Source organism: Paenibacillus sp. NPDC057886 (assembly GCF_042796655.1).
Classification (GTDB): Bacteria; Bacillota; Bacilli; order Paenibacillales; family Paenibacillaceae; genus Paenibacillus.
On record NZ_JBHVMZ010000008.1, the window covers coordinates 1 to 57,671 of the forward strand.

Below are 57,671 nucleotides of genomic sequence, written 5' to 3' on the forward strand. Positions count from 1 at the left end.
CGTTCGTCCTGAGCCAGGATCAAACTCTCCAATAAAGTATTGAAAAGAGCGATAAGCTCATTTTGAAACTGACGAGATTAAAAATCTCATTTATTCTTACTTCGAAATCATACGGTCCGAAGACGTGTACCGATTTCTCAGCGTCGATCTTGCAAGCAAGATCGTTACTCACTCGTTGTTCAGTTTTCAAAGATCAAACTCGTTTGTGTTACTCTTTTCGTTGTCAGCGCTGTGTTTCAGCGGCGACTTAAATAATATATCATACTGATGAAACCAATGCAATAGTTTTTCCAAAAAAACATTTAATAGATTCTAAGTCCCTAATGACCCCACTAAAACTATAGCGAATTTGAGGCTCTATTCCCCCAACGATCGCGTCCACGTTCATGGGCTTTCTTGATATCTGCTAAAGAAGCCTACAAGCGTGACACTTCCATGCTGCAGTAGGATTACCCCGCTCTCCATACAAAACTCAAAAGGCCGGCTCTTCTCAGAGTCGACCTTTGAAGATTAACGGTTTTCCGTTACTTTACAGTGTTATTGCTGTATCCAGGGATTTCTACGCTTTTTGTTGTCAGAACTACGTTTAGAGGTTATTCCTGTGCGTTCTCTTGCTTGTTTCCCGGATACAGATACTTTAGATTTATCTTTGGCAGCAGGTTTGGCTGTTCTGCGTTTTGCAGTTCCTGTTTTGGCTGCTCGTTTAGGCTTCGCTCCAAGATTGAACTCATCCTCACTCTCTGTAGCGGACTGGCTTAAGTTAGCTTCGTCATGTCCGCCCTTTTTACCTTCCCCCTTACCTTGTGGAGGATACATTTCACCAAATGCACCCAGCGGAGACGGCGGCACCATGTTCTGAGTAGGGTATGGGTTCTGATATGCATACTCTAATGGCTGATTAGGCATCATGGATGTGGTCATTTCGGGTTGCATCCCATAAGGATTGTATGTGCCCCACGCTGGGTTCTGATAGTTATGTGAGGGATAAGCGTATTGATGGTTGGGCATATGATGGTTGCCACATCCGCATGGCGGGTACGGAAGCATAGAGTAAGGAGAAATATGAGGCGGTTGGTGGTTCATATGCTCATTGGCCGCAAATGGAGGGTATGGGCTGTTTACTTGACCTGATGGAGCAATCGGATACGAGTTATTCTGCATCTCTGCAAATACGTTTGGCATAACGTTGTTATGATTATACTCCGTGCCGGTCCATGGTGTGTTGGATGTATTACCCATGGAGTAAGGACTCACCTCAGGTATACCCGGGAATGTAGCATTGTCATTCGCCCCAGCCGTATACATGTTTTGTGGAGCAGTGTATACCTCTTGTGCAGGTACTGGAACTTGAGCATACGGATGCTCGGCAGGAGCATGAAGCATTTTACTGCCACAACCACATGGAGCTTTGGTCGCAGGCGTCACTTCTGTAGACCATTTCGTGTTGTTAGGTATTACAGGTAGAGGCAGGACTTCAGGTGAGATATTAGGCATCGTATACGTCGGAGCTTCAGTTATCGGTTTTAATTGTACTTCGGATTTGGTGTTTTCTTTCTTCTGAGCTTCCTCCTGCGGCTTCTCTTCAGGAATTTCAGGTAACTGTGGTAAAACTTCCACTTCTGGCTTGATATTAGGTATGACTGGATTTGCAGGTATTGGAGCTGGAACCGAATTGGAGACTTCCGGTAAAGGTGCCGGTTCAGGGACCGGGACTACTGGTACAACCGGAGCCGTTTCTTCTTTAACCCCTGTGTATTCCTTTCCTTCAGGCGACAACTTCTCATGAGCAACATTAGATGATGCACCATTCTCTGAAGCCACATTCCCCGGTGCATTCGCTGATGGAATGTACACGGTCTCCCCTACAAGAAGAGCATTAGGATTTTTCAATTGCGGGTTTGCATTGATCATATCTTTCAACGGAACTCCCCAAGCCTGTGACAACTTCCACAATGAATCTCCTTGCTGAACTTTATGACTGTGCAACACGCCTTCTGGCTTTGGTGTTACAGGCTCCGCAGGAATTTTGACCTTCATGCCGATCTCCAACTTGTCGGGATTTGCAATTTGCGGATTAGCTGCGATAATTTTGTCCAACGCTACATTATATTTTTGGGACAGCAGATATAATGTGTCGCCTTTTTTCACCATGTGTATTTTCACTTGGAACTAACCTCCTAGACGTGATACTTGGGCAGTGCATTCGCCCATACCGTTACTACATCCTATGCAGAAATTGGGCCAATGACATCAACTAAGCAAAAAAAATCCTTCCCGCCCCAAAAACCGCATACTCCAGGTATGCTGAATTTCTAAGACAAGAAGGATTCCCTGCTTTCCTATTCAGTTCGTTCCATTTAATCTTCCCAAACTTTATAACCGTCTTTGTCGACAATTTGACGGAACGCTTCCAGCAGTCTCAAGGTTACAGGACCTGCGACGCCCGTTCCAATCGTTCTGCCGTCCACCTCATAAGCAGCAATAACTTCTGCAGCTGTTCCAGTGAAAAAGACTTCGTCGGCAATGTACACATCATGTAGCGTAAATGGTACTTCTTTTAATTCAAGATCCAGCTCACCGCACAGATCGATAATGGCCTGACGTGTAATTCCCTCCAGTGCACCAAGATAGCAAGGTGGCGTGTACACTACACCATTTTTGATGATGAAGATGTTATCACTTGAACCCTCAGTAACGTAACCTTGGGAATTCAGCATAATAGCTTCACCAGCATTTGAATAGTTAGACTGAATTTTAACCAGGATGTTATTCAGATAATTCAATGATTTAATTTTTGGATTCAATGCGTCCGGGATGTTGCGGCGCTGGGAAACAGACACGGCTTTCAGCCCAGTAAGATACGCTTCCTCCGGATAAATCGCCAGTTGCTCTACAATGATGATAACGGATGCTTTAGGGCAGCGCAGCGGATCAAGACCCAGATTACCAGGTCCACGTGAAACGATCAAACGAATATAACCGTTACGCATATCATTGCGACGTACCGTTTCAGCCATCACTTCCAGCATCTCATCATAAGACAGCGGAATGTTCAGACTGATGGATTTAGCTGAATCGTACAAACGATCCAAATGCGCTTTGCATCTGAAAATGTTACCGTTATAAATTCGAATACCTTCGAAAATACCGTCTCCATACAAAAATCCATGATCATATACCGAAACGGTTGCGTTCTCCTTGGTCACATATTGACCATCCAAGTAAATCCATTGTTCTGACACCGATGACTGCACCTCCATAAAATTTCCATTCCTAGATTCCGAAACTACATTTATCTCGTTCATTGTACAACAAATGACAAGCTATTTCTTGCTCATTTTACCCAGTCTTATGACAACCTTCAACACTGTACGTCCTGATTCAGGTCGTTTTCAACGAAGGATATGTATAACACGGATAGCTGCCAAGAACGCGTACCTGACAATTCAAAGCCTCAATCTCAGCCATGGCTGCGGTAAGCAATACCGAATCTGCACTTTCCTCAACATCAATGTAAAAATAATAACTCCCCAACCTCTTCTTCGTTGGACGAGATTCCAGTCGGGTCAAGTTCAGCTTCCGCCAGGCAAAAGCCGACAGTACCTGATGCAATGCACCCGGTGCATCTTCAGGTAATGTAACCAGCAAACTGGTTTTTACATGATCAGGCTCTCGTGGTATCTGAACAGGCTCATGGCCTATCAGTACAAAACGTGTATAGTTGTTGTCATGGTCGGTAACCCGTTCAGCCATAATGTCCAAACCGTGCTTCTGTGCAGCCAGCCTGGTGCCAATCGCGACCCAGCCTTTTCCAGGATTTTTTTTCACAATTTCTACAGCTTCCGCTGTACTGTTTACACCCTCAAGGTCTGCTCCAGGTGAATGCAGGCGAATAAAATTCTGGCACTGCGGTATCGCTACGGGATGGGACATGATTTTCGTAATTTTCCCGAAATCATATTCACCACTCTCTGTCCTGAACTCGGAGCCATGCCCAATGACATTCTGGATGGATGGATAAACCCATTCTGCTTGCATCGGAATATCCACTTCGTTAACCAGCCAGTCCATATGCAAACTAACGGAGCCTTCAATCGTATTCTCAATGGGTATGACACTGTACTGGGACTTTCCACTATCCGTAGCCCGGAAAACATCAGAAATCAGCTTGGAATGAAGCAATTCCAAAGGCTCCCCATTAAACAGAAAATCTACTGCTTCATGGGAAACTGAGCCTTCAGGTAATACTGCAATTCGTTTCATGCGTTAACTTCCCCTTTAACTCTGTCCATAAAAGGACTTTCATCTTGATCAGGCAGTACGGTAACACCGTCCAGGTCCGGATCCAACCACAATGCAGATGCAGTGATACCTTCACGACTCATTGTGTGTATCAAATATTGCTCCAATTCGAGCTTACGAGTATCATGACGATCTACCAACGTCAAAACAGTAGGTCCGGCTCCACTCAATGCAGCCCCTAGGGCTCCATGACTGACCGCATGTTCCAGGATTTCAGCCATACCGGGTACCAAAGATGCTCTGTAGGGTTGATGAATCCGATCAGACATCGCCTTTTGAATCATGTCCAATCTACCACTTGCCAAAGCCGCAACGAGTAAGGATGATCTACTTATATTGTGAATGACATCAGACTTGTCAAATTGCTGCGGAATTACATTTCTTGCTTTCGAAGTGGACAACTCAAAGTCCGGTACGATGACCAGGGTCTGCAAATCCTGATGCGGCTCAATGCGAATATGGTCTACCCGACTTCCATCCCACGCTGCTGTAATGATACCTCCATATAGTGAAGCTCCTACATTATCCGGATGCTTTTCCAGCGACGTAGCCATGTCCAGAAGCCTGGCATTAGATAATGGAGTACCAATTAATGCATTAGCAGCAGCCAATGCACCCACAATGGCGGATGCACTGCTTCCCAGTCCCCGAGTAAGCGGAATATCGGAATACATGGAAATCTCCAACTCCGGCACGGAGATTCCAGCTTCGTTGAACACCATCTGTGCAACTTCATATATCAAATTCGATTTATCTGTTGGCAAACCAGTCAGATGATCTCCATGTAAATGAAATGTTGTCTGCTCAGCCGGTTTCATCTCAAGCCATGCATACAGAGACAATGCCATGCCCAAGGTGTCGAACCCTGGACCCAGATTGGCTGTACTTGCAGGTACCTTAACGATCACCCTTTGCTGCAAACTCATACGGATTGTTGCTCCAATTGTGCAATTGCCGCCATAACCGCTTCTTCGGAATCTTCCACAACAAGCGGCTCAGTCGCTACCGTTTTGATTGCAATATTAGGATCTTTTAGACCATGTCCTGTCAGTACGCAAACCACAGTCTCTCCGCCTTTAAAGTACCCTTCACTCTTCAGTTTGTATACACCGGCAACGGAAGCAGCGGATGCAGGTTCAGCAAAAATCCCTTCACGAGCGGCGATCGTACGATATGCTGTCAGAATTTCTTCGTCAGTTACATAATTAATTTGTCCGCCAGACTCTTCAGCTGCAGCTACAGCAGTTTTCCAACTTGCTGGATTACCAATTCGAATAGCTGTTGCTACGGTTTCAGGCTCAAGGATCGGTTCACCTTTGACAATCGCCATGGCGCCTTCCGCTTCAAAACCGACCATACGGGGCAGGGAGTTCGATTTGCCTGCTTCTTTATACTCTTTGAACCCTTTCCAGTAAGCCGAGATGTTCCCTGCGTTACCCACCGGGATCGCGAGCACATCAGGTGCTTGACCAAGCTGCTCAATAACTTCAAATGCAGCCGTTTTCTGTCCTTCAATCCGGAACGGATTCACGGAGTTCACGAGCGTAATTGGATGTTTGGCTGTAATCTCACGCACAATTTCCAATGCACGGTCAAAGTTGCCATTAATCGCAATCACTTTGGCTCCATAGATCATGGCTTGAGCCAGTTTACCCAGCGCAATGTTGTTATTCGGGATCAATACGATACAATTCAGACCAGCACGAGCCGCATAGGCCGCTGCTGCCGCTGAAGTGTTGCCTGTTGATGCACACATGATCGTGCGGCTGCCTTCTTCCATCGCTTTAGCAACAGCCATAACCATGCCGCGGTCTTTAAATGAACCTGTAGGATTCAGACCTTCATATTTGAAATATAAATTCAATCCGAGTTCCTCGGACAGATTCTCCGCATGAACCAAGGGTGTGTTTCCTTCGTGAAGAGTAAGCAGGGGTGTGTTTTCATTAACCGGAAGGTGCTCTCTATACGTTTGCAGTAATCCTTGATATCTCATTGTGGGTAAACTCCTTTGTCGTTAATAATCCGAATATGATTGCATACATCTATATGGTTAAACGTGTACCTTAAACCTGGACTTAGAATTGAAAATTCAAACCGGAATTTAAGGACGTATTATCCTTCTACCCGGTACACACTCTTAATGCGACGAATGACGGCAAGGGATTCAAAGTGTTTCAATACTTTATCCATGCTCGCCTTGCTAGCGTTATGCGTAACGATGATGATCTCTGCATCCGGGTTGTGCTCGTTCGGCTGTTGCACAACTGAAGCCAGGCTGACTTCGTATTCAGCGAAGATTTGTGTAATTTGCGCCAGTACCCCTGCCTTGTCATCCACATGCAGCAAAATAAAGTTTTTCGACATAATATGCTCGTCACTTTGCAGACGCTTCTGTTTATACGGCACAATCGCTTTGAGACCATTCACGCCCAGCTTCAGGTTTTTGATCACAGCCACGATATCCGCTACTACAGAAGTTGCCGTCGGAAGCTCGCCTGCACCCGCACCGTAGAACATCGTCTCACCTACAGCTTCGCCATGTACATACACAGCGTTGAACACCCCATTGACGGAAGCAATCGGATGATTCTGTCTTACCATCGTCGGCTGAACACTAATGGTGATCTCATCATCTCGACGATCTGCGATACCCAGCAGCTTCATCTCGTAACCAAGTCTTTTAGCATAGGTAATATCTTCACGGGTTACGGATGTAATCCCTCTAACGGTCACGTCTTTCAATTCCACATTGGTACGGAAGCCCAAAGTACCCAGAATCGCCATTTTGCGAGCTGCATCGAGTCCTTCGACATCGGAAGTTGGATCGGTTTCTGCATATCCGAGTGCTTGAGCCTCTGCCAGAACTTCTTCATACGAGGCGCCTTCCTGACTCATTTTGGTCAAAATAAAGTTCGTTGTTCCATTCACTATCCCCATAATGCGGGTAATTCGGTCGGATGAGAAACCTTCAATCAGCGTGCGGATGATGGGAATGCCCCCAGCCACACTCGCTTCGTAGAATACATCACACTGCTTTTCCTGTGCTTTGGCCAAGATCTCGGAACCGTGCAGAGCCATTAAATCCTTGTTCGCAGTTACGATATGCTTGCCCCGCTCCAGTGCTTCAAGAATGTACTCTTTGGTCTGATCAATGCCGCCCATAACTTCCACAATAACATCAATATCCGGGTGACGAATCACTTCCCAAGGATCTTCAGTGAGCTTCGCACGGTCTACAGCAATGACACGATCCTTCTCCGTATTCTTCACTGCAATCTTCTCAATAACGATAGGTGATCCAACCTGACTGCTCAGATCCTCCTGATTTCCTTCCACGATGCGAACGACCCCAGTACCCACCGTACCCAGACCCAACAATCCCACTTTTACCGGTTTCACTAACGATCTACCCCCAATGTCTTTTTCTCCTTCACCCCTGTACGATTTAACCATACATACAACTTATTCCTAAACGTTTTACGATAACGTCTAATTAACCTTGGCCTACAATGCGCGTGCGTCGAACCCCGGGCATATCCTGCATCCGATCGAGCATTTCTCCGATTTCTCCATGAAGATGAGACGTCTCCACTGAAATGACAACATTGGCCCTTCCCTGGAGTGGGATACTTTGATTAATGGTTAGCACGTTGGCTCCATAACCAGCTACATGTCCGAGCACACGAGACAATATTCCTGACTGATGCTCCAAATCAATGGAGATCGTTACAATTCGCTCCCGTTCAAGCTGATTGATCAAATGGATGCCATCCTTGTATTTATAAAAAGCACTTCGGCTTAATCCAACCTGTTCAACCGCCTCATGAACTGTTTTGACATCCCCGGAAGCCAGCAGTTCTTTTACCTGCATGGTCTTCACCACAGCCTCTGGCAAAATGTCTTCCCGTACTAAGTAATAGCGTTCATTCACAGAACGTCCTCTCCTCAAAGACTCATGTATTCATATAGTGGACATTATATAGGATCTATTCCAAAAGGGCAATACCTCACATGTCTATTTTTGAAAAACTATTCCTAACAGTATAAAAGTTTATCCTACGCGTAGGTAAGGGAAAATAAAAAAACGCAGAGCAGCGGGTTATCTCCCACTACTCTGCGTATGTTTTAAATCCTTTATATTTGTAAGGGTTGCACTTCTATCTTAATAGTAGCTGCTGCCTTCCACAAATTCAAACTCAAACTCGCCAATGCGCACAATGGTTCCTTCTTCAGCTCCGCGTTTACGCAGTTCGGCATCCACACCCATATGTCGCAATGTACGCGCTAGTTTGAGAATAGCTTCATGCGAATTCAGCTGCATCCGTTTCATCATACGTTCAATCTTGGCACTTTCGACAACGAAGATTTCATTCTCCCGCACAATACGGAAGCCATCGTCCTCTTTTTTGTCCAAGCTGTACACTTTGCGTTCGGATAAGTCAGCGACTTCTTCAACTACGGGCTCGTCCGGAATTTGATCCAGCAGATCAGCCGCACGATACAAGAGCTCTTGAATCCCTTTCCGTGTCAGGGACGAAATAGGCATTACTTCAATATCCGGTTGAACTTCACGAGCCTTCTGCAAAAACTCTTCCAGATTAGCTTCGGAATCCGGCATGTCCATTTTATTGGCTGCTACAACCTGTGGTCTTTCGGCGAGTACAGGATTGTACAATTTCAGTTCCTCGTTGATTTTCTGCCAGTCTTCGAACGGATCACGTCCTTCTGAACCAGACATGTCAACAACATGAACGATAATACGTGTACGTTCTACGTGACGCAAGAACTCATGTCCAAGTCCAATACCTTCATGAGCACCTTCAATCAGACCAGGCAAGTCGGCCATAACAAAGCTGCGACCTTCACCCACACCAACAACACCCAGGTTAGGGGTAATGGTTGTAAAATGATATGCTCCAATCTTTGGCTTGGCTGCCGAAACAACAGACAACAGTGTAGATTTCCCGACACTTGGGAAACCAACCAAACCGACATCTGCCATGACCTTAAGCTCAAGTACGATGTAACGTTCTTCGCCCTCTTCACCATTTTCGGCCAGTTCTGGTGCTGGATTGTTAGGCGTGGCAAAACGAATGTTTCCCCGTCCGCCTCGTCCGCCACGAGCAACGACAACCTGTTGACCATGACGTGTCAAATCAGCCAGTACTTCTCCACTATCATCATCCAAAATGACGGTTCCAGGAGGAATACGTACGATCATATTCTCAGCGTTCGCACCATGCTGACTTTTATTACGTCCCTTCTCACCACGTTTTGCTTTGAAGTGACGTTGGTATCGGAAATCCATCAATGTACGCAGACCTTCATCCACGCGGAAAATGATGTCGGCTCCTCTGCCTCCATCGCCACCTGCTGGTCCACCTTCAGGTACATACTTCTCCCGGCGGAAGGAAACAATTCCGTCTCCTCCATCTCCGGCTTTCACATAAATCTTCGCTTTATCAACAAACATGGCTTACCCCTTCTTCCTATATTCCGCAAGGCATTCTGAATTGTATAAACGTATCCTCAGACGGGAGCTGCTCCGTTCTGACTTTTTTTCCTTTGAGTACGGCATTGAGCTGCCGCAGTGTTTCCGGATCGGGTGTTTGATCCCCATCCAGCCGGACAACCACATCACCATGATCCTGTCCGAAGTTCAAGGTCAGTTTGCGAACCTCTCCCCAAGACGACCGGCCGCCGCCATATTGATAGGCTCGAATCGCATCGGCAATCGCCCCCGTAAGCGACTCGCCATCCTCGGGAGAGACCAGAGCACTAAGCTGCAACTCTTCCTCTACGACCACATGCAATTCCAGAGCGACTCCACTGGTCCGGAAAGATTGAAGATAAAATACGAGTGAAGGAATACCCAATCTGGAGATTCGGCTTTCTTCGTTAACCCGCTCTACTATTCTTTCCACACATTGCACTGATTTATCAAGTTTGCCCAGTCTAAGATATCCATACAACACCTGAAGATCGTTCATCCAATCATGCCTATGATGATTTAATGATGCAATTGCTGTCTTTTCCATAGATTGTATGATGGTTCTGCGTTCCGCCTCTGCCTGTCTCTTCATCACGTTCACAGAAACAAAAAGCACCGCGACGGACCACAATGCGTATACAGCAATTAAAATAACCACTGGATACAGCATAACGAAAACCAAAGGAATCAGAAGTGAACATGCCGCAATCCACGGCACTCTTTTCCAAGATTTCATGGCTTCTCCCCGTTCTACAAAACTCGGTTGGTTTAAACCCCACCGTAACCAAGTATAACATGTCTTTTCTGCCAGTTCATTATCGAATAACCTATAAATACAAAAAGCCTCCGGCAAAAATGCCGAAGGCTCCTTAGGCGGAATGCCGATATTATGCTTCTACTGCAGCTGCTACTGGAGCAACATTCACAGGGTAGATGCTTACTTTTTTACGATCGCGTCCCCAACGTTCGAATTTCACAACGCCGTCAACTTTCGCAAACAAAGTGTCATCTTTACCGATACCCACGTTAGTACCTGGGTGAATTTTCGTTCCGCGTTGGCGAACGAGAATGCTACCACCAGTTACTGTTTGTCCGTCAGCACGTTTAACGCCAAGACGTTGTGCGTTACTGTCACGACCATTCTTCGTGGAACCTACACCTTTTTTCGATGCGAATAACTGAAGATTTAATTTCAACATGATTGGTTGTCCTCCTTCTTTAATTATTTGACTTGCTCTATCTGAATATACTTTCCGTATGACTCTGCAATATCAGTGAGCATAAGCACCATGGATTCGAGTAGCAATTGTACCTGGGACCAGGTTCCGTCTTTCTCCAACACCGGTAAAGAAGCGCTTAAAAAGCCATTCTTCATCTTGGCGTCCATTTCGACACCAGTCAGTGTTTCAATCGAGTTCACCGTACCTACTGTAACAGCAGATACCCCGGCACATACGATGTCTTCTCCTCGCTTGGCAAAATTAGCATGCCCTTTGATGGAGAACCGATCGATGCTCCCGTCATCATTACGAAAGACTTGAACGATAATCACTTATCGCACCTTCTTACGCTTTGATTGCTTCGATAGTTACTTTTGTATACGGTTGACGGTGACCTTGCTTCACATGGTAGTTCTTTTTAGGTTTGTATTTGTATACAACAACCTTTTGTCCTTTGCCATGTTTCTCCACTTTAGCCGTTACAGTTGCTCCGGAAACCAATGGTGTACCTGCTGTCAAACCTTGATCGTTAGATACAGCCAGGACACGGTCGAACGTTACGCTTTCGCCATCGTTCGCAGTCAATTTCTCGATGAACAGAACATCGCCCTCTTGGACTTTGTACTGTTTGCCACCTGTTTCAATAATTGCGTACATTTGCCTTGCACCTCCTCATGTCTCAGACTCGCCCGGTCTCAGGTGACAGTGTCCTTGCGGAACTGTTCTTGTACCCGGCCAGTGCGGTTACAGCATGTGCAAGACCAATAGGCTAAACACATACCTGATGATTATACCACCAACTATACTAAAAATCAATGCAGCGGCGAAATATATCTTTTGCCTGTCCCATGACAGGAAGAACACGGCTCCACATAAGGGAGCGTGCTTTCTTCCCGTACCTTCTTACGGGTAAGTTCGAGCAGCCCCAGCTTGGTCCAACCCATTACAAAAGCCTTGGTTCGATCCTTCTTGAGTTCATTTTCCAGCGTTGCCGCAACTTCATGCCGATTCATCGCTTCCTCCATATCAATGAAGTCCACAATAATCATGCCGCCGATATCCCGAAGACGCATTAAACGTGCGATTTCAACCGCTGCCTGCATGTTCGTCTCCGTTACAGTCTCTTCCAGACTGTCACCGCCTGCTCCTGTGTACTTGCCTGTATTGACATCGACCACAGTGAGCGCCTCGGTATGATCAATGACAATATATCCGCCACCAGGCAGCCATACCTTGCGGGCGAAATCCTTGTTTAACTGCTCCTGCACACGATAAGCAGCAAAAATTGATTCTTCTCCCCTGTACACCTGTACTTTAGGTTGATGGCCTGGACAGATTTCCTCCAGCAAAGCACTCAATTCACGGGCTTGTACTTCATTATCCGTAATTACTTCATCGCTGCCCGGCGTATACACATCACGAATGATCCGATGAACCATACTGTGATCCCGATGCAGCAGGCTTGGTGAAGGCAAACTATCCGCTTTTTCACGAATTAGACGCCACTGCTCACGTAATGTTTCCAGGTCGGCCTGAATGGCTTCCCTCTGTTCCTCTGCGGATACGGTTCGTATGATAAGCCCCTCTTCGTCCCGTCTCAGTTGTTCACCCAGCGTCTTGAGTCGGGATCGATCCCCCTCACGGGCAATTTTCTTGGAGACGGCTACATAATCCGCTAAAGGCATGTAGACAAGCCAGCGGCCCGGCAGCGAATAATGAGTCGTCACCCGGGCTCCTTTGCTTCCTACTGGCTCCTTCAGGACCTGAACGATTACATCCTGACCTGGACGAAGCAGCTCCGAAATCGAAGGCTTTACTTTGGGTTGTTTCTCCAGATTGGGATGCAATACATCGTCCACATACAGAAAAGCATTCTTTTTCTGACCGATATCCACAAAAGCAGCTTGCATACCTGGTAACACGTTCACTACCCGTCCTTTGAAATACGAACCCAGCAGTCCACGCTCGCGTGTACGCTCTGCCATGAATTCTACAGCTTTGCCTTCTTCCAGAAGCGCCATTTGCATGAGGTTATGTTCATTATGTACAATCATTTGTTTCATGGCTTCACCTCTAGAAGACAATTCAATTCATCCACATCCATTCTGTATCTTCGCATACTCATTGTACATGTATTAACCCAATTCAGGACAGATCCACCAAGATGCTACAACTTATCCGTGTCTTGTTTGAAATAAGAACCGATGATTCGCTGCTCAGGCAAAACGGCCATGATTCTTCCCTGTCTATTCATCACATATATCATATGGTATCTTTCTCTCTTAAATAGACGCAAAATAGTCTCCAAAGGTTTCGCCGGAAATGAGATTATCGGCTGTGCCAAACTGCCTGTAGCGGCATGGCGGGTGAATGCACTTTCACGATTCATCAGAAATCGGATAAACCGGTATGGAATATTTCGGTAATCGATCACATTGGAATAGAACAGAAAGATTCCGATCAACAGGATATTTAACGGCAGCCCGTAATCACCGGTAAACCAGCGACCGATGGCAACCAAGATCACCCCTGCGCTACACAGAATGCTGATTCTGTAGGTCCACATCAATGTCGTGTAGTAAGGAGCAGCAAGACTAACGAGTGCCTGTACAATTTTACCGCCATCTAACGGCAACACCGGTAGCAGGTTAAATAGGGCAATCAGCAGATTCCCCTGTATAATATAATCCAAAAAAAGCGGGTCTCCCAGGTTCCCGTACTTCAGCAACAAAACAACTCCAACCATGAGCATATTTTGAAAAGGACCTGCCAAAGCGATAATGATCTCCCGACGTGCTGTAATATTTCCGGCATCCTCAATAACGGCGACGCCGCCAAAAGGAAGCATCTGTATCGAAAGGACACGGCAGCCCAGAAGGGCTGCCGCTGCAGCATGTCCACATTCATGAATAAAAACGATGGCAAACAGCGTGATGAGTTCAATAAAGTTCCCGGTCAACAGGGAAGCCATCATGATAATCACAAAAAAAGGATGAAACGAGATCCGTACCCCCCACAACCTAATCAAGGGCAACCACTTCCGCAGGGTCTACGTACTGCTCGCCCTCTTTTACAGCGAAATACAATGTGGCAGGTTGATCATTTCCAGTCTCCTTTAGGCTACCGACAGCATCACCCGCTTCTACCCAATCATTCACCTGGACTTCACTCTCGTTCAAGCGTCCGTATATGGCTGTGACTTGACCAGAGTGCTGGATTACAACCGTTGTCCCATTTTCCGGATCATCCAATACTTGAAGTACTCGTCCGGCATCTGAACTGACAACTTGGACAAGTCCTGTAGCGCCAGCTTCGGGAACAATCTCAATGCCTTTCATGCTCAGTGCAAAAGGCTGAACGACGGTTCCCGAGATCGGTTTGCCCAGCAGGTGTCGGATACCCGAGCCGTTCACAGGATCGGTGGTATGCCCAAGAACAGGCAGGAAAGATGGCGTTCCGCCAAAATGCCTTTCGTACCAGGCAGCGGCATAGGCAAAATCCATATCCCGATGCAGCACATCGGCTATCACGGTTTTGGCAGATGTCGTCCACGAAGTGTTCAACTGGAACAATCCCCAGACTCCGCCGAATAATAAAATGCTAACCACCGTTCGTCCCACGAATGAATTCATCAGATTAAAACGCGGATGGCCGCCCGGACCATAATGTCCGTTCTCTTTTTTCCACAGCCATTCCGGATCTCTTTCCTGTTCTGCCAGCGATGATCTTGCCGTTCGTAGGTTTTCTTGTATATCCATAGACGAGAAAGGATTACGTTGTGCAGATGTACGCTTATCGGATACCAAGCCCGATTCTCGCTGCTGCATAACTTCTTCCGTAGCACCATCCATTAACCGCCGAATGCGCTCTTCTCTTCTCTGTTTGATTCTGAGTTTCGTATTCATGGAATGTCCTCCCGCCGAGGCTTGTTTACTACATCCTATGAGGGGCTCGTTCATAATATGAACAAGCTTCGGCTGGAAGCAAAAATAACCCTACAACGTGGAGTCCTCCTGTGAGGTAAATGTCCTATTCTATACAAGACGCCTTTAATAAAATGCTCCATAATATTCAAAAAGCCGGGCTTGAGGGCCACGGCTGTCATACATGAATGTGATGAGGAAGAGCGAGTTAACCCATTCCAAAAAACTTCTTGAAACGTGTGAAAGCACCCTTTTTCTGCTCCAATTGCATCAGAGGAACGGTATCTCCCAGAATACGACGGGCAATATTACGATAGGCAATGGCCGCAAGTGAATCCGGATTCATTACTGTAGGCTCTCCCGAGTTGGCTGCCTTGATGACAAGCTCATCATCAGGAACGATCCCGATCAGATCAATGTTAAGTACTTGTAAAATGCCGTCAATGTCGAGCATATCGCCTGATTTGACCATATTGTTACGGATACGGTTCACGACCAATTTTGGTGATTGAATGTGTGAACTCTCCAGCAAACCAATGACACGGTCCGCATCACGGACAGCCGCATTTTCTGGTGTAGTGACCACAATCGCCTGGTCAGCTCCTGCAACCGCATTTTTGAATCCCTGCTCAATTCCGGCTGGACAATCAATAATGACGTATTCAAAATCTTTTTTCAATTCGAGGATAATGTCCTTCACCTGTTCTGGTGACACCGAGTTCTTATCTCTCGTTTGCGCTGCAGGTAGCATATATAATTCTTCAAAACGTTTATCTTTGACCAAAGCCTGATTCAGTCGGCAGCGGCCGTCTGCAACGTCGCACAGATCATAAATGATCCGGTTTTCGAGTCCCATTACGACATCCAGATTACGAAGGCCGATATCGGTATCTACCAGACAAACCTTTTTGCCGAGCAGCGCCAGCGCTGTCCCGATGTTTGCCGAGGTGGTTGTTTTACCCACGCCGCCTTTACCCGAAGTGATCACGATCGCCTCTCCCATGAGCTACACTCCTTTAAACACATTAAAATCTCGGCGCAACCGAACGATATTGCTCATCTTGTCGATCTGCATCTGATTGTCCTGTAAATAAGCAAATTCCATTCCGGTCTCTCGGCTCTCCCACTCATCGGGAGGACGGCTGATGATATCAGCGATCCGCAGCTGCGTTGGTGCAAACACCGAAGCTGCAATGATCGAATCTTCGTCCCCACCAATTCCAGCATGAGCCATGCCTCTGAGTGAACCCAAAACATATATATCTCCGGTACACGTTACTGTGCCCCCCGGATTGATATCACCAAGAAAAAGTAGATTCCCTTCATGATGAAGCACCTGACCCGAACGTACCATACCACACATGGTCACAATCGGCGGCGGCCCTTTAACCTCTGGTTTAAGGGCCGGTGAGTCGATGGAACGAATGAGTAAATTCCCTTTTTGTTTCAGTATATCAAGAATTGCTTCTTTCTGGTCCTCCGTCACTTCCCGGCTGCCCAGTTTGATATCCACATGAACAATCGGTCCGGTCAAAATATTTTGATGGCTGTGTTCCAGCTTATAGCGGAGCTCGTAGAGCAATTCCTCGAATTCACATTGATCGTCCAACAGGAAAACCAGGCCGTCTCGGATGCCTTTAATCGTTACGTGATTCGATTTTACCGTCATAAGCCTGTCCCTCCCATCTCATTACATTTCGTGCCCGGGTCCCAAAGTTCCTGCTTCTCACTCCATAAATGTATCAAGAAGCTTCTTGTGCTTTGCTCTTTCTCTTACCGATCCGCTCCAGTTGTTTCCGAAGAGGAACATAAATGATCAGCGCGAACACAAAATGAATGAACAAATTGGGAATCATGTATTCAAGCAATGCCCAGTCAAATGTCACATGATTGAGTTGGAAGAGCTTGTATAGAAAGAATAACATGGTGTCATTAAGCAGACTTCCCAAAAGAACAACGGAAACCATAACCGGCAGTGGTGCACGCGGCGCTTGAAAAATAAGTCCCATCATATATGCCGATAAGCCCATAGAGAATCCGTATGGTCCAATCATTTCGCCGTAGAATACGACATCATGCAATAGTCCAAATAATATGCCAAGCACCAACGCCGTGTGCCGATGATGATATACAGCGATAAACAAAATCACGATGTAGACCAGGTTGGCAGAAATACGCATTTGCCAGGCCGAAGGAATGAGTAGCGGAAGGATCGTTCCTTCAACAATGAACAAAACGAACAGTAACAGGAATAAGACTTGCTTGCGCGTTACCATTATTCTTTTACCTCAGGTGGGATAATCACAATCAGCTCTTTCCAGTCCAGAAAGCTTGCATAGGGCTTAATAATCGCAGTCCGTGTCAAACCATATTCCCCAACTTCAACCTTCTCCACTTTCCCAATACGCATGTACTTCGGAAAATTGTTGATAATCCCGGAGGAGATGATTTCATCATCTTTTTTGATATTTGAATCTTCCGAAATCTTGGTCATTTTGAGCATGCCTGTCTTCGGATCATAACTCTCGATCATACCAAACACTTTTTCTTTACCAACCGCTGTAGCTGCAATGGCATTGGATGTTGGATCATTGGCGTCCATAGATGTTAACAGATTAACCGTTGACGTATATGAACTGACATGACTGACAACCCCAACCAGCCCTTCCTGCGAAGTAACAGCCATCCCAGCTTTAATTCCCGCATTTTCACCAATATCGATATTAATCGTTCTGCTGTTCGGGTCGGAGTTGGCACTGATGACTTGAGCAATTCGCGAACCGTAGTTATACCGATTCTTTTGTTCTTCGGTAAAATTGAGAGCTTTCTGGAGCTGTTCATTCACCTGCTCCATATCATTGTATTTCAGCCGATCCCGGGTATAGTGACCCATCGCAATGCGAAGCTCTTCATTTTCTTGATATACCGTACGCATGTTCGCCAAATCTTTGAAAAAGCCCGCTACAGAAGAAGCGGGCTTGTAAAATACGTATTGTACAAATCCGACTGAATCCTTCAGGAATTTCTCCGGCCAGGATAGAGCGGTTCGCGGACCGAGCGTAAAGCCCATTAACGCGATAAATGTAACAAGGCCCACCAGCAAAACAAAAAGTCTTTTGTTACCCAGCAGTTTAAACAGTTCGACCACCCTCTAACATCCATTATTCTCTTCCGAGCCATGCCCGGCGGGGAGACTGTCAGACTTATAGTCCCATCGAGAATATCAGCCGATTCTCCCCGGGTATGCGGGTAATAGCTCTCCCGGGGTTAACCGGGTCCTCTTCGTTGATATCATGCCCCTTGGTCGATAAGCGAGCCAAGCAAAGCATATATCAATTAACGTTTGGAACGAACTGCCGAACTGCTTCTGCTCTTGAACAAATGAATATTCTCAAGTGCTTTCCCTGTTCCGATTGCAACGCAATCGAGCGGGTTCTCTGCTACGATCACAGGCATTCCTGTCTCACCAGCAAGCAGCTTGTCCAGATTGCGAAGCAATGCGCCGCCACCTGTGAGAACAATACCACGGTCCATAATATCCGCTGCCAGCTCAGGTGGACATTTCTCCAAGGTAACTTTTACAGCTTCAACAATGGCATTCACCGTATCCGCCAGAGCTTCGCTAATTTCATCCGATGTAATCGTAATCGTCTTCGGCAAACCTGTAACGAGGTCGCGTCCACGAATTTCCATAGTTTCCACTTGCTCAAGCGGCATAGCTGATCCGATATCCATCTTCAACTGCTCGGATGTACGTTCACCGATCATCAGATTATACTGGCGTTTAATGTATTGAATCACGGATTCATCCATCTCGTCACCAGCAACACGAACCGAACGACTTGTTACAATCCCCCCCAGGGAAATAACAGCCACTTCTGTTGTACCGCCACCGATATCTACAACCATGCTTCCCGTTGGTTCCCATACCGGAAGATCTGCACCGATTGCAGCTGCAAAAGGCTCTTCAATCGTATAGGCTTCACGTGCTCCAGCCTGTTTGGTTGCATCTTCAACCGCGCGTTGTTCTACTGCAGTAATCCCGGATGGTACACATACCATCACGTTCGGATGACGTTGGAACATGGAGCGTTGTTTCTGCGCCTCACGGATGAAATATTTGATCATCGTTGCCGTTGTATCGAAATCGGCAATAACGCCATCTTTCATTGGACGAATGGCACGAATGTTACCTGGTGTACGTCCAATCATTTTTTTTGCGGCTTCCCCTACTGCCTCGATGCTTTTTGTATCAGTCCGTATAGCGACAACCGAAGGTTCGCGCACCACAATTCCTTTTCCACGTACATAAACCAAAGTATTCGCTGTCCCCAAATCAATACCCAAATCTTTCGTAAAACCACCAAACATGACGTAATCTCCTTTTCTGCCTCATATAGCCGCCCCGGTTAATCAAGAGCGTTTCATTTTCATTCCCACCACAATGGCGGAGCTAATATTCGCATTTGTTTTGTGTTGCATTTGTGTTGCATTTGTTTTGCATGTGTAAAGTGAACCTATCTTCTACGGACAACGCCGTCAACATTCATAGGAAAACATCAACGCCAACCATTATATTATACTAAGCCCTTCTCCTTCAAACTTACGTACGTTCCATCTCCGATAATAATGTGATCCAGCACGTCTATGCCAACAATTGCGCCGGCCTCGATCAGTCTTTTGGTTATTTGAATGTCCTCTGGACTAGGCGTAGGATCACCACTGGGATGGTTGTGTGCGCACACAATAGATGCGCTGCTGCATTTGATGGCAGCCCGGAACACTTCACGCGGATGTACAATCGAAGCGTTAAGGCTACCCATGGAGAGTGTTTCCTGGGCAATAATGTGGTTTTTGCTATTCAGGAAAAGACACACAAAGTGTTCTTTCTGCAAGTAACGCAATTGTTCGGTAAGAATATCGGCCGCATCACGAGGGGTACGGATTGAAGTCGACTGTGTAAGTCTGCTCTTCGCAATCCGATGACCAAGCTCAATGCTGGCTTTCAGCTGTACAGCCTTGGCCATGCCAATTCCCTTCATCGCAGTCAATTCTTCCAGGCTCAAATCCATTAACGAGCGAATTCCACCCGCTTCGGTCAGAATCCGCTGTGCCATATGCACTGCGGATTCCTGTCTTGTACCTGTTCGAAGTAAGATCGCCAGCAATTCAGCATGGCTTAAGGCGCCCGCCCCGTATTCCATCATGCGTTCTCTCGGGCGTTCTTCCTGGGGGATGTCGCGCATCATATATTGAGGCGACTCCATATGTTCCCTCTTTTCAGATCGTCAATTGCGGAATTTCATGTACGTGGCAGTACATGTACGCCGAATCCATCCAGCATATCGCTAAGCAAGGACAACGGTAGGCCCACCACATTGAAATAACAACCTTCAACACGTTCTATCAATGAAGCACCAATGCCCTGAATGGCATATGATCCTGCCTTGTCCGAAGGCTCTCCAGTCTGAACATACGCACGAATCGTAGCGTCAGACAGTTCCTTCATCGTTACATCAGTCTGCCGATACTGAACCATGGATTGTCCATTACTTGCATCAATACAAGCTACTCCCGTGAAAACACGGTGTACACGAGCCTGTAGACGAGATAACATACGTTCAGCGTCCGCTTCGTCTACAGGTTTACCGAGAATATCACCGTCCAGAACGACAATAGTGTCACTACCAACAATAACAGCATCCTGTTCACGGCCTTCCAGTCCGCGATAAACAGCAAGCGCCTTACGCATCGCAAGTTCCTGTACCGTCTGTTCAGGAGTCCATTCCGGCGGTGTATCTTCATCGGCGTGACTTGGTATTACTTCAAAAGCTAGATGGAGTGATGCGATCAGTTCTTTACGCCGTGGCGAAGTAGAAGCCAGAATAATACGACGCTGTTGTGTTTTATCCAAAATAACCGGCCCCTTATGCTACGGCGACATCCTGTCGGATCACGCTAGTAGATATCATTTTTTAGTTTCTTCGTCAAAATTCGTCATTCTCCTATAACCTGCGATACAGCCATACAGCAGCAATAATACCAATCAGACTCAGGAGGCTCATTTGAAATTGAAGTGAAATATCATAACTGATAATATCCAGATCAGCCTGCGGCGACCAACGAATGGTCGTGGCTTTTGTTAGAAAGGCAACGGCCTTTACAGGCTGCAGTGCCTTGGCGATCCACGCACCGGCCAGCCAGCCGAGCAGCAGAAACAGCAATAACATGCCGAAGTTTTTTTTCATCGGTGATCTTCCCTCGCCATTTTTTGACACCCACATTATTATACGGGGTTTTGTACGTCAATACAAACACAAATCCGGCAAGGGGAACTATTTCCAGTTCCTTGCCGGATAGGTATTTCAAGGCTGTGTTATGGGAAAGCATGAATTACTGTTTTATCGCTTCAAGCCATTTTTTTTGCTGTAATACATATTCCATCAGATCGGACTGTACAGACCACATATGCACATTGGCCGGATTTTTGTTGTATTCGGCAATTGCCGTTACCGCACTGTTCATCGATTTTTCCATCGCGGATACATAGGGTTGTACGTCTGCACTCAGACCCGGTGCAATACTATTCAAACCGGTCAGCCACAGCTCATGCTGGTTCTGTAATGAGGTCATCGTTTCGGTTGAGACGGCTTCAGGAACCGACTGACCAAGTTGCTGGATCGAAAGGGTAGACAGTTGTTCAACCAAAGCCGAGCTGCTTGCGAAGAAATGCTGCACATCCTCTGCTTTTCCACCGAATACTGCCGGGTTCACTTCAGGGTTGACGATTTCCTTGACGTACAGTTCCACACCTTCAGTCTTAAGCCTGGAGCTGAGCAGCTTGGCCTCCTCACGGTCAGCCGAAATGCCTGCGTATACCCGATTACCATCCTCCGGGTCGGAGCCTGCGGCAATGCCTGCCTGAGACAGTTCCACCTTCGCTTGTTCAGCGCGTTCAGGAGAACTGAATACACCATATTGCAGTGCATAATAGCTGCCGCCTGTAGTCGTTGCCTGGAGCTGCTGTTCCGAACCTGCCACTCCCTCCTGACCTGTCACGGCCGATACCGCCTGATTGGCGGGAATCTTGCTCCCAGGATCTACGGCTCCTTCCCGATTAAAAAAAGAAAGAATAACCATGCCGAAGAGGGCCCCGGTTACAAGCGCACCCGTTACAGAACCAATCATTTTCCAGCCCCTCGGGGGGCGATTCCGCTTATAAGAGTAGTTTTCACTATCTGCAAGCCAATCATGACCTCCATAATTCTCGTCCGACCTGTTCTCATCCTCATCTCCCGGATATGCAGTAAACTGATTATAACTGTATCCGGGCTCATCGAGTTTCGAATCCTTGTCCGTTCTTTGGTAAGGTTCAGGTACAGTGGAGCCTGTCAGCATCGTCTCTCCCCAGTCACCGGGAATATCCTCTGGTGTCCATGAAGGAGTTGTATTCAACCGCGTTGGTGTTGGACTGTGCGGAATTTCTTCACTCAAAGCTGCAAATGTGCTGGATGTGGGTATCCCCTTGTTTTCAGGCTTGTCCGACTCGTTATCCCCAAAGCGAAACGTCATTCTAGCATTGCTCACCCCGTACCCTCTCCTTTGTCCCATTTATAACAGCTATATGCGGAGAGAATCTGAAACATTCCATTTCATGCAAAAAACCGCCTGCTTCGAAATGAAGTCAGACGGTTTATAAATGTATTTATTTCAACCCTTTGGCAAGTGTATCGCCAACTTTCCAGATATCACCTGCGCCCATCGTGAGCACAAGATCGCCTGGCTGAAGACGGTTCTGCAAATCTGCAACAACTTCTTCCTTTGTCGGAAGATAACGTGCAGAAGCATTACTGTTTTGAACGATGAGTTCAACCAGTCTAGCCGAGTGAACACCTTCAATCTGTTTTTCACCCGCAGGGGAATAGATATCGGTAATGAGAACCTCATCCGCTTCTGCAAAGGCTCGACTGAATGCATCAAGCAGGAAGAACGTACGTGTGTAACGCTGTGGCTGGAATACCGCAATGATCCGTTTCCCCGTTGCTTTGGCCGCACTGATTGTAGCCTCAATCTCGGTCGGGTGATGAGCATAATCATCAATAATCAGCATATCACGGGCCTCGCCCAGCACCTGGAATCTGCGTTTTGCTCCATGGAACTGGATAATGGCAGCCGTAATTTTCTCAAATGGAATACCTGCTTCCAGACAGGTAATGACCGTAGCCATCGCATTATAAACGTTATGTTTACCTGGAACTGACAACTCCACCGTACCCAACACATTGCCCTGATGGCTCATCGTAAAGGAAATTCGGCGGTCACCAAGCACGATATCTGTTGCTGTATAATCAGCAGCATAATCAATGCCGTATGTGGTCACCCGTGATTTCAGCTCTGGCAGAATAGCCTGAACATTCTCGTCATCAGCACACACAATGGCCGTGCCCTCTGGACGAATCTGACTCAGGAACTGCACATAAGCCTTTTTGAGTTCCTCAAAATCACTGTTGTAGTTCTCCAGGTGATCCGCTTCAATATTCGTCACAATACCGAGCCAAGGGTGGTACTGCAAAAATGAACCATCGCTCTCGTCTGCCTCGGCAACGACCCAGTCGCCTTGGCCTGCCTTGGCGTTGGTCCCCACGTTCATGATTTCCCCGCCAATGATATATGTCGGGTCTGTATCACATTTATCCATAACAAGTGCAATCATGGATGACGTGGTTGTTTTGCCATGAGCCCCGGCCACAGCCACACCTTTGCCCTCGTTCAGCAAACGCGCGAGCATCTGGGCGCGATGCAGAATCGGGATATTCAGCTGTTCAGCTGCCACGCGCTCCACATTATCAGCAGGAGCTGCCGTAGAGTAGACAACCAGGTCTGCCCCATTTACATGCTCTGCTGTATGTCCGATATATATTTTCGCTCCCTTGGCTGCCAGCTTCTCGGTCAACTCCTGTGAAGCGACATCCGATCCGGTAACGGTGTATCCCATCTCAAGCATAACTCTCGCGATGGCACTCATGCCATATCCGCCAATCCCTATAAAATGAACGTGTTCCGATGTATTTAACAAAACTTTCACCAACCTTTTTCAGAATCGGTTTGATGCAAAAGGGCTGCCCGCACATCTGCAATCAGGTACAATGTGCCGGACACCACCCCCAGATCTTCCGCTTCCGTCCGTGACTTCAATAGATCAAGTGCCTTTACCCATTCGGGCTCGACGATGATTTCCAGCTCCGGTTTCGCAATGACGGGACGTACCCGTTCGACGATCTGCAGCAATTCGGCTGCATCCATTTTGCGTCGGAAGTCTGGCTCGGTCAGGATCAGCGTATCCACTAGTGGCAGTATATGCTGCAAATACGCTTCGTGATGCTTATTCGCCAGCATGCCCATCATCAAAATTAACTTGTTGTGAGGATATACGTCGATAATGCTCTTGGCCAGCGATTCGGCCCCCTCCGGATTATGCGCACCATCCAGAACAATGCGGGGCTGATCAACCACTTTCTCGAACCTTCCTGCCCAGAAGGCATGTTCCAGTCCAAGTGCAATATCTTCATCATCCAGCATAAATGCCATGTATTGGCGAAGCAACTCCAGTACCATAAGTGCACCCGCTGCATTATCGCATTGATGTGCGCCCTGCATGCGAATACGAGCGTCCAGATCACGGAACGGTCCTGTAAAATGAAAAGATTGTCCGTTCTCATCACTGTCCAGTCTATGATAGGAGAAACGATCTCCTGCCAGATACACGGTTGAACGTAGCCGCTCTGCCGTCTCCTGGATCACCTTCACAGCCTCTGGTTGCGTGGCACAGGTAACAACGGGTACCCCCGCCTTAATGATGCCTGCCTTCTCTCCAGCAATCGCCTCAATCGTATCTCCCAGTACATCCGTATGGTCCATACCGATATTGGTAATGACCGATACCACGGGTGTAACAATATTCGTTACGTCCATCCTTCCCCCGAGCCCTGTCTCCCATACCACAATGTCCGGGTAGCACTCTTCCGCATAATACAGAAGAGCGAGTGCTGTGGATACCTCAAACATCGTAGGTGATCCAAGGGGAGTTGAAGCCATCTCTTGAACCAACGGATACAGGCGGTTCGAGAGTTTGAGCAATGTTTCTTCTGGGATATCCTCACCGTTGTACTGAAAACGGTTTGTGAATTTGGTGATATACGGGGATGTGAACGTTCCAACATCATATCCCGCCTGAAGAAGCACTGACGTCAAAAAAGCGCAAGTCGAACCTTTGCCGTTCGTTCCCGCGACATGAATAAATTTGAGACGCTGGTGAGGATTTCCCAGCAATGACATCAATCCCTCGATTCGTTCCAATCCAGGTCGGATGCCAAAAGGAATAAGGCCATTGATCCAGTTCACGGCCTCGTCATAGGTAAGTAAAGGAGATGCTATTTCTGTCCCGTTAAGTTCCGTCATATGATTCACCTTCGGTTTGAGTTTGGTTGAAAAAAGCGGCCGGATGGCGCAGAAGCACTCCATCCGACCCGAATATATTAACCTTTCAGTTCCTTGATTCGTGCAATCACCTTATCCCGTTTATCGGAATAATCCGCTTGCTTGGCGCGCTCTTCCTCGATAACCTTGGCAGGAGCCTTGGCCACAAAGCCTTCGTTCGCCAACTTTTTCTCCACACGGAGTACTTCGCCCTCAAGGTTCTGCAACTCTTTCTCCAGACGAGCCACTTCCTGATCAATATCAATAAGACCCGCCAGCGGCAAGTACAGCTCAGCCCCAGTAATGACAGCAGTCATTGCTTTATCCGGTGAGCTCAGATCCAGGCCGCTGTCGAACTCGGACGTATTACAGAAACGTTTAATGTAATGGCTGTTGCGTTCAATGATGCTGGATGTCTCTGGGTTGTTCACTTTCACCATCAATTCAATTTTCTTGCTCATTGGTACGTTTACTTCTGCACGGATGTTTCGCACTGCACGAATAGTATCCATAAGCAGGTTCATCTCGGCAACCGCTTCTGGGTTCTCCAATGCAGGGTCATACACCGGCCAGGAAGCCAACGTAATCGTCTCGCCTTCATGCGGCAGATGCTGCCAGATCTCTTCCGAAATGTAAGGCATAAACGGATGAATCAGGCGCATGGTCTGATCCAGCACATAAGCAAGCACCGATTGTGTATTCTTCTTGGCAACCGGATCTTCCCCATAGAAGGACAACTTGGCAAATTCAATATACCAGTCACACAGGTCATCCCAAATAAAGTTATACAGCAAACGGCCTGTTTCTCCAAATTCATATGCTTCGATTAGACGCGTAATATCACGAGAAGTTTCGTTCAGGCGGTGCAAAATCCAGTAATCCGCTGTTCCGAGGTCTCCGCTAATATCACGATCTTCATAGGTGAACCCTTCCAGATTCATCAGGGCGAAGCGCGATGCATTCCAGATTTTATTGGCAAAGTTACGAGCCTGTTCAACCCGCTCCCAGCGGAAACGGAGATCCTGTCCCGGCGTACTGCTGGTAGAGATCATGTAACGCATTGCATCCGCACCATATTTCTCAATCACATCCAACGGATCAACACCATTGCCAAGCGATTTGGACATCTTGCGTCCGTCTGCATCACGAACAAGACCGTGCATCAGCACATCCTTGAACGGAACCTCTTCCGTGAACTCCAGAGCGGTAAAGATCATGCGCGCCACCCAAAAATAAATAATGTCATACCCTGTTACGAGTACACTTGTCGGGTAATAACGTTTCAGATCTTCCGTGTCTTCCGGCCAGCCTAATGTAGAGAACGGCCATAATGCGGAACTGAACCATGTATCCAGAACGTCTTCATCCTGTCTCAGCTTGCGCCCAGCGTATTCTGGCAAAGTTGTCGGATCTTCAGCAGATACAATAATTTCTCCAGTCTCCTCGTCATACCAGGCAGGAATACGATGCCCCCACCACAATTGACGAGAGATACACCAGTCACGAACATTCTCGATCCAGTTCAGATACGTTTTCTCAAAACGATCCGGAACAAAACGAACCCCTTCACCGCTTTGTTGCTTTTCAATCGCTTTCTCCGCGAGCGGCTTCATCTCAACAAACCACTGTGTCGACAAATACGGCTCAACGACAGCTCCTGTCCGTTCGCTGTGTCCAACCTGATGCGTATGATCCTCGATGTTGATCAATACGCCCTGTTCTTGCAGGTCTGCAACAATCTGCTTACGGCAGTCGCTGCGATCCAGCCCCTGATATTTGCCTGCTTCGGCATTCATCGTACCGGTCTCATCCATCACCGTAATCTGTGGCAGATCATGACGAAGGCCCACTTCGAAGTCATTTGGATCATGAGCAGGCGTAATTTTCACGGCTCCGCTTCCGAAATCTTTATCTACATACTCATCTGCAATAACCGGAATTTCGCGGCCGATAATAGGCAGAACAAGCACCTTGCCAATCATGTCTGCGTAACGCTCATCCTTCGGATGAACAGCAACTGCCGTATCTCCCAGCATCGTTTCCGGGCGAGTTGTCGCTACTGTAACATACCCACTTCCGTCTTTGAGTGGATAACGCAGATGGTACAAGTGACCCTGAACTTCTTTATATTCAACCTCAATGTCGGACAGTGCAGTCCGGTTCACCGGGTCCCAGTTAATAATTCGTTTGCCTCGATAAATGAGGCCTTTTTCATACAGTTGAACAAACACTTTACGTACAGCCTGGGATAGGCCTTCGTCCAGTGTAAAACGTTCACGCGAGTAGTCGAGCGACAAGCCCATTTTGCCCCACTGCTGACGAATGGTTGTTGCGTATTGGTCCTTCCAGTCCCACACCTTCTCCAAGAACTTTTCGCGTCCCAGATCATAACGAGTCTGACCTTCTTCACGCAATTTCTGCTCCACTTTGGTTTGGGTAGCAATGCCTGCATGGTCAGAACCCGGCAGCCACAGTGCATCATACCCCTGCATCCGCTTGGTACGAATCAGAATATCCTGCAGTGTGAAATCGAGCGCATGCCCGATATGGAGCATTCCAGTTACGTTCGGGGGTGGGATTACAATCGTATAAGGTTCAGCATCTTTACGCTGGCCAGCCTTAAAATATCCATTTTCCATCCAAGTGGAATACCATTTTTGTTCCGCAGCTTTCGGATCATATGTGGTTGGCATTTCTGTTGCAGCTGAATTTTTTTGTTCAGACATGTGTCATTCCTCCGTTACTTATTCATCATCACCAAAAAACAAAAAAACCTTTCATCCATCAAAGGACGAAAGGTTAGCTTTCGCGGTACCACCTTTGTTTCACGCACATAGAAAGACAGACTACCCCTTCTACTTACGTGACACTTCAAGCAGATAACGGCTGCGACCGGCCCATCCTACCTCAGGAATGCATGATACTAAAGCTTACTCATCCCTTGTATTCAAACAGGCAACTCCCGGGCGACTTCGATCAGTTGGTTCCTACGGAATTTCCCAGCGCTACAATCCCGCTCTCTGAAAGGTCATACTGTCTACTACTCCCGATCCACGTTGTTCTTCAAAAAACCTAAACACATCATACCCTGCCCGTGCCCGATAGTCAACCTGACAACAGCGGAAAAAGCGCGCTGCAATGCAGGTTGAGGGCAGACACAGCAAAAACCCGCCATCCTCAAGGGATCACGGGTCGAAATGGACATTGAACCTGCCTACAGGTTAAGGGATATATAGAATCTGCCCTTCTTCCACAACTTGTTCGGATAATCGATTATACAACTGGAGCTCTCTGGTACTTAACTGATATCGTTCTGCAATAGTATCAAGCGTTTCTTCACGCTGTACAATGCATAATTTCACCTTACGAAACGGGGTCTGATCCACAATAGTGCCGAGGAACAGGTTCTTCCACTCTACATCATCAGGCTGGTACGCTTCTTCCTGCAGGACTCCAGCGAGCGCCTCTTGCTCCCGTTCTGCTTCCGCCTCCCGTGTCACTCTGCCAGAGGATAACAAGGAGGAGATGCCCACGCCCTCTTCCTGTTTGGGTGCAGACTCTCTCTTGCTGCCAAAAGCAACCTTGAGCTCCGGCTTGTCTTCCGTCTCAGCCACAGGTTCAGGGATAAAAGCTTCTTTTTCAGCAGACTCATTCGTGTCCAACGCTTCAAGAGGAGGTCTGTCTTCCTCCGAAATTTCCGGTTCAGACGCTGCGAAGACATCCTGCCAGTTCTCTGACTGCGAACCTGCCGGGACATCTGCAACCGCCTGATCCTCTTGCTTTGGTTCAGATCGGGCAGATTCAAAATGCCATACGTCCGGTGCTGCCTGTTCATCCGAATGCTGCGAATCCAGTTTGGAATCGGTCTGCTCCGAATTCCTTAAGTTCGTATGTAAGGTCTCGACAGAAGGCTCGGACCAGACAGACGACTCTTCAGCCAGAGGAAGCAAAGGCTCAGATTCAGGGTAAGAAGCCAACCTGTCGGCTGTCTCCGCCAAAAAAGACGAAACTGGAGAAGGCGTATCGGACAACTCCTTCGCTTGCGCTTCATCCTCCTTGTCCCTCAAGGACGAGGACTCTTCGTTTTCAGCCAATATTTTGCCTTGCTCCGCGTTCCCATCCCCTTGCTGCCAAGATTGAAACTGTTCCGGAGAAGCTTGAAATAGATGTTCCTGCTGCAGCTCCTCTTCGCTCCGTTGAAGCAGATACTCCTGAGCAAATACATTGGGATAGCTGCCTGTCTGCTCTGTTTCAGCGGAACGGTCGCCCTGCTGAGGGTCGGGCGAATGTACAACGGTAAACTCATCTGCTGACCACACCTGTGGTTCCTCCACCGGAAAACCCTCGATACCGCGAAGCGACAATACGCCTGTAATGTTCAGACTTCGGTTGGATAACAAATCGACATCAAAATTTTCGATCTCAATGGAAATATCGTCAAGCGATCTTACCCGGTTCAGGGGTACCGTGATCTCCACCGGAATAAAATGTTTGAGTTCCTCCGAGATCTCGTTCTCTCCCCGATACGCACCTGTTAGCAAAAGATGGCCTCGCAATGTTGCATGATCATCCTGACCTATCACCTGAATGCGGGGATATAACTCAATTTCCTCCAGTTCCTCAATTGCAGGGACTCCCTCTGACAAATGAACGCGCTCATAAATATCGAACCGCAAACCATAAGGTTGATTCAACAAAGGTGGCGTCCTCCTTTCGGCATATGTTCACCATGATCCTTCTCATGGGACTGATCCATGGTCCAAATCCTTCGTTACCCCATCTATATGCCTTGAATGAGATGAGCATGCCACCTTTTGTGCAAACCTTCCCAGTTTATTGGTCCTTGCCTTCCCGTTGTGCCAGTTGTTCGAAATCCTGCGGCCAAGGGTCTGCCACTTCAATTCGTGCCCCTGTCAGCGGATGGCCAAAACTCAGTGTCTCACCATGAAGAGCTTGCCGACCAATAGAATCCATTCTGCCTCCATATAACTCATCTCCGACGAGGGGATGTCCTGCATAACTTAAATGGACCCGAATCTGGTGTGTGCGTCCTGTATCCAGTGTCAGCCGGACAAGGGTAGCCCTATCCCACACCTCCACGATCTCCACATGGGTTACAGCGTCCTGCCCACCTTCAGAGACACGTCTGCGTTGCTTGTGATGCCTGTCCTTCCCAATCGGAGCATCAATCGTATTCAGCTCCGTGGATATCTGACCACCTGCAATGGCGACGTAATGACGTCCAATATCTTTACGCCGCATTGCTTCATCCAGTTTGGCGAGGGCAAAAGCATTTTTGGCATATAAAACAGGTCCCGTTGTGTCCTCATCCAGACGATGAACATGGCGGACATTCGCCTGAATCCCATTCATTTCGTAATAGGAAGCAACCGCATGATCCAGCGTAATCGATTGATCCGCCCGGCTCCCATCGGGATGAAGCTTCATTCCGGCCGGTTTATGCACAACCAGACAGAAGTCATCCTCATACAAAACATCGATATCCGCCCAACGCGGTTCAACATCGATTGACTGAGACGCAAAAAGGGCCAGCCGAAGCCGGTCCCCTGCCAGTTGTATGCCCTGGTTCGTCTTTAGCTGACGCAACATTTTCTCTGGTAACTGAAGCTCAGACAAGAGCCATTGCTCTGCAGCCGTTTGCCTGTCTGAACTGCCTGTCACCACTTTGCCTGGCATCAGCTCAAGCCATTCCCCACGGCGTTTCCAACTTTTAATTGTCATAATGATTGAAGAGCCTTACGGTTCGCCTCGATCGTATCGTCAATATCCTGCTCCGTATGCACGCCAGAGACAAACATGCCTTCGTATTGGGAAGGTGCAACACTCACACCCTGATCAATCATGGCCGCAAAGTAACGACGGAATTGATCCAGATTGCTTTCTTTGGCAATATCATAATTCGTAACCGGAACAGCACTGAAAAATGGACAAACCATCGAACCAACACGGTTAATCGTTATGGCTACACCTGTCTCTGCTGCATTCTTTTCAAACCCAGCCTGCAAACGTGCAGACAATGTCTCCAGACGATCATAGACCTCCGGTGTCAACAATTTGAGGGTGGTGTAACCTGCTGCCATAGCGAGCGGATTACCGCTCAGCGTACCTGCTTGATAGATCGGTCCGGTTGGAGCAATCTGTTCCATCAGATCACGTCTGCCGCCATAAGCGCCTACCGGAAGCCCGCCACCGATAACTTTACCCAGACAAGTCAGGTCAGGTGTAACGCCATATCGTCCCTGTGCACAGTTCAAGCCTACACGGAAACCGGTCATGACTTCGTCAAAAATGAGCAGACTGCCGTATTGAGACGTCAAATTGCGCAGGCCTTCAAGGAAACCCGAAACTGGTGGTACAACCCCCATATTACCTGCAACAGGTTCCACAATGACGGCGGCCAGTTCTTCACCATAACGTTCAAAAGCAAGCTTCACCGACTCCAGGTCATTGTATGGAACCGTAATCGTATTTATGGCCACACCTTCAGGAACACCAGGGCTGTCAGGCAGACCCAGTGTTGCTACACCAGATCCTGCTTTGATCAGTAAGCTGTCGGCATGTCCGTGATATGATCCTTCAAATTTCAAAATTTTACTGCGTCCAGTTACACCACGTGCCAACCGAATCGCACTCATGGTTGCTTCCGTACCGGAATTCACCATTCGTACAATATCGATTGAAGGCACACGCTCACAGACGAGTTTTGCCATCTCTGTCTCCAGCAACGTTGGCGCACCAAAACTTGTTCCTTTAAGGGCTGTCTCACGCAAAGCTTCTACCACGTCAGGATGCGCATGTCCCATAATGAGCGGACCCCAAGATCCCACATAATCAATAAAAACATTGCCATCAATATCATAGATTTTGGATCCTTCTCCGCGCTCTGCATAGATCGGGGTAAGCCCAACCGATTTAAACGCTCGAACTGGGCTGTTCACACCCCCAGGTATGTACTGCTTGGCTTCTTCAAATGCGCTGCGTGAGCGCTCATCATTGCGACGGGTTCCTTGTTGTGCAGTCATGAACATCCTCCTTAGTGATGAGGCCCCACCAAACCTTATTGGAGGGGACCTTTATATATTTTTGATAAACCATATTCCGTTTTGTTCATCCTAGCTGTTAAGGAAAGTTAAGGAAGCAAGCTATTATTTCTCGGTCAGCCAGCGTGAAGCGTCTTTTCCGTAGTACGTAATAATCATATCTGCACCCGCACGTTTCATACTCAACAGAATTTCCATGGCCACTTTCTTCTCATCAATCCAGCCTTGAATCGCCGCTGCCTTCACCATGGCATACTCTCCACTTACGTTGTAAGCAACCAGTGGAAGATCAAATTGATCCTTGATCGTACGCATGACATCCAGATAGGACAGTGAAGGTTTCACCATCAACATGTCCGCTCCTTCCAGCACATCGGTTTCGGCTTCACGCAATGCTTCACGAGCGTTCGCCGGGTCCATCTGATACGACTTGCGGTCTCCGAATTGTGGCGTGGAATCCGCAGCTTCGCGGAATGGACCATAGAATGCTGAAGCATATTTTACGGAGTAAGACATGATTGGAATGTGACTGAAGCCATTCTCATCCAATCCGGCACGGATCGCTTGGACAAATCCATCCATCATGTTGGATGGTGCAATGATGTCCGCTCCAGCTTTGGCCTGGGATACCGCTGTTTTTACGAGCAGCTCCAGCGATTCGTCATTAAGAACATCTCCGCAAATGTGACCGTCCACTTCCACGGTGTGCACCATGCCGCAATGACCGTGATCGGTGAATTCGCATAGACAGGTATCAGCAACGACCAACAGTTCAGGGTACCAGGACTTAATCAGCTTGGTTGCTTCCTGTACAATGCCATCTTCCGCGAATCCAGACGAACCTACACTATCTTTGGTTTCCGGAATACCGAATAACAGCACAGCTGGAATACCCAGTTCGGCAATCTCCTTCACTTCTTCCTGCAAACGGTCCAGCGAGAAGCGGAATACGCCCGGCATGGATTTGATCTCGGATTTTACATTTTCACCATAAGTAACATAGATGGGTTGGATAAAGTCATCCACAGTCAAATGGGTCTCTCTCACCATATTGCGGATACCTGTGGATTGACGTAAACGGCGATGCCGAACAATTGGAAAACTCATACGTGTGAAACCTCCCTGAATAGTGATGTGGAGCAAAAAGCGAAGCGCGCCGGTATCGTAACGAATTCAGCACGCTTCATCTATCGATTGCGGTTCAATTTATATGTTTAACGGGGAAATACAGCTTCTGTAGCAGGCTTTCGTTTCCACTCAGACAACACAGAAATCAGACTCTCAATGGTTGCTTCTTCAGCCATCATTGTGACCTTCAAGCCTGCTGCTTCTGCCGTCTTCGCTGTAACAGGCCCAATACACGCAACCTCAACATTTTTTAATAAAGGCAAGGGGTCCTGCAATCCCATCCGTTTCAGAATGTTCATGAGATTGGTGACGGTGGATGAACTCGTGAAGGTCATCGCATGAATGCCGCCCTCTTCAAGCAGCTTCAGCAGTTCATCGTCATCCTCGCCAGCCAGAATGGTGTCATAGATAATGGCCTCGGTGACCAGAAGTCCCCGCTCCCTCAACTGTTCAGGCAACCAGGAGCGCGCAAGATCTCCATGCGGTAAAAGAACCCTCTGGCCTTCCTTCAGTTCACTTTCAAAAGCTTCGAGCATACCTTCGGCCTGAAATGGCCCTTGGATGACCTCGGCTACGATGCCATACTTACGCAAAGCTTCCCCAGTGGAAGGCCCTACCGCCGCAACTCTCGCTTGATGAATGGAGCGAATATCTTTCCCCTGTTGCTCCAAATGACGGAAGAAGAATTCCACCCCGTTTACACTCGTGAAAAATACCCAGTCAAACGTATTTAACGCACCAAAGGCCTGTTTGACACTTTCCTGTGCCGACTCCCCTGATGGCATTACGGTCTCGATTACCGGAAATTCATAAGGTTCGCCGCCAAGTTCCTCGATCCGGTTGACCAATTCACTAGCCTGACTGCGTGCCCGTGTCACCAAAATGCGTTTGCCAAACAGCGGTAGTGCTTCCGCCCATTTCAACTGTTCGCGCTGGTTCACCACCTCACCAACAACAATGACAGCGGGTGGTTGAAAGTTCGCAGCGATGACTTTTGCTTCAATATCTTCAAGCGTGCCTGTGATCGTATCCTGCTCTGCTCTTGTTCCCCAGCGAATCAATGCCACTGGTGTCTGCGCCGGGCGTCCATGACGAATCAACTGTTCGCTGATATATCCAATTTTGGAGACGCCCATCATAAATACCAGTGTACCTGTTGCATTCGTCACTTTATCCCAATGAATACTGCGGTCAAGCTTGTCCGGACTCTCATGCCCCGTAATGATGGAAATAGAGGAAGCATAGTCGCGGTGGGTCACAGGTATTCCAGCGTAAGCAGGTACACTTATTGCTGAGGTTACACCGGGTACGATTTCAAAAGGAACGCCGTTTTTGCGCAGCAGATCAGCCTCTTCACCTACGCGTCCGAATATCGTCGGGTCTCCCCCTTTAAGCCGGACCACAACCTTGCCTTCCAGTGCGAGATCAACCAGCAGCTGGTTGATTTCTTCCTGCTTCATCGTATGTCGATCCGGCCGTTTGCCCACATATATTTTAACCGCGCCGGGCTTCATTTGTTTGAGTAATCTCGGACTAGCCAACCGATCATAAACGACAGCATCCGCTCTACCGATCGATTCCCAGCCCTTTACCGTAATCAGCTTGGCGTCCCCTGGACCTGCACCAACCAAAAAGACCTTCCCCACCATGTCTTCATCCCCTAACTTCTGCCAGTATCTGCTCTGCTCCCCGTTCAATCAATCTCCAAGCCACTTCTTCTCCAAGACGAACCGGATCTCTGCCCGTCATAGCTTCTTTAAGAATCAGTCCGCCGTCCGGCGTGCCGACCATACCTGTTAATTGTAACGCGTTTTGTCCATTCGGGGAATCTGCATCTTGCTGTGGCACCCATACGGCATGTGCTCCAATCGGAACCTGACAGCCCCCATTCAATACACTAAGGAAGCGACGTTCAGCCAACACAGGAAATGCAGTTTCCGGATCGTTATACAACTGCAACAGATGGAGCAGTTCTGCATCATCTTCACGGCATTCAATGCCGAGCGCACCCTGGCCTACTGCGGGAAGACAAGCTTCCTCTGACAGATATTCCGTAATCCGATCCTGCCAGCCCATTCGATACAAACCAGCGGCAGCCAAAATAATAGCGTCCAAACCTTCTGTCTCCAGCTTGCGCAAACGGGAATCAATATTGCCACGAAGCGATTCAAGTTGCAAATCCGGACGGTATGCTTTCAATTGACTGGATCGACGCAGACTGCTGGTCCCCACTCTTGCACCTTCCGGCAATTGATCCAATGTGAGTCCACCATTCGAAATCAGTGCGTCACGAGGATCCGCACGGCGCGGAACAGCTCCGTTCGTCAACCCTTCAGGCAACTCGGAAGGCATATCCTTCATGCTATGAACAGCCATATCAATCGTGCGATCCATCATCGCCTGTTCAATCTCTTTGACAAACAGTCCTTTGCCTCCAACTTTGGACAGGGTTACATCGAGAATCAAATCTCCTTTTGTAACAATTTTATGTACTTCAAAATCAAAAGCTAATCCTTCCCGTTCACAAATATCACGTAAATCTTGAATTACATGGCCTGTCTGGGTCAAAGCAAGTGCGCTCTGTCTGCTTCCCACTTTAATTGTCCGCATGTCTACACGTCCTCCTGATTATGGGATATCCAGTCCCCAATTTGTTCTTCAGTCCACCACTTAAACTGACCTGTACGGATCTTTTCCAGCACATTCATTTCGGTTAACCGACGGAGTAATTTAGCTCTGACACCTGAAGAAGATACTCGTGCCTTTACTTCCATCCTCATCTGATACAAAAATTCAATATAAGTCTCGTACTCATCTCCGAATTGCTGTTCCAATGTGTCACGAATTTCTGCTGCGGCCACCGGACCTGCTCCAGCGGTCGATATCGCAATGCTCAGTCTGCCACGCCTGACCACACTTGGTGTAATAAAGGTGCTTCGCTCAGAAGATATGGCGTCATTAACCAGTATACCCGCATCTTCAGCTTCATGGACAACAGCTGTGTTCACTTCACCATGGTCCGTTGCTGCATATACGAGAAAGGCCCCCCGCAAATCTCCATTGCGGTAGGACCGGGCCAGCCATTGAATTCGGGAATCATGATGCAATTGTTGTAATATTGGCGTAACTTCCGGACTAATCACCTTGATTTGTGCTTCCGCATGAAGCAAACCTTTTATTTTACGTTCAGCAACACGTCCGCCTCCAACCACGCAGCAGGATTTCCCTGATATATCCACAAATATTGGCGTGTACCGTTTCATCCCCTTCACTCTCCCGTCCAACGATGAAACGCTGAATATGCATTGGATAAAAAACTGATAATGACAAAGCCGTATCCGATCAGCGTCCATCTCGCCATAATGACTGTGGAGAACTGTTTCCTTCTCTTGAAAACGAAGTATCCAACATAGATCGCTATGGCAAGCCCCGTAGCAATAACCTTGAGATCCAAGAGCAGGCTCCAGCGCGTTTCGGCCACAATGGACAATACCGCGAGCATGATAGAAACACCAAGAAGAGGTGTGCCGATCAGTGTAGCACCATCCATATATTTGCCGATCACCTCGAGACTCGGCAGACGACGTACGGTATCATTCCACTTTTTATTCTTCAGCTTGCGGTGCAAAAACAGATATAACATGGCAAATACAGCACCCACCGTCAGAGCTGCGAAACCAAGATTTGCCAAGGTGATATGCATAATAAGCAATCCATGCACAGTCTGCCAATTATGCAGAGATATCTCACCTGCTGTAAACCACAAACGGTTCAACACCGTAACCGAGAAACCAACCACGTTCAGCAACAAAATGGCAAATTCGGAACGCTGGATACGAGTCATCACCAGAGACATCAGCACAATACTAAATGAAAAGATAAACAAAAAATCAAACGTGGTGTAGATTGGAAAATGCCCTTCGGTTAACATGCGTAAAATGACATGGAACACCTGAAGTGCCAATACAACAACAAGAAACCCTGTGCCTGTCCGCTTCGCCCCCGCATTGCGTCGAATGCAGTCCGAGAAATAGAACAGTAGGCTCAGGGCATACATATAGATTAAAGCTTCGTAGATTTGTTCAGCTAGGGTCAAGCTGCCCACCCGCCTTATACGCCTGCCGGAGCATAAGCCGGCACGGGGTCTTGCCGGGAATCGTTAAAATGAACCGCATCCGGTTTGCGCAGAGCCGTGGCATCGCTCTGATTTACTTTCTCAGCGGCCACCTCTACTGCATCCTCCAGAGCAAAGATCTGAGTAAACATGCGTAGCGCTTCATCACCATGGTTGGTACCAGCCATCTCCTTAATCCGGTTAATCGGATCTGTCGTCATTTGATTCACGATGCTTTTCGTCAGACGACGGATAACTTTACGCTGATGTTCATCCAGTTCAGGCAATTTATTAAACAGACTATCCATCGTTTCTTCATGAATGGAAGCTCCTTTTTCCTGCAATGCCCGAATTACAGGACGAACGCCCAAGGTTTTAAGCCATTGATAATAATCTTCCATCTCAAGTTCAATCATTTTCTCGATCTTCGCAGCTTCCACCTTACGCATCTCCAGGTTGCTCTCCACGATTCCTTCCAAATCATCAATATCATAAAGGAATACATTGGATAACTCGCCGATCGCCGGATCGATATCCCGCGGAACAGCAATATCAATCAGGAACAGTGGACGCGATTGACGACGCTTCATACTCTCTCGAACAACAGTGGCATCCAGTACATATCTTTCTGCCCCCGTCGAACTGATGACAATATCAACCTCGTTCAGTCGCTCTAATGCCTGTTCCATCGTACAAGGGGTCCCCCGAAACTTCGCTGCCAATTCCTCAGCTCGCGCAAGTGTCCGATTCGCCACAATGACTTCGGAGGCTCCGTTGGTATAAAGATGTTTTACTGTAAGTTCACTCATTTTGCCGGCACCCAGAATCAGCACCTTCTTATCCGTGAACATACCAAAGATACGCTTGCCTAGCTCTACAGCAGCATAACTTACAGATACCGCACTCTCTCCGATCGAAGTCTCTGAATGTGCGCGTTTGCCCAATGTAACAGCCTGTTTGAACAGCATGTTAAACCAGGTCCCAGTAGCTTTCTCTTCCTGCGCTTTGAAAAAAGCCTGTTTCACCTGTCCAAGAATCTGAGTCTCGCCAATAACCATGGAGTCCAGCCCACAAATGACTCGGAACAAATGGCGCATAGCTTGATCATCTTCATATATATATAAGTGTTGCGTAAATTCTTCCCGTGGAACATTAAACCATTGTTCCATGAACGTCCGAATAAAATAACCACACATGTGAAGACGGTCTACCACAACATACAACTCGGTACGGTTACATGTGGCTACGATTACACCTTCCAATACACTCTTGGTCAGCTTGAGCTGCTGCAGCGCTTCAGACAAGTCCTTTTCTGCAAATGTGAATCGTTCCCTAACCTCTACAGGCGCCGTGCGATAATTCAAACCAACGACAACGATGTGCATTGCAAGTTCACCTGCCTAATAAATTTCCAATCAAAGTGTTTTCTACATATGTTCATCCATTTATGATTGACATGATTAATTATATCACACATCCATACTATGACCGGCCATTTTTATGAAATGTTTATGAAATTCCCATGTAAATCATCTTATGCATTGTCATTTATTGTAGTGTCTCACCAATCTTCACCGTTATGCGTTAAAATACTTGTTTTAATGATAAAGATTCATGAAAATCCCATATAAAACAAATAGCCATGGAAGGCTCCATGACTATTCAGATTTGGGATCTGGTTCCTATATTCTTTTCAACGAGATTAAAAATAACATCTATTCAAAGGGAATGCAACCCCTTTTAGGAAGATCAAAAAATAAAAGATTTCGTACCAATCAAGCTCCCAAAATCAAAAAAATCCCCTTTCGCAGCTGCCTGGAATGTGCCAGATCAGAGCATTAGGGGATGGTTAGTTAGGTACTTGTATAATTCACACTTTTAGGTCAATAAGCTTCAAGCTCAAACAGTCGTTTCTGGTGGCGAGCAAGCCTTTCATCAATCTGCTGGAGCTGTTCAGAAGTAGAAAGATTCATTCTTGTATCGAGTAACGAATCAATCTCGGCGTATACCCGAATGATCTCACGTTCAACATCCCGAGCCTGGAACACACGCTTCAATTCAAGCAACGTATTTTTGTATTCATAGATGACACGGATATTCTCGCCGGTCTGCTCCACAATTTTACGGACAACGCCTTGAGTATAAACATACGTCATGGTGAACTCTTCATAAATCCGATGAACAACGCCGTCACCCTTAAAGGTCATAAAGAGCTTCCGGACTACATTCGTCAGATGATGGTTTACCAGGCGGCAAGATAACTCACAGATGTAAAACCCTTCCCTACGGTCAAACGGGAAATGAACTTCTTCTCCACTCACATCTTCTAGCACAATTTCCTGGCAGCCATTCTCCATCACCTTCACACGTTGATGAATCCGACCGTCTTCTGTCATGCGCAAAAACTGATGCATCTGAGGTTCTGACAATTTCAAAATGGCTTTAACATACTCTGTGGCTAATCGATGAGCCATAAAAATCTCCTCAATTCTTTCCCGATTGTTTTGTCTTCCTGCACATGTGGCAGTGATCTCAAAATTCTTCAGGCCGGCAAGGCCGGTACTTTGGTACTGTTGGCACAAATGCACCTATACTCATTATACACTACCGTAAAGCTATTTCGCCCCAAAATAAAACAATGAATTTTCACGAAAACCCATAAAATATGGATTTAACCTTGATCTCATCAAAGATACACCCAAGTTGCTCACTTTCCTGCATAAAAATGGCGCAATCCCCGGTTATCCGTTAATTTCGTGATCTTCGTGATTTTCCTCAGCCTGTGGCTCTTCTTCCACTGCAGCTTGACCGATTCCGGCAAAACGGGTGATGATCTCCCATAATTCTTCTTTACCTAAACCTTCTTCCGATGAAAACGGTACAAACAGATCACCTGGACGAAGATCCAAAGCTTCCTTGATGACTTTAATATGTTTGGCTCTACGCGTTTTCGGAATCTTGTCCATCTTCGTCGCTACCACAACAAGTGGCAAGCCATGATGGCGAAGCCAGTCATTCATCATCATGTCATCCTTGGACGGTTCATGTCTCATATCCACCATTTGCATGACAAGCTTCAATTCTTTCCGTTCCAGCAAATATTTCTCCATCATTTTGCCCCAGGCAAAACGCTGCTGCTTCGACACTTTGGCATAGCCGTAGCCGGGGAAATCCACAAAGTAGAGATCCTGATTGATCTTATAATAGTTCAGTTGCTGTGTCTTACCAGGGGTAGAACTCGTCCGCGCCAAGTTTTTGCGATTAATCAAACGATTGATCAAAGATGATTTTCCTACATTGGATCGTCCCGCCAAGGCAATCTCGGGCAGGCCGTCCTCTGGGTATTGTTCAGGCCGAACGGCACTGATAATAAATTCGGATTGATTTACTTTCATAATGTATCTGTCCTCTCTTTAACTCCTGTGCTCTTACTTAGAGCTGCTGTTGGTATTATGCCATGGATTGTTCTATCATACCAAAAAAACCGTTCCAGCGGACGCCAAAGCTTCCGCAGAACGGTTTACTCTTCATACGATCCCTCGTTTAACGGGCTACAGGTGTATTCCTGCCTGTTCCACAAGCGCATGTTGCAGCACCTGATCCATATGGGCTACAGGAACAAATTCCACATCTTCCTTGATGCTGTCCGGAATATCCCGCAGGTCCCGTTCGTTATCCTTGGGCAATAATATTTTTTTGTAACCGGCGCGGTGGGCCGCCAGTGATTTTTCCTTAAGTCCGCCGATCGGCAACACACGGCCACGCAGCGTTATTTCGCCAGTCATAGCAATGTCCTTGGAGACATGTTTGTTCGTCAGAGCAGAGATCAATGCAGTCGCCATCGTAATTCCGGCAGATGGTCCATCCTTCGGAATGGCTCCTTCCGGAACGTGGATATGGATATCATTCTTCTCGTGGAAGTCAGACGGAATGCCAAGCTGTGCAGCTTTGGATCGGGTGTAGCTGAATGCCGCCTGAGCCGATTCCTTCATGACATCGCCCAGTTTACCTGTCAGCGTCAGCTTGCCTGTACCAGGTACAACGGTAACCTCGATCACGAGGGTATCTCCACCCACTTCAGTCCACGCCAGTCCCGTCACCGTACCAATCTGATCTTCCAGTTCGGCCATACCGTAGCGGAATTTACCCGGACCAAGGTAATCCTTCACTTCATCTGGTGTAATGTTAATCTGACCTTCCACACCAGACACGATGTTTTTGGCCGCTTTCCGACACAACGAAGCCATCTGCTGTTCCAGATTCCGCACGCCGGACTCTCGTGTATATTCACGAATGACACGCAACATGCTGTCATCCCCGATATTCAGCTGATCTTCTTCCAGACCATGATCCTGTTTCTGTTTCGGCAGCAAATAGTTTTTGGCAATTTGCAGCTTCTCCAGCTCGGTATACCCCGGAATATTGAGCATCTCCATCCGGTCCAGAAGCGGACGTGGAATGTTATGCACTGTGTTGGCAGTTGTAATAAACATAACGTTAGATAAGTCAAACGGCAACTCTACAAAGTGGTCACTGAAAGTATTGTTCTGTTCGGGATCAAGTACTTCGAGTAACGCTGCGGAAGGGTCTCCGCGGAAGTCCGAAGCCATTTTATCGATCTCTTCCAGCAGGAAAACCGGATTGAGTGAACCTGCCGTCTTCATGCCCTGAATGATACGGCCTGGCATTGCGCCCACATAGGTACGGCGATGACCGCGAATTTCTGCTTCATCTCGCACGCCACCCAAGGATATTCTGACGAATTCACGTCCAAGGGATCTGGCGATAGAGCGGGCAAGCGACGTTTTCCCGACCCCTGGAGGTCCAACCAGACAGAGGATCGGTCCTTTAAGCTTTTTCACCAGCTTCTGAACAGCCAGATATTCAAGCACACGTTCTTTTGGTTTTTCCAAACCGTAGTGGTCTGCATTTAGCACATCTTCAGCCTTTTGAATATCCAGATCGTCCGCTGTCAGCTGCGTCCAAGGCAGTCCCAGCAGCCAATCCACATAGTTGCGGATAACACCGCCTTCGGCAGAACTTGATGGCATTTTCTCCAGGCGATCAATTTCTTTCTCAACCTTTTCCTTCACCTTGTCCGGCAAGCCAAGAGCCTCCATTTGATTTCGGAGTTCCTCAACCTCCCCGGCACGGCCTTCTTTCTCACCCAGCTCTTTCTGAATCGCCTTCATCTGCTCACGCAGATAGTATTCTTTCTGGGTTTTTTCCATCTGTTTCTTCACGCGCTGGCTGATTTTGCGTTCAAGCTCCAGTACTTCCCGCTCATTGTTCAGAATGTCCAGCAACTTCTCCAGCCGTTCACGAACGTCGATGGTCTCCAAAATCTCCTGTTTGTCCTTGATCTTCAAAGACAGGTGACTGGTGATGACATCGGCCAAGCGACCGGGTTCTTCAATATCAGACACAGCCGCAAGTGTCTCAGGTGTAACCTTTTTGGACAGATTAATATAATTTTCGAACTGGTTCAGAACTGTACGCATCAGCGCATCTGTTTCCGGATGACTGTTCTCCTCTTCAGGAAGCTCTTGTGCCAGTACCTCGTAATATTCCTCGTTATCCGTATATTCAATGATTTCAGCCCGTTCCAAGCCTTCCACAAGTACACGAATCGTCCCGTTTGGAAGCTTCAGCATCTGTCTGACCTTGGCAACCGTTCCGATTCTGAAAATGTCCTCTTGTGTTGGTTCTTCAATATTTACCTCGGCTTGGGAACATAGGAGAATCAAATGTTCTTCTACCATCGCTTTTTCTAAAGCCTTGACCGATTTCTCCCGGCCCACATCGAGATGCAGTACCATACTCGGGTAGACGAGAAGTCCTCTTAAAGGCAGTAAAGGAAAACGACGACCTTTCGCTTTGCTTGGTCCCATCGCTTTCGCACCTCCAATGGCTCTCAGGTTGTAGTCATTCATTATTCTATCAAATGTTCACATAAAAAACCAATGAAGGGAAGCGCTTAGCAGCTTCCCGAATCTGTAACCTGTCCTGGACGGGGCAAGTCAGCACGTAAATAGGATGCGGATGCCGGTGGGAAAATCTCCGGTGCAGGTGTCGCTGTATCCTCCGCAAGGTTGATTTGATTGGCTTGCTCCTCATTAGGCACCCAGTCAAATACTTCTCGGAATACGTCTTCAACGGTATCGACCGGGATAACACGTAAGCCATCCAGGTTTTCAAAGATGGACTGCCAGTTCTCTGCTGGAATAATGACCGTCTTTGCTCCCGCCTGGAATGCAGCCTCCACTTTGGCAAGTACACCGCCGATCGGTTTTACCCGGCCATGAATACTGATCTCTCCAGTCATCGCTGTCTCATGGTCAATCGGACGCCCCTGGATGGCTGATGTAATGGCTGTCGCCATGGCGATCCCGGCAGACGGGCCATCAATTGGCGTTCCACCTGGGAAGTTAACGTGTAAATCATAGTCGTTAGGACGAATGCCCATGGCCTTTAATACGGTTAACACATTTTCAACCGAGCCTTTAGCCATGCTTTTTCGCCGGAGTGTGCGCGAACCGCCTCCAATCTCTTCTTCATCCACAACTCCCGTGATGTTGATTTGTCCCTGATCTCGAAGAGCTGGAACAGCGGATACTTCAATCTCCAGAATGGTGCCCATATTCGGTCCATATACGGCCAAGCCATTCACAAAACCGATCTGCGGCCGCAAAGGCACCTTGCGATCTGGCCGGGGCTGAATCTGGCTGCTGCCAGCGACCCATTCCACATCCGACGCCTGCAGCGTTTCACGTTTTTCGGTCAAGGCCAGCCCAGCAGCGAGCTGAATGATATTGACCGCTTCACGGCCATTGGTTGCATACCGCTTGACCACATCCACTGCTTCTGGACATGGACTGAATCCGATTTTCTGAACGGCATCTTCCGCAATTTGCCCAATCTCTTCGGGCAGCAATGGACGGAAATAGACCTCCATGCACCGCGAGCGCAAGGCCGGAGGCAGTTCATGGGACGAACGAGTTGTCGCTCCGACAAGACGAAAATCGGCTGGCAGACCATTTTGAAAAATATCGTGGATATAAGCAGGAGTATGCGTGTCTTCCGAGTTATAGTACGCACTTTCCAAAAAGACCTTGCGGTCCTCCAATACTTTCAGCAGTTTATTCATCTGAATAGAATGCAGTTCACCGATCTCATCAATAAAAAGCATCCCCCCATGCGCTTTTGTAACGGCACCGGGTTTGGGCTGAGGAATGCCTGCTACGCCCATCGCTCCTGCTCCCTGATAGATCGGATCATGCACTGAACCAATCAAGGGGTCAGCAATACCCCGTTCATCAAAACGCGCCGTCGTGGCGTCGAGTTCCGTGAATTTGGCATCGGCCTTGAAGGGAGATGACGGATTCTTTTTGGCTTCTTCCAAAACCACCCTTGCAGCAGCTGTTTTCCCGACTCCTGGAGGTCCATAAATAATGACATGTTGTGGATTAGCACTGCATAGTGCGGCTTTAAGGGCGCGGAGTCCGTCTTTTTGCCCTACTATGTCATTAATGGTTGCCGGACGTGTCTTCTCTGCTAGGGGCTTGGTGAGTGAAATGGAGCGCAACTTCCGCAACTTCTCCAGTTCCTTGCGGGATTCACGCTCCACCGCACTGCGATTCGTTTTCTGGCCACGAAGCAAATTCCAGAAATACAAACCGATCACCACACCAAAAAATAATTGAATCATCATTATGACCATACCAAATTCCATGTCTCAACATCCTCCTGTTCTATCCCTATTCTCATATGAGATCATGCTAATACTTGGTAGTATAGCCTTTTCACCGAGACGTAAACGGGTGATCAGGAAATTGTGTGTTTGACAACAAAAAACAGCCCGTCATTGCTGACAGACTGTTGCAAAACGATATATAAATCAATCAGTGCGAGCGGCCAGGAATAACTCCTGTCGTTTCATAGGACTCCACGATTTTGTCGATCTCTTTTTTCAATTCCTCAACCATGATTTCTTCCGGCACTTTACGGATCATTTTACCATGACGGAATAACAAGCCTTCTCCGCGTGCACCGGCAATACCGATATCCGCTTCCTTCGCTTCACCCGGACCGTTAACGGCACAACCCAACACCGATACTTTGATCGGCACCTTGAGCTTGGAGATATACTCTTCCACTTCATTTGCAATGGAGAACAGATCGATATCCAAACGGCCACAGGTCGGGCAGGAAATCAACGTAGCTGCATTCGAAATCAATCCAAAGGTTTTGAGCAGGTCACGAGCAACCTTGATTTCTTCGACCGGGTCCGCACTAAGCGATATCCTCATCGTCGAACCAATGCCCATCGATAACAAGGCACCCATGCCGGCAGAACTTTTAATTGTACCGGAGAATAACGTACCCGCCTCGGTAATCCCCAGGTGCAAAGGATACTTAATGATTTGAGCTGCTTTGGTATAGGCTTCAATCGCCATCGGTACATCCGATGCTTTGAGAGACACGATAATATCGTGGAAATCCAATTCTTCCAAAATACCAATGTGATAAAGTGCACTTTCTACCATAGCATCAGCTGTTGGATAACCGTATTTTTCGAGCAAATGGTTTTCCAGAGAACCTGCGTTTACCCCGATCCGAATCGGAATACCTTTATCTTTACAAGCTTTGACGACTTCCTCTACTTTGGCACGTTTACCGATATTGCCGGGATTAATCCGTACTTTATCAATGCCGTTCTCAATCGCAAGGAGTGCCAGTTTATAATTAAAATGGATATCCGCTACAAGCGGAATATGAATCCGTTTTTTGATTTCCTTGATAGCTGCGGCAGCTTCTTCATTATTTACCGTTACACGCACCACTTGGCATCCGGCTTCTTCCAGTCGCAAAATCTCCGCAACTGTCGCTTCAACGTCTGCCGTTTTGGTTGTACACATACTCTGAATAATGACTTCGTTGCTGCCACCAATCGTTAAGTTTCCCACTTTTACGGGTCGTGTATCCTGTCTTAAAAACATGAGTGATTTCTCTCCCCACAACGTCAAAGCTCCACCCTGACAGAGACATGAATTCGCCTTCTGCCAGGAGTGGAGAACTGACAAGTCTATATTTCAGTGTTGAAACGGAATATTCACCTTTAGTTAGGCACTTTCTTCCTGCTTGTCGTCCTTGGATTGGCTCAGTTCAGGCACGACTCTCTTCTCAACGACCTCTTCGGTAATGACACAGTTCGTAACATCATCACGGGAAGGCACTTCGTACATGATCTCAAGCATAATGCCCTCGATAATTGCGCGCAGTCCACGTGCACCTGTGTTACGTTTGATGGCTTCTTTCGCAATCGCAAGCAATGCTCCTGGTTCGAACACCAGATTCACATTATCCAGCTCAAGCAGTTTTTGGTACTGTTTCGTAAGCGCATTTTTGGGCTCGGAAAGAATCCGTACCAGTGTGTCCTCGTCCAGTGGCTCCAAAGTGGAGATGACTGGCAAACGGCCTACAAACTCCGGAATCAGACCAAATTTCAGCAAATCTTCCGGCAATACCATACCCAGATATTCACCTGGTTTAAGATCTTTTTGTTCCGCAACGGTGTTAAAGCCGATGACTTTTTTACCGATCCGGCGTTTGATCATTTGCTCGAGACCATCGAAGGCACCGCCGCAAATGAACAAGATGTTGGTGGTATCAATCTGGATGAATTCCTGATGAGGGTGCTTACGACCACCTTGTGGTGGTACAGAAGCTACAGTTCCTTCCAGAATTTTCAGGAGCGCCTGTTGAACACCTTCACCCGATACATCACGTGTAATGGATGGGTTCTCGGATTTACGCGCTACTTTATCAATTTCATCGATATAAATAATGCCGCGCTCTGCTTTTTCCACATCATAATCAGCAGCTTGAATCAGCTTGAGCAGAATGTTCTCTACATCCTCGCCGACATAACCTGCTTCCGTCAATGAAGTTGCATCAGCAATAGCAAAAGGAACATTAAGGATTTTAGCCATCGTTTGCGCAAGCAACGTTTTACCAGAACCCGTAGGTCCTAACAGCAAAATGTTACTTTTTTGCAATTCAACGTCCTCAATCTTGCTTTGTGTGTTGATCCGTTTGTAGTGGTTATAAACCGCTACAGACAAAGACTTCTTCGCCTGATCCTGTCCAATGACGTACTGGTCAAGAATGTCGCGGATTTCTTTCGGTTTTGGAATATCTTTGAGGTCCAGTTCTTCGTCATGACCGAGCTCTTCCTCTACGATTTCAGTGCACAGTTCGATACATTCATCACAAATGTAAACGCCTGGTCCAGCGACCAGCTTGCGCACCTGTTCCTGAGATTTACCGCAAAAAGAGCATTTCAATTGCCCTTTCTCATCGTTAAATTTAAACATGAAACCACCCCTTTAGGAATTGATCGGTCTGCTGAGCACCTGGTCAATAATGCCGTACGTTTTGGCTTCTTCAGCACTCATGAAAAAGTCACGGTCTGTGTCCCGCTCGATTTTCTCAAGGGGTTGACCTGTACGATCGACGTATATTTGATTCAGTTTCTGACGTGTTTTAATAATCCATTCTGCGTGAATTTTGATATCCGCAGCCTGTCCTTGAACGCCGCCAAGCGGCTGATGAATCATCACTTCGCTGTTAGTCAGCGCATATCGTTTGCCAGGAGCACCGGCTGTCAGCAATAACGAGCCCATGCTTGCTGCCATACCTACGCAAATGGTCGATACATCCGGCTTGATATATTGCATCGTATCGTATATACCCATCCCTGCGGTGACAGAACCACCAGGTGAATTAATGTACAAGCTGATATCCTTCTCAGGATCGTCGGCTGCCAAAAACAAAAGCTGCGCTATGACAAGATTGGCTACATCGTCATCAATCGCACTGGTTAAAAAGATAATGCGATCCTTCAGCAAACGCGAATATATATCGTAAGACCGCTCGCCTCGATTGGTTTGTTCAACAACCATTGGCACCAGACTCATGAGACCAACCTCTTTTCTACATGTAATTAGACATAGGCTACCTGTAAAGCAAACCCAAATTCATTCTAACACGTTCCTGTGACAATGTCATTTTTCACAAGTGGTGTCAAGACGGAGTGAGTTTACTTTTTTGCCTGATCATATTTAACCATGTTTTCTATGTATGTGCAAATCGGAGCAATCCTATGCCGTTTCACCTTTTTTTATTTGCAGGAGAACCATAGGACGTTGAATATGCATAACCCATGCCGCAAAAAAATCCCATCCATATTATTACTGAATCCTCTATAAAATGGATGCCATAATTTAAAAATAAGGCACGCAATGATTCACGTGCCTTATCGTTTATTCAGCTGTTCATTACATAACAGCTTGTTTTATTTTTCGTCAGCTTCTGCAGCAACTTCTTCAGCTGGAGCTTCAACAGCTTCAACGACTTTGCTGTTCTCAACGAGAACATCGATCGTTTTACGCAGTTTCACTTCATCACGAAGGCTGTCCAGGGAACCATTACCCTCGAGAATGCCACGAATCTCTTCAGCAGGACGCTTGTAAGACTCAGCCATTTTTTCGAGTTCTTGGTTAACTTCTTCGTCAGACACTTCGATGTTTTCCGCTTTACCAACTGCTTCAAGAACCAAGTTGTTGCGAACACGTTTGGAAGCATCTTCCTGCATTTGTCCTCTCAGGTCAGCTTGTGTTTGACCGGAGAAGCTCAGGAACATTTCCAGGTTCATACCTTGGTTGCGCAGACGGTTGTCGAAATCACGCATCATGTTTTGTACTTCGCTGTCCACCATTGCAGAAGGAATGTCCACTTCAGCATTTTCAGCCACTTTTTCTACAACAGCATTTTCTTGAGCTGCTTTGGCTTCATCTGCTTTACGGGATTCCAATTGCGTTTTCAGGTCAGCTTTGTACTCTTCAAGCGTCTCGAATTCACTAACATCTTTAGCAAACTCGTCATCCAGTTCAGGAAGTTGTTTACGTTTGAGTTCATGTACTTTCACTTTGAATACCGCTTTTTTGCCAGCCAGTTCAGCTGCATGGTAGCTCTCTGGGAAAGTTACTTCAACGTCTTTGAAGTCGCCAGTGGAAAGACCCACAACCTGCTCTTCAAATCCTGGGATGAACGTGTTGGAACCAAGTTCCAGGGAATAACGCTCAGCTTGTCCGCCTTCGAACGGTACACCATCAACAGAACCGTCAAAGTCGATTACAGCAACATCGCCGTTTTGTGCAGAACCTTCGTCGATAACAACGAGTTCAGCGTGACGTTGTTGAAGACGCTCGAGCTCTTCAGTCACTTCTACATCCGTTACTTCATGTTTGGCTACAGCAACTTCAACGCCTTTGTAGTCACCCAGTGTAACTTCAGGTTTAACGGTTACTTTCGCTTTGAACTTGAATACTTGTCCTTTAGCGAATTGTTCCACATCTACATCAGGGCGATCAACCGGGAAGATATCCGTTTGGTCGATTGCTTCTGTGTAAGCTTCAGGAAGCAAAATGTCAATTGCTTCTTGATATAGGCTTTCTACACCGAAACGAGCTTCAAAGATCGAACGTGGAACTTTACCTTTACGGAATCCAGGTACGTTTGCTTGTTTAACTACTTTATTAAAAGCTTTGTCGAGTGCTGCAGTTACACGATCTGCACCCACTTCAACCTCAAGAACCCCAAGGTTCTTCTCTATCTTTTCCCAAGTTGCTTTCATTGTATACTTTCCCCTCCAAAATTCGCATGTTCACGTAGGCAATCACGTACAAAATAACCATTTTAGTATAAACAAGATTAGATTCTTTTTCAAGGGGAATCCCTTGATACGGTTTGAGGAAAACGTTTCCGGGTCCTATTGACCATCCAAACCAGCAGAAACAAACTGCTTCATTGATCGATATGCTTGCTCCAGACGAAAGCGCATCGCCCCTGTCACAGCATACATTGAGCGAGTATCTTCCTCGTCATGCGAACCGCCCAGACTGTCTGCAACGGTCATATGTAGAGCAGCTCCCCATATATCTGTCATGGAATCATTTTCTTCAAGCATGGACATGTAATCACGGGTTCCGTACACGGCCATGACATATTGAATCCACAGTTCTTGTGCAAAATAAAAGAGCGTAGGTTCATGAACCTCCGTCTGATCTGCCACTCTTTCAAGAATCTGAACAATCTGAATCGGGAAATCCTCAGGTCTAAGCGGAACGGTATCAATCTCCACTTCAACCGGCTCTTCCCCACGAGTAAACGCAATAATGCCTTGAACACCTCGGCGACGTAATGTCTGAAGCACACGGAACTGAAGCAAAGGATGCAGTGTCTTGTCTTTGAGCCAACCGGTAAGCGAATCATCAATTTCTGGCCGATCGAGATACGCAAGCTGCTCCAGCGCCAGCATCGTTTGTTCAGATAAAGGTTCTTCCATCACGGTACGAAGCAGTTTATCCGCATAGCCGTCATCCTGCTCAAGCTTGGAACGGGCATGTTGGCGTGCCATGTCCTCTTCACTGATTTCCTCTTCTTCACGCTCTTCACGAATCTCGGGTAAATCTTCCCCATAATGAGGGAATGCAGCTTCAAGCCATTCGAGCAAGGCTCGCCATTCGTCGTAATGTCGTTCTTCCTGCCCTTGGCATTGAAGCAAAAAGCGAAGCAGGTCCATCGCTTCACCATATCGTTCATTTTCTAGCATAACCGTCAATTGAATCTGGTAATAGTCCAGCGTCTTAGGAAACAGCACGATATTGTTACTGTGCTCGGTTTCCGGGGTCGTGGATTCCTTAATAGGAGCACCTCCTCTGTATCCTGAATCTCCAGTCGCAATCAACCATAAATAGATGTATATTAAACGAAAGTCGATCTATTTTTTGAGTTCTTCTGATATTCTAACATAACCTTAATCATAATGAAAAAAACGTTACCGCCGCCAAATATCATATACGGAAAATAGTTTAAAATAAAATGTTTGATATTCATCATTATTTATGATAAAATCAATTTTGCTTGAAAAATTTCATGTCTCAGTAGCTCAGCTGGATAGAGCAACGCCCTTCTAAGGCGTCGGTCGGGGGTTCGAATCCCTCCTGGGACGTATTAAAGAAAAGCTTCCTTCGGGAAGTTTTTTTGCGTTCTAGGGATGAGAACCCCAATGGTTCGTCGGAGCCTAAGCTTCGGGAGCACAACTTCGCAGTCTCGACTGCAAGGAGAGTATCCCTCCTGGGACGTATTAAAAAAAGCTTCCTTCGGGAAGCTTTTTCTGCGTTCTGGGGATGATTGGATACGTTCATTATCTGATGTTGACACGGGATGTTATGCTTGTTTGTGTATATGTATGTATCAATGTATACATATTAGACAAATAAACCATAGGAGATTTACCATGCCATCATCTTTACATCAAAACTCACCTGACCGCTCTACAGTCGATAATTCATCGTCAGCATCCATGAAACTTGGACTCTTGCTGGCAGGCATTATCGTTATCGCAGCGACAATGCGTTCACCTATTACGGCAACAGGTCCAATTGTGGAACTGATCCGTACAGATACAGGAATAAGTCATACAATGGCAGGCTTGCTTACCTCTCTTCCTTTGCTTGCCTTTGCGGCAATCTCTCCGTTCGCCCCACAACTGGCGCGAAGATTCGGACTGGAAACCGCTCTGTTAACTGCCATAATTCTCGTGACCATAGGTGTAGGCCTCCGGTTTATGCCCTCTGTTTCCGTTCTCTTCGCAGGAACAGCGATTCTCGGATGTGGCATTGCCCTGAGCAACGTATTGCTGCCTAGTCTGATCAAGCGGGATTTCCCATTGCGAGTGGGACTCGTTACCGGCCTCTATTCCGTGTCCATGAATATATGGGGCGCTATTGCCTCAGGAATCAGCGTTCCCGCGGCAGGCTTAACCTCCATGGGATGGCACGTTTCACTGGGCATGTGGGCTATACTGTCCATTCTGGCCCTGATTCTGTGGCTGCCTCACGTCCGTTCTGGACGTCGCGGCGAAGTTTACGTGGCTTCGAGAACGGAAGCGAAGTCGGTTCGTCTTATTACATCTTCCTTAGCCTGGCATGTCACATTGTTCATGGGACTGCAATCTTTAATTTTTTACACTACAATTACCTGGCTGCCCGAGGTTCTATCTGATCAGGGTTTTAGTTCCTCTTCAGCGGGCTGGATGTTATCCTTGATGCAAATGGTTAGTGTTCCGGTAACGTTCATCGTCCCCATTCTAGCTGGACGAATGAAAGATCAACGTGTGCTGACAGCAATCACAGGCTCATGTCTGATTCTGGGATACGCATTCCTTTTAAGTGGTATTTCCTCTCTCGTAACCGTCGGTGTTGCTTTGGCTGGCGTTGGAGCTGGGGCTTCGTTCGGACTTGTAACCATGTTTTTTGTACTGCGTACGTCCGATGCAAGACAGGCTGCGGGACTTTCAGGTATGGCTCAATCCTTTGGGTACATGCTGGCGGCCATCGGACCTTTGCTGTTCGGCGTGCTACATGATTGGACAAAAGGATGGACCCTTCCATTGCTGGTACAGGTTCTCCTTGCCATTGTACTACTGATCGCAGGTATAACAGCCAGCAAGAATCGAGTGATCGGTTAGATTAATTTACGCTCCCCTTATGAGGTGTGACAGGCTAATAAACCTGTCCCTGTAAGGGGAGCGTTTTATTATTCACGGACTTTCATGCGAACTATATTCAATTTACAACTAACAGGACCACGGTTGCGCTATTCCATTCCCGCAGCAGAAAAAAACAAAATAAAACGGCCTCCATCCCGCGAAATCAGGATGAAGACCGCTTATGCGAAAAACAATTCCTTCAATAAATTAGTGCCGAAGAGCTTATTTCACCTTTACCGTGATCTTGTCCGTGCTGGTCACACCAGCTGCGTTGAGTAACTCCGCCCGGTACGTATACGTGCCTGAAGTGCGTCCAGACAGCGAAGTTACAGCGCTTTGCGCATTAGGCGTAACCGCATGAAGTGCTTGGGTGTCGATCAACTTATCATTTTCGTAGAGGCGGTACTCGGTGGCATTGGTTCCCCACCACAAGTTCATAGTAACCTTATAATTGCCGTCTCCATCCCAGTTATCCTGAGAGAGAACTGCTTTGCCTGGCGATGCATTGGTAACCCGGACAGTCAGCGTCTGACTCCGCGTGGTGCCCTTGTCGTTAATTAGCTCAGCCACGTACGTATAAGTGCCGTTAGTTTTACCTGTAATCTTCGTTTGAGCAAACTGTGCCAGAGGCGCATTGTAGGTCAACTTCTGCGTATCAATCAAAACCCCGTCTTCATATAGTTTGTAGCTGGTGGCGTTCTCGCCCCACCACAAGTTCATGGAAACAGTATATGATCCTTCAATCAGGCCATTAACACCCCCGTTATTGTGAGACAACACAGGCGTTCCAGGCGCTTTGACAGCTGGAGTTTCCGGCTCGGTCTCCGTGGATTTCAAACTTAGTGCCGTAGTAACCTTACCAGAAAGCCCCTGTTGGTCTTTTACCGTAAGTTCAACGACATATTCGCCTGCTTGGATGGCCTCCAAAGGAAGACTGAAACTGCCATCCGATTGTATTCCAAAGGCACCCTCTTTATAAATGGAACCATCCGCTTTTTTCACGATGTATGTTGCTTCCAAGGAAGCCGCCGCATCAAACTCAATGTTCCAACCGTCTCTGACCGCAGGGGCGACACGGAAGTACAAATCATCTACGCTACCATTAATGACGGCAGATTCATCTTGCTTGAATTCCAGTTTTTCTGGCGCTGTGACAACCGGAGCTGCTTTTTTCACCAAAAATGGAGAGGTATCTTCTTTATACGTTTTGCCATCAACACCGAGTGTAGTGATATCAACCGTATAAAGACCATCCGGAATTACAGTTACCTCGTCGGTAGTGTAGTCTGCATACTGTCCATCCCAAGCCAGATTATATCTTGTGTTGGCAGCGAAATTGTAGTAGTTGCCAAAAATAGATCCAATATATCCATCTCCATAATAACCCCCCTCCGGGTTAAGGCCATCGAAGATTTCAATAAGCGCAAAATTCATCGGATTGTAGAATTCCATAGCTACATTAAGTGTATCCAGCGTACCATCAGTCTTCAATGGGTAATGGAACGGGTTCTTCTCTGTGCCTTTTACAGTCTCAATGTATTTAACGCCTGCCAGGGTAAGATTGAAATGTGCGACATATGGAACCGTAAATGTGTTTGTTCCATTGGACAATTGAAGGTATCCTTGGGCTTCTGTTACCGCAGTAACACCTTTTGGAACTGTAATGGTAACCTGCAACTCTTCCTCACCATTCAGTGTAAAAGAGCTCTTGTCCACCGCTACCGATACGCCAGGTACCGTACGTGTTGGATTCACGTTTACAGTGTAGTTTCCACCGCTGCCATTCAGCGACTCCACTTTGATCGTTTTGCTGACGGTTTTTTCGTCCGTGCTCAGGAAGTTGCCGAAATTGACACTACCTGTAACATTAGGCTTCTCAACAACCGTCCCATTCTCTGTGTATTTCGTTACATCCAATACTTTAACAAATGCAGCAGGATCAATTGTTTTCACTGCTTGAATACGTCCTGCACCTTGATCAAACACATCGTATTTTGTCGAGTCGAGCACTTTACCATTGTTCATGAGTGCCACTTTAATATCAAATGGTGTCCAGTCACTGTGCTTCTCAATCAACAGGGCAACCAGTCCGGCAACATGAGGTGTAGCCATACTTGTACCTGATTTACGATCGTAAGCCTGTGAATAATCTGCTCCAGGTTCGTCCTTTCCATAGGCAGGAACAGTAGACAGAATGCTGGTACCCGGTGCAACCACATCCGGTTTGATATCCAGAGTCACCTTGGCTGGTCCGCGGGAACTGGATGCATTCATTTCATCGCCAGCCGTTTGGCCTTTAACGAAGTCACTGAAGCTCACTTCAACGCTTTGACCGGCATCCAGCTCAGCTTTGATACTTTCTCCATCTTCCTTCGACATGCTCAAGGTTGGAATACGTTCAAAATTATCTCCCAAACTCACACCGATCGGACCTGGAATATTGTTGTATACGATAATAGCAACTGCGCCAGCAGCTTTGGCATTGGCTACTTTCTCCACAAATGCCAGCTCGCCGCGCTGTACAAAAGCCACTTTGCCTGTAAAATCCTTGCCTTCAAAGTCGGTCGGTTTACCCAACCCTGCAAATACAAGATCATATTGATCCGTCAAAACAGATTCCGGATCTGCTGAAAGACTCCAGCCCATCACATCAAGGCGGTACACCGACTCAGTAACAGCCAGTGGATTTTGCTCCGTTTCAGTTGGAGCAACTGCAGGCGCTTCTTTCACAGGTGCAACTTCTGAAGATGTTTCGATCGGCGCAGAAGGCGAGATTGGTTGAACACCCTCTACTGATTGGCTGTCTCCCACATCTAGTGCTGTAGCATCTGCAGTCGCTGATCCAGACAATGCAGCTTCGTTTGTTGATGAAGCTTCTTCCCCTGTCGCACCTTCCGGTGTGGTTGATGGTTCGCCTTGAGCCGGAACTTCAGGAGTATCCGTTCCCGGTGCTGCTCCCAGCTCAGGAGATGGCTCAACTTCAGGGACAGGTTGTTCTTCAGGAAGCGTACCTTCACCTTCCTCACCAATCCAGAAATGAGTGTTGGCAGTAATGCTTTGGCTAGGACCTGTGGAGTTACCTACAGTAATTGCCATAGCCGATGCCCCTGGAGAGCCCAATGTGTAACGGTTAGGGCCATTGTTACCACTCGCCACAACAGCTGTCACGCCAGACAACATGGCATTATTAAGAGCAACCGAGGTAATATAACTTGGATCATTGGCAGCGTTACCCAGCGAGAGATTGATCACGTCCATACCATCAGCAACGGAACGATCAATCCCCCCTAGTACCCATGAGGTTTGTCCACTGCCATAGGGTCCAAGAACACGATAGGCATATATATCGGCTTCTGGTGCAACTCCGACAATGCCGTAATCCCCTGCTTCACGAGCAGCAATTGTACCCGCTACGTGAGTACCATGGGAAGTGTAATAGGCGCTTCCGGTTTCATTGAATTCCGGTTGACCAGAAACCTTCCACTCTTCATGCGTTGTTTCGTAAGGATCATTGTCATTTCCAACGAAATCCCATCCACCTTTGTAGGCATCTTGCAAATTAGGATGCTCATAATCAATTCCTGTATCAATAACACCAACTTTTACGCCTTTTCCTTTGTATCCCAGATTCCATACTTCAGGGGCGCCAATAAATGGTGCTGTATCTTTCATATAAGGATTCACTTCATCAGTTTCCGGGGCTACGGTAATTTCAAGGTCAGGGTATACACTGACAACGCCCGGTATGCGAAGCAACTGTCCCAATTGATTGCCCTTAAGTTCGATGGCTACACCATTCAGAGCATATGCGTAATTTTCCAATACTTCGTGTTTGATTTTATTCTGAGTGAGGCTATGTACAAATGACTGTTGTTGTTGCTCGACTTGAGTCACAGCCTTTGTTTCCATAGAGGAGGTAAAAGATTTTCCTGAGAGGGTAGATTCGCCTTGCGCAACAGCAACTGGTTTATTGGAGAGCTCAACAATTACTCTTGTTTTCTCTCCCCCAAGACCTTCTAGGCTCTTGTCCAAAAATGGATCTGCTGCAAGCTTTCCTTCTCGCTGGGCAAGAATTTCTCTCCATTGTGTGGCTTCGGCCTTGCTTAGCGAGTTCTCAAGCTGAACACCTACAGGAGCGGCTCCGGCCGCTGGCATGATGATAGAAAAAGTCATTAGAATACTTAACAATATGGATATCAATCGTTTATTCAAGGCTATGCCCCTCCTTCTCAATATGAAAGTACCTCACCAATCGCTTGGGTCCTGCTATGACAAGTACTGCAATACCTGTGACAACTCACCGCCCTATCTGCAAGAAGATTGACCCTTGGTAAATTATT

Annotated in this window: 47 protein-coding genes, 1 tRNA gene and 2 other annotated features; of the genes, 2 read left to right on the forward strand and 46 right to left on the reverse strand. The window is 47.3% G+C overall.

Features of this window, described 5'->3' with window-relative positions:
• Positions 1-537 precede the first annotated feature (537 nt).
• The 45 genes from ACFVQB_RS24735 to ACFVQB_RS24955 form a co-directional block, all read right to left on the reverse strand.
• Complete coding sequence (locus tag ACFVQB_RS24735; protein WP_379445546.1) at positions 538-2,163, reverse strand: LysM peptidoglycan-binding domain-containing protein; 1,626 nt, start codon at positions 2,161-2,163, stop codon at positions 538-540.
• Between the two features lie 194 nt (positions 2,164-2,357).
• Positions 2,358-3,242, reverse strand: a complete 885-nt coding sequence (ilvE, locus tag ACFVQB_RS24740) for a branched-chain-amino-acid transaminase (protein ID WP_163761092.1) — start codon at positions 3,240-3,242, stop codon at positions 2,358-2,360.
• A 139-nt stretch (positions 3,243-3,381) separates the two neighbouring features.
• Positions 3,382-4,263 (reverse strand): prephenate dehydratase, encoded by an 882-nt coding sequence (pheA, locus tag ACFVQB_RS24745; RefSeq protein ID WP_063568130.1) that lies wholly within the window; start codon positions 4,261-4,263, stop codon positions 3,382-3,384.
• On the reverse strand, positions 4,260-5,228 hold the full coding sequence (gene thrB / locus ACFVQB_RS24750) for a homoserine kinase (protein WP_379445550.1): 969 nt from the start codon (positions 5,226-5,228) through the stop codon (positions 4,260-4,262). Before thrB ends, pheA begins: the two co-directional genes overlap by 4 nt.
• Positions 5,225-6,295 carry a threonine synthase gene (thrC, locus tag ACFVQB_RS24755; protein ID WP_064635832.1) on the reverse strand — a complete coding sequence of 357 codons (1,071 nt, stop codon included), beginning with the start codon at positions 6,293-6,295 and terminating at the stop codon, positions 5,225-5,227. The genes thrB and thrC overlap by 4 nt, the downstream gene beginning before the upstream one ends.
• A gap of 119 nt (positions 6,296-6,414) precedes the next feature.
• Entirely contained in the window at positions 6,415-7,701 is a 1,287-nt protein-coding gene (locus tag ACFVQB_RS24760) for a homoserine dehydrogenase (protein WP_076290955.1), read from the reverse strand.
• A gap of 94 nt (positions 7,702-7,795) precedes the next feature.
• Complete coding sequence (locus tag ACFVQB_RS24765; RefSeq protein WP_024633956.1) at positions 7,796-8,233, reverse strand: ACT domain-containing protein; 438 nt, start codon at positions 8,231-8,233, stop codon at positions 7,796-7,798.
• A gap of 231 nt (positions 8,234-8,464) precedes the next feature.
• Positions 8,465-9,775 carry a GTPase ObgE gene (gene obgE / locus ACFVQB_RS24770; RefSeq protein WP_379445566.1) on the reverse strand — a complete coding sequence of 437 codons (1,311 nt, stop codon included), beginning with the start codon at positions 9,773-9,775 and terminating at the stop codon, positions 8,465-8,467.
• A gap of 16 nt (positions 9,776-9,791) precedes the next feature.
• Entirely contained in the window at positions 9,792-10,529 is a 738-nt protein-coding gene (locus tag ACFVQB_RS24775; RefSeq protein ID WP_090904366.1) for a Spo0B domain-containing protein, read from the reverse strand.
• Positions 10,530-10,680: 151 nt separating this feature from the next.
• Positions 10,681-10,992, reverse strand: coding sequence for a 50S ribosomal protein L27 (rpmA, locus tag ACFVQB_RS24780; RefSeq protein WP_024633959.1), 312 nt, complete (start codon positions 10,990-10,992; stop codon positions 10,681-10,683).
• A gap of 23 nt (positions 10,993-11,015) precedes the next feature.
• A complete protein-coding gene (locus tag ACFVQB_RS24785; RefSeq protein ID WP_079347324.1) occupies positions 11,016-11,345 on the reverse strand; it encodes a ribosomal-processing cysteine protease Prp in 330 nt (109 codons plus the stop codon).
• Positions 11,346-11,358: 13 nt separating this feature from the next.
• Complete coding sequence (gene rplU / locus ACFVQB_RS24790; RefSeq protein WP_062328098.1) at positions 11,359-11,670, reverse strand: 50S ribosomal protein L21; 312 nt, start codon at positions 11,668-11,670, stop codon at positions 11,359-11,361.
• Positions 11,671-11,684: 14 nt separating this feature from the next.
• Positions 11,685-11,769: a sequence feature (ribosomal protein L21 leader region), on the reverse strand.
• 56 nt (positions 11,770-11,825) lie between these two features.
• Positions 11,826-13,076, reverse strand: coding sequence for an Rne/Rng family ribonuclease (locus ACFVQB_RS24795; protein ID WP_379445571.1), 1,251 nt, complete (start codon positions 13,074-13,076; stop codon positions 11,826-11,828).
• Between the two features lie 104 nt (positions 13,077-13,180).
• Positions 13,181-14,041 (reverse strand): M50 family metallopeptidase, encoded by an 861-nt coding sequence (locus tag ACFVQB_RS24800; protein WP_379445573.1) that lies wholly within the window; start codon positions 14,039-14,041, stop codon positions 13,181-13,183.
• A complete protein-coding gene (locus tag ACFVQB_RS24805) occupies positions 14,034-14,918 on the reverse strand; it encodes a peptidoglycan DD-metalloendopeptidase family protein (RefSeq protein WP_379445576.1) in 885 nt (294 codons plus the stop codon). Before ACFVQB_RS24805 ends, ACFVQB_RS24800 begins: the two co-directional genes overlap by 8 nt.
• 226 nt (positions 14,919-15,144) lie before the next feature.
• Positions 15,145-15,939 carry a septum site-determining protein MinD gene (minD, locus tag ACFVQB_RS24810; protein ID WP_053783092.1) on the reverse strand — a complete coding sequence of 265 codons (795 nt, stop codon included), beginning with the start codon at positions 15,937-15,939 and terminating at the stop codon, positions 15,145-15,147.
• 3 nt (positions 15,940-15,942) lie between these two features.
• Positions 15,943-16,605, reverse strand: a complete 663-nt coding sequence (gene minC, locus ACFVQB_RS24815; RefSeq protein ID WP_379445582.1) for a septum site-determining protein MinC — start codon at positions 16,603-16,605, stop codon at positions 15,943-15,945.
• A gap of 73 nt (positions 16,606-16,678) precedes the next feature.
• On the reverse strand, positions 16,679-17,212 hold the full coding sequence (locus ACFVQB_RS24820) for a rod shape-determining protein MreD (RefSeq protein ID WP_063568118.1): 534 nt from the start codon (positions 17,210-17,212) through the stop codon (positions 16,679-16,681).
• The gene (mreC, locus tag ACFVQB_RS24825; RefSeq protein WP_285078329.1) at positions 17,212-18,084 is read right to left on the reverse strand and encodes a rod shape-determining protein MreC; all 873 of its coding nucleotides are present in this window, start codon (positions 18,082-18,084) and stop codon (positions 17,212-17,214) included. The genes ACFVQB_RS24820 and mreC overlap by 1 nt, the downstream gene beginning before the upstream one ends.
• A 188-nt stretch (positions 18,085-18,272) precedes the next feature.
• On the reverse strand, positions 18,273-19,307 hold the full coding sequence (locus ACFVQB_RS24830) for a rod shape-determining protein (protein WP_024633969.1): 1,035 nt from the start codon (positions 19,305-19,307) through the stop codon (positions 18,273-18,275).
• Between the two features lie 206 nt (positions 19,308-19,513).
• Entirely contained in the window at positions 19,514-20,203 is a 690-nt protein-coding gene (radC, locus tag ACFVQB_RS24835) for a RadC family protein (RefSeq protein ID WP_024633970.1), read from the reverse strand.
• A 35-nt stretch (positions 20,204-20,238) separates the two neighbouring features.
• On the reverse strand, positions 20,239-20,850 hold the full coding sequence (locus ACFVQB_RS24840) for a Maf family protein (RefSeq protein WP_379445588.1): 612 nt from the start codon (positions 20,848-20,850) through the stop codon (positions 20,239-20,241).
• Between the two features lie 91 nt (positions 20,851-20,941).
• The gene (locus tag ACFVQB_RS24845; protein WP_024633972.1) at positions 20,942-21,184 is read right to left on the reverse strand and encodes a DUF4321 domain-containing protein; all 243 of its coding nucleotides are present in this window, start codon (positions 21,182-21,184) and stop codon (positions 20,942-20,944) included.
• A gap of 145 nt (positions 21,185-21,329) precedes the next feature.
• Positions 21,330-22,523: an SPOR domain-containing protein gene (locus ACFVQB_RS24850; protein WP_379445591.1), complete on the reverse strand. Its 1,194-nt coding sequence runs from the start codon at positions 22,521-22,523 to the stop codon at positions 21,330-21,332.
• 118 nt (positions 22,524-22,641) lie between these two features.
• A complete protein-coding gene (gene murC, locus ACFVQB_RS24855; RefSeq protein ID WP_379446871.1) occupies positions 22,642-23,961 on the reverse strand; it encodes a UDP-N-acetylmuramate--L-alanine ligase in 1,320 nt (439 codons plus the stop codon).
• 56 nt (positions 23,962-24,017) lie between these two features.
• Positions 24,018-25,394 carry a bifunctional folylpolyglutamate synthase/dihydrofolate synthase gene (locus ACFVQB_RS24860; RefSeq protein ID WP_379445593.1) on the reverse strand — a complete coding sequence of 459 codons (1,377 nt, stop codon included), beginning with the start codon at positions 25,392-25,394 and terminating at the stop codon, positions 24,018-24,020.
• A 77-nt stretch (positions 25,395-25,471) separates the two neighbouring features.
• Complete coding sequence (locus ACFVQB_RS24865; protein ID WP_379445616.1) at positions 25,472-28,138, reverse strand: valine--tRNA ligase; 2,667 nt, start codon at positions 28,136-28,138, stop codon at positions 25,472-25,474.
• Positions 28,139-28,196: 58 nt separating this feature from the next.
• Positions 28,197-28,475, reverse strand: a binding site (T-box leader).
• 158 nt (positions 28,476-28,633) lie between these two features.
• Entirely contained in the window at positions 28,634-30,109 is a 1,476-nt protein-coding gene (locus ACFVQB_RS24870; RefSeq protein WP_379445623.1) for a LysM peptidoglycan-binding domain-containing protein, read from the reverse strand.
• A gap of 136 nt (positions 30,110-30,245) precedes the next feature.
• The gene (locus ACFVQB_RS24875; RefSeq protein ID WP_379445633.1) at positions 30,246-31,154 is read right to left on the reverse strand and encodes an RluA family pseudouridine synthase; all 909 of its coding nucleotides are present in this window, start codon (positions 31,152-31,154) and stop codon (positions 30,246-30,248) included.
• Complete coding sequence (hemL, locus tag ACFVQB_RS24880; RefSeq protein ID WP_076290785.1) at positions 31,151-32,455, reverse strand: glutamate-1-semialdehyde 2,1-aminomutase; 1,305 nt, start codon at positions 32,453-32,455, stop codon at positions 31,151-31,153. Before hemL ends, ACFVQB_RS24875 begins: the two co-directional genes overlap by 4 nt.
• A gap of 123 nt (positions 32,456-32,578) precedes the next feature.
• A complete protein-coding gene (gene hemB / locus ACFVQB_RS24885; RefSeq protein ID WP_379445639.1) occupies positions 32,579-33,580 on the reverse strand; it encodes a porphobilinogen synthase in 1,002 nt (333 codons plus the stop codon).
• Positions 33,581-33,687: 107 nt separating this feature from the next.
• Complete coding sequence (gene cobA, locus ACFVQB_RS24890) at positions 33,688-35,250, reverse strand: uroporphyrinogen-III C-methyltransferase (protein WP_379445642.1); 1,563 nt, start codon at positions 35,248-35,250, stop codon at positions 33,688-33,690.
• A 4-nt stretch (positions 35,251-35,254) separates the two neighbouring features.
• Entirely contained in the window at positions 35,255-36,211 is a 957-nt protein-coding gene (hemC, locus tag ACFVQB_RS24895; protein ID WP_379445647.1) for a hydroxymethylbilane synthase, read from the reverse strand.
• A gap of 2 nt (positions 36,212-36,213) precedes the next feature.
• Positions 36,214-36,864 (reverse strand): precorrin-2 dehydrogenase/sirohydrochlorin ferrochelatase family protein, encoded by a 651-nt coding sequence (locus tag ACFVQB_RS24900; protein WP_379445652.1) that lies wholly within the window; start codon positions 36,862-36,864, stop codon positions 36,214-36,216.
• A gap of 5 nt (positions 36,865-36,869) precedes the next feature.
• Positions 36,870-37,697, reverse strand: a complete 828-nt coding sequence (gene ccsA, locus ACFVQB_RS24905) for a cytochrome c biogenesis protein CcsA (RefSeq protein ID WP_379445657.1) — start codon at positions 37,695-37,697, stop codon at positions 36,870-36,872.
• A gap of 14 nt (positions 37,698-37,711) precedes the next feature.
• Complete coding sequence (hemA, locus tag ACFVQB_RS24910) at positions 37,712-39,100, reverse strand: glutamyl-tRNA reductase (RefSeq protein WP_379445663.1); 1,389 nt, start codon at positions 39,098-39,100, stop codon at positions 37,712-37,714.
• 498 nt (positions 39,101-39,598) lie between these two features.
• Complete coding sequence (locus ACFVQB_RS24915) at positions 39,599-40,189, reverse strand: non-ribosomal peptide synthetase module (RefSeq protein WP_379445667.1); 591 nt, start codon at positions 40,187-40,189, stop codon at positions 39,599-39,601.
• A 267-nt stretch (positions 40,190-40,456) separates the two neighbouring features.
• Positions 40,457-41,110 (reverse strand): ribosome biogenesis GTP-binding protein YihA/YsxC, encoded by a 654-nt coding sequence (gene yihA / locus ACFVQB_RS24920; RefSeq protein ID WP_379445673.1) that lies wholly within the window; start codon positions 41,108-41,110, stop codon positions 40,457-40,459.
• Between the two features lie 156 nt (positions 41,111-41,266).
• A complete protein-coding gene (gene lon / locus ACFVQB_RS24925) occupies positions 41,267-43,606 on the reverse strand; it encodes an endopeptidase La (RefSeq protein ID WP_379445676.1) in 2,340 nt (779 codons plus the stop codon).
• 86 nt (positions 43,607-43,692) lie between these two features.
• Entirely contained in the window at positions 43,693-45,447 is a 1,755-nt protein-coding gene (gene lonB, locus ACFVQB_RS24930) for an ATP-dependent protease LonB (protein WP_379445693.1), read from the reverse strand.
• Positions 45,448-45,616: 169 nt separating this feature from the next.
• Positions 45,617-46,714, reverse strand: a complete 1,098-nt coding sequence (gene ispG, locus ACFVQB_RS24935) for a flavodoxin-dependent (E)-4-hydroxy-3-methylbut-2-enyl-diphosphate synthase (RefSeq protein WP_379445699.1) — start codon at positions 46,712-46,714, stop codon at positions 45,617-45,619.
• Between the two features lie 123 nt (positions 46,715-46,837).
• The gene (gene clpX / locus ACFVQB_RS24940) at positions 46,838-48,091 is read right to left on the reverse strand and encodes an ATP-dependent protease ATP-binding subunit ClpX (protein WP_063566713.1); all 1,254 of its coding nucleotides are present in this window, start codon (positions 48,089-48,091) and stop codon (positions 46,838-46,840) included.
• A gap of 12 nt (positions 48,092-48,103) precedes the next feature.
• Positions 48,104-48,694 carry an ATP-dependent Clp endopeptidase proteolytic subunit ClpP gene (gene clpP, locus ACFVQB_RS24945; protein WP_024633993.1) on the reverse strand — a complete coding sequence of 197 codons (591 nt, stop codon included), beginning with the start codon at positions 48,692-48,694 and terminating at the stop codon, positions 48,104-48,106.
• Between the two features lie 377 nt (positions 48,695-49,071).
• Entirely contained in the window at positions 49,072-50,412 is a 1,341-nt protein-coding gene (gene tig / locus ACFVQB_RS24950) for a trigger factor (RefSeq protein WP_379445712.1), read from the reverse strand.
• Between the two features lie 135 nt (positions 50,413-50,547).
• Positions 50,548-51,390, reverse strand: a complete 843-nt coding sequence (locus tag ACFVQB_RS24955) for a hypothetical protein (protein WP_379446872.1) — start codon at positions 51,388-51,390, stop codon at positions 50,548-50,550.
• Positions 51,391-51,715: 325 nt separating this feature from the next.
• On the opposite strand from ACFVQB_RS24955, the gene ACFVQB_RS24960 reads away from it, so the two are divergent.
• Together ACFVQB_RS24960 and ACFVQB_RS24965 are read left to right on the forward strand one after the other, a co-directional pair.
• A tRNA-Arg gene (locus ACFVQB_RS24960) sits at positions 51,716-51,789 on the forward strand.
• 288 nt (positions 51,790-52,077) lie between these two features.
• The gene (locus ACFVQB_RS24965) at positions 52,078-53,310 is read left to right on the forward strand and encodes a CynX/NimT family MFS transporter (RefSeq protein ID WP_379445724.1); all 1,233 of its coding nucleotides are present in this window, start codon (positions 52,078-52,080) and stop codon (positions 53,308-53,310) included.
• A gap of 243 nt (positions 53,311-53,553) precedes the next feature.
• On the opposite strand, the gene ACFVQB_RS24970 is transcribed toward ACFVQB_RS24965, so the two are convergent.
• Positions 53,554-57,543: a S8 family serine peptidase gene (locus ACFVQB_RS24970; RefSeq protein ID WP_379445731.1), complete on the reverse strand. Its 3,990-nt coding sequence runs from the start codon at positions 57,541-57,543 to the stop codon at positions 53,554-53,556.
• Between the last annotated feature and the right edge of the window lie 128 nt (positions 57,544-57,671).

Excerpts from the sequence above, each read along its gene's own strand:
- ACFVQB_RS24805 (WP_379445576.1), bottom strand. The coding sequence starts at position 14,918 with ATGAATACGAAACTCAGAATCAAACAGAGAAGAGAAGAGCGCATTCGG.
- lonB (WP_379445693.1), bottom strand. The coding sequence starts at position 45,447 with ATGGAATTTGGTATGGTCATAATGATGATTCAATTATTTTTTGGTGTG.
- thrB (WP_379445550.1), bottom strand. The coding sequence starts at position 5,228 with ATGAGTTTGCAGCAAAGGGTGATCGTTAAGGTACCTGCAAGTACAGCC.
- obgE (WP_379445566.1), bottom strand. The coding sequence starts at position 9,775 with ATGTTTGTTGATAAAGCGAAGATTTATGTGAAAGCCGGAGATGGAGGA.
- cobA (WP_379445642.1), bottom strand. The coding sequence starts at position 35,250 with ATGGTGGGGAAGGTCTTTTTGGTTGGTGCAGGTCCAGGGGACGCCAAG.
- minC (WP_379445582.1), bottom strand. The coding sequence starts at position 16,605 with ATGACGGTAAAATCGAATCACGTAACGATTAAAGGCATCCGAGACGGC.
- ACFVQB_RS24875 (WP_379445633.1), bottom strand. The coding sequence starts at position 31,154 with ATGACAATTAAAAGTTGGAAACGCCGTGGGGAATGGCTTGAGCTGATG.
- radC (WP_024633970.1), bottom strand. The coding sequence starts at position 20,203 with ATGGAGTCGCCTCAATATATGATGCGCGACATCCCCCAGGAAGAACGC.
- rplU (WP_062328098.1), bottom strand. The coding sequence starts at position 11,670 with ATGTACGCAATTATTGAAACAGGTGGCAAACAGTACAAAGTCCAAGAG.
- rpmA (WP_024633959.1), bottom strand. The coding sequence starts at position 10,992 with ATGTTGAAATTAAATCTTCAGTTATTCGCATCGAAAAAAGGTGTAGGT.
- ACFVQB_RS24830 (WP_024633969.1), bottom strand. The coding sequence starts at position 19,307 with ATGTTTGGTGGTTTTACGAAAGATTTGGGTATTGATTTGGGGACAGCG.
- murC (WP_379446871.1), bottom strand. The coding sequence starts at position 23,961 with ATGAGTGCCATCGCGAGAGTTATGCTTGAGATGGGATACACCGTTACC.
- ACFVQB_RS24795 (WP_379445571.1), bottom strand. The coding sequence starts at position 13,076 with ATGAAACAAATGATTGTACATAATGAACATAACCTCATGCAAATGGCG.
- ACFVQB_RS24965 (WP_379445724.1), top strand. The coding sequence starts at position 52,078 with ATGCCATCATCTTTACATCAAAACTCACCTGACCGCTCTACAGTCGAT.
- ACFVQB_RS24865 (WP_379445616.1), bottom strand. The coding sequence starts at position 28,138 with ATGTCTGAACAAAAAAATTCAGCTGCAACAGAAATGCCAACCACATAT.
- clpX (WP_063566713.1), bottom strand. The coding sequence starts at position 48,091 with ATGTTTAAATTTAACGATGAGAAAGGGCAATTGAAATGCTCTTTTTGC.
- ACFVQB_RS24845 (WP_024633972.1), bottom strand. The coding sequence starts at position 21,184 with ATGAAAAAAAACTTCGGCATGTTATTGCTGTTTCTGCTGCTCGGCTGG.
- hemB (WP_379445639.1), bottom strand. The coding sequence starts at position 33,580 with ATGAGTTTTCCAATTGTTCGGCATCGCCGTTTACGTCAATCCACAGGT.
- ispG (WP_379445699.1), bottom strand. The coding sequence starts at position 46,714 with ATGTTTTTAAGACAGGATACACGACCCGTAAAAGTGGGAAACTTAACG.
- tig (WP_379445712.1), bottom strand. The coding sequence starts at position 50,412 with ATGAAAGCAACTTGGGAAAAGATAGAGAAGAACCTTGGGGTTCTTGAG.
- ACFVQB_RS24900 (WP_379445652.1), bottom strand. The coding sequence starts at position 36,864 with ATGAAACGGTACACGCCAATATTTGTGGATATATCAGGGAAATCCTGC.
- thrC (WP_064635832.1), bottom strand. The coding sequence starts at position 6,295 with ATGAGATATCAAGGATTACTGCAAACGTATAGAGAGCACCTTCCGGTT.
- ACFVQB_RS24775 (WP_090904366.1), bottom strand. The coding sequence starts at position 10,529 with ATGAAATCTTGGAAAAGAGTGCCGTGGATTGCGGCATGTTCACTTCTG.
- ACFVQB_RS24820 (WP_063568118.1), bottom strand. The coding sequence starts at position 17,212 with ATGGTAACGCGCAAGCAAGTCTTATTCCTGTTACTGTTCGTTTTGTTC.
- pheA (WP_063568130.1), bottom strand. The coding sequence starts at position 4,263 with ATGAAACGAATTGCAGTATTACCTGAAGGCTCAGTTTCCCATGAAGCA.
- minD (WP_053783092.1), bottom strand. The coding sequence starts at position 15,939 with ATGGGAGAGGCGATCGTGATCACTTCGGGTAAAGGCGGCGTGGGTAAA.
- hemA (WP_379445663.1), bottom strand. The coding sequence starts at position 39,100 with ATGCACATCGTTGTCGTTGGTTTGAATTATCGCACGGCGCCTGTAGAG.
- hemC (WP_379445647.1), bottom strand. The coding sequence starts at position 36,211 with ATGCGGACAATTAAAGTGGGAAGCAGACAGAGCGCACTTGCTTTGACC.
- hemL (WP_076290785.1), bottom strand. The coding sequence starts at position 32,455 with ATGACTGCACAACAAGGAACCCGTCGCAATGATGAGCGCTCACGCAGC.
- ACFVQB_RS24955 (WP_379446872.1), bottom strand. The coding sequence starts at position 51,390 with ATGCTAGAAAATGAACGATATGGTGAAGCGATGGACCTGCTTCGCTTT.
- yihA (WP_379445673.1), bottom strand. The coding sequence starts at position 41,110 with ATGAAAGTAAATCAATCCGAATTTATTATCAGTGCCGTTCGGCCTGAA.
- clpP (WP_024633993.1), bottom strand. The coding sequence starts at position 48,694 with ATGAGTCTGGTGCCAATGGTTGTTGAACAAACCAATCGAGGCGAGCGG.
- ACFVQB_RS24860 (WP_379445593.1), bottom strand. The coding sequence starts at position 25,394 with ATGACGGAACTTAACGGGACAGAAATAGCATCTCCTTTACTTACCTAT.
- lon (WP_379445676.1), bottom strand. The coding sequence starts at position 43,606 with ATGGGACCAAGCAAAGCGAAAGGTCGTCGTTTTCCTTTACTGCCTTTA.
- ACFVQB_RS24915 (WP_379445667.1), bottom strand. The coding sequence starts at position 40,189 with ATGGCTCATCGATTAGCCACAGAGTATGTTAAAGCCATTTTGAAATTG.